Genomic DNA, 55,052 nt, shown 5'->3' with positions numbered 1-55,052 from the left:
TGTTCAGCTGCCCGCTGATCAGGCCGGACAGGTGGGAGCGGTGGGTGAGGAGGAGTTGCAGGACCCGCGCCAGGAGGTTGCTGGTCGTGGTGTGGGCCGTGATCAGTACCAGGCGCAGATGGCTGAGGATCTCGTCCTCGTCCAGGCCCGCCGGGTGCTCGATGAGGCCGGTGGTGAAGTCGGAGCCCGGCTCGTCGCGCTTGCGCTCGGCGAGTTCGGCGAGGACCCGCATGATGACGTCGTTGTGGTGGAGGGCGTCCTCCCCGCCCTTGATGACCTCGGCGCACGAGGTGGCCAGCCGCCGCCCCTCCCCCTCCGCGAGCCCGAAGAGCCGCGTCAGTACGAGCATCGGCAGGTACTCGGCGTACTGGGCCACCAGGTCGGCCCGCCCCGTACCGGCGAACGCGTCGATCTGCTTGTTCGCGAAGTGCGTGACATGACGCCGGATGCCGCGCCCGGCCAGGGCCTGGAGGTTGTCGGTGACCGCCCCGCGCAGCCGTCGGTGCGGCTCGCCGTCCTGGGAGACGCAGTCGGGCCGCCAGCCCACCATCTGGACGAGGGGCGAGGTGGGCTCGATCCGGCCCTCCTCCCAGTCGCGCCAGATCCGCGAATCGCGGGTGAACTGGCGCGGGTTGTCCAGGACGCGCCGGTTCTCCCGGTAACCGAGCACCAGCCAGGCGGGTACGTCGCCTTCGAGCAGTACGGGCGCCACCGCGCCGTACCGCTTGCGCAGTCCGGCGTAGATGCCGTACGGGTCGGCCGACGCCTCGGGGCCGTAGAGCCGCGTGGTCCCGCCCGGCGCGCCGGAGCTGAGGGGGCAGCCTGCCGGCGGGCCCTCCTGGGCGGTCCCGTCGTACGGACCGGGTGAGGACGGGGAGTTCATCGGGGCTCCAGGGCTGCGGCAGAGCGTTCCTTGAGATGACGTATCAGCGCGATGAGGACGTCACGGCTCGATCCCCGGTCGCGCGCGTCGCACGCGACGACCGGTGTGCGGTCGGTGATGTCCAGGGCGTCCCTGATCTCGTCGATGGGGTGGTCCTTGGAGTCCGGGAAGACGTTGAGGGCGATGACGAAGGGGACGTCGAGGCGCTCCATCTCCTCGATGGCCCGGAAGCTCGACTCCAGACGGCGGGTGTCCACCAGGACGACCGCGCCGAGTGCCCCCTTGAACAGGCCGTTCCACAGGAACCAGAAGCGTTCCTGGCCGGGCGTACCGAAGAGGTAGAGCACGAGCTGATCGCTGAGTCCGATCCGGCCGAAGTCCAGGCTGACCGTGGTCTTCTCCTTGTCCGCCACGCCGACCAGGTCGTCGACGCCGACGGTGGCCTGGGTCAGGGTCTCCTCGGTGGTGAGCGGTTTGATGTCGCTCACGGAGCGGACCATGGTGGTCTTACCGGTGCCGAAGCCGCCGGCGATCATCACTTTGACCGAACGGCTTTCGGCGGGCAGTGAGCCGGACGACTTGGGCCAGTCCGGGCGGTCAAAGCCGTTGTAATCCACTGAGTACCTCCTCGAGGAGCGCGAAGTCCGGCCCATGGCCGGCGGAAGCCGGGATAGGGTCACGGGCTTCCACCCGGCCTGCTTCCAGCAGGTCGGCCACCAGCACCGCGAGAATGTTGAAGGGCAGTCCGAGATGGGCGCCGAGCTCGGCGACCGAGAGCGGATCGCGGCACCACCGGACGATCCGCTCGTGCTCGTGCTGCATACCCGCGACGGGCGCGGAGCGGGACACGATGAGGGTCGCCACGTCGAGGCCCAGCGCGGCCCCGCCCGGTCCGCTGCGGCCGCCGGTGAGGACGTAGTAGCGCTCGAGACCGGACGGGTCCGTGGGCCCGTGGGGATCACTCATTCAGAGTGCTCCTCCAGCCGCGGGGTGGTTCCGAGGAGTTCGCCCATCCTGCGGGCGAGGTCCCTCATCTGGTGGCCGAGCAGGCCCTGGTCGAGGCCCTCCTTGGCGAGGACGCCGAGGTACGTCTCCACTCCGGCCCGCACCACGAAGAGGTGCCCGCCGTCCACTTCGATCATCGCCAGGCGCAACTGCCCGCTGTACTTGGGGAACTGCGCGGCGACGGGCTGCGCGAGCGCCTGGAGGCCCGCGACGACGGCGGCGAAGCGGTCGACGTCGTCGGGGTCCTCGGCGCCGTACGAGGTGATGGCCTTGCCGTCGCTGGACGCCACGAGGGCGAAGCGGATCTCCTGGATGCTCTCCGTCAGGTCGCGGAGCGCCCAGCTCACGTCGGTGTGCTGCTGCGTCATGGGGCTAGTCGCTCTCTTCGGTACGGGGCTTCCCGCCGGTGTCACGTCCGGCGGTGGTGGCGAACGCGGCCAGGCCGGAGAAGGACGAGTCCGGCGGCACGGCGGCGGCGTCGGCCGCGGCGGACGCGGTGGCGGACACGGCCGCGGACGCGGTGGTGGACAGCGCCGCCGTCGCCGGTTCGCCGCGCCGGCTCCTGCGCCGGGGCAGGCCGCCCGGCGTCGTGTCGGTGCCCGCGTCACCGGGGGCCGCCCCGGAGTGCGGGCCGCCGGACGGGGCCGCCGGGGCGAGGGACCGCTCACCGAGCGGCGCCGGAAGCGCGACCGACCCGGTCGGGCTGTCGGCCACCAGGGCTGCCGGCAGGGGGCTGAAGTACTTGTGCGGAACGACCACGACCACGGAGGTGCCGAGCCAGGGCGAGTCGGCGAAGGTCACTCTGATCCCGTACTTGCGGGTGAGCTTCCCCACGACGCGCAGGCCCAGGTTCGCGTCCTCGGACAGACCGCCCAGGCCGGGGCCCGCCGCCACTCCCTCCAGCGATTCCAGGGCCTGGCGCTTCTTCTCCTCGGTCAGGCCCTTTCCGGCGTCCTGGATCTCGATCCCGACGCCGTTGGGCACCTCCTTGCCGGAGACGACCACCGGTTCGGTGGGCGGCGAATACCGGGTGGCGTTGTCCAGGAGGTGGGCGAAGACGAGCGTGAGGTGGTCGACGAGACCGCCGTCCACGCCGAGTTCGGGGAGGTGGCGCACCTGTACGCGGTCGAAGTCCTTGATCCGCCCGACGCCGCCTCGGACCACGCTGAGCAGGCGCTGCGGTTCCTGCCACTGGCGCCCGGGACGGTCGGAGCCGCCGAGTACGCCGATGCTCGCGGCCAGACAGTCGGCGGGGCCGATCTCCTGGTCCAGGTCCATGAGGCCCTGGGCGACGGCCGGGAGGCGGCCGTGCTCGCCCTGCATCTCGTGCAGCCGGCCGCGCAGCTTGCTGGTGAGGACGTGGATACGGCTGCCGATGCTGATGACGGCCTGTTCCGCGGAAGTGCTGCGGTTGAACTCCTCCTCGACGGCGATCAGCGCGGTCCGCAGGACCTTGCGCAGTTCACGCCTGAACTCCGGTGACACGCCCGAGTCCTGGGCGAGGGGAGAGAGTACGTCGTCGATCGATTCGCCGTCGCGCAGCCGCTTCAGCGCGTCGGGGAGGAACTCCTCCCCGAGCCGGGCGACGAGCGCCCGCTGGTACTCCAGCCGGCCCTGCCAGGCCCTGGCCTCTTCGGCGAGCCGGGCTTCCTGGGCCGAGCGCTCGGCGTTCCGCTGCCCCTCCAGGGTGATCATGTGCTGCTGCCACTCCTGGGAGTGCTGCGCCTGCCTCGCCATGAAGTCGGCGGCGCTGTCGCGCAGTCGCAGCTGGGACCGGAGCAGGAGCCGGACGCATACGGCGGTCGCCGCGGTCGCGGCCAGTCCCGCCGCGCCGACGGGTATTCGGGTGCCGTCGGGGCCCGCGGCCAGGGCGACGACGGAGGCGACGCCTAATCCGAGTGGCAGCAGCCACCAGATGTGCCGGGCGGCCGGGGCCCGGGCCGCCTGCGGCGTAGTGGCAAGTTCCATCTGCATCCTCAAACCAACGCGATCGAACAGGGAAGTAGGAGGCGCCCTCGTCGCACGGCATGTGCCTGGTGTGGCGGCACTCGCCGGATCACCGGGATGATCCGCCTCGCGACGGGCGCGGCTGCACAGCAGGGCAGGACAGGACAGGGTCAGGGTCACGTCAACTGGCAGCGCTGCAAGGGAGCTTAGCGGGTACGGCATGGAAGTGATCAACCGGCTTCCGCATCAGAGATCCGGCCGTCGATGCCGACAACTGGCGCAGCTTGATCGGGTGCGGCATAGAATGACCGAATGATCTTCATTGTTGTCAAGTTTCCCGTGAAGTTCGAGTACGCCGACGCGTGGCCCCAGCACGTCGCGGCCTTCACCGAGGCCACGCGGGCCGAGCCGGGCAACCTGTGGTTCGAGTGGTCGCGCAGCGTCGAGGACCCGGACACCTATGTCCTGGTCGAGGCGTTCCAGGACGACGCGGCAGCGGCACACGTCAACTCCGCCCACTTCAAGGCCGCCCTGGACACGATGCGCCCGTTGGTGCGCCGTACGCCCGACATCGTCAGCACGAGCATCGAGGGCGCCGACGGGTGGAGCGCGATGGGCGAACTCGACATCGACTGAATTTCACACCGCCGGAACGATCACCGACCAGTCAGGGAGTGCTCCATGTCGAACATCCTCTTCGTAGTGACCGGCGCCGACCACTGGACGCTGGCCGACGGCACCCGCCACCCCACCGGTTTCTGGGCCGAGGAGGTCGTCGCCCCCTACGAGGTGTTCACCGGCGCGGGCCACGAGGTCGTGGTGGCCACCCCGGGCGGCGTCGTGCCGACCGTGGACAAGGCCAGCCTCGCCCCCGAGGTCACCGGCGGCCCCGAGGGCGCGGACCGGATCGTACGGGCCCTCGCGTCCTTCACCCGGCTTCAGCAGCCGCTGAGGCTGGAGGACGTCGACCTGGCCGATTACGACGCCGTCTTCTACCCCGGCGGCCACGGTCCGATGGAGGACCTGGCGGTCGATGCCGTATCCGGCAGGCTGCTGGCCGACGCGCTCGGCTCGGGCAAGCCGCTGGGCGTCGTGTGCCACGCGCCCGCCGCGCTGCTGGCCGCGGAGGACGCCGACGGCGGCTCGCCGTTCGCGGGCTACCGGCTGACCGGCTTCACCAACGCCGAGGAGGCCCAGGCGGGCCTCGCGGACAGGGCCAAGTGGCTGCTCCAGGACCGGCTCACCGAACTCGGCGCCGACTTCAGCGAGGGCGAGCCCTGGGCGCCGTACACGGTCGTCGACCGCAATCTGTACACCGGCCAGAACCCCGCCTCGTCCGGCCCGCTGGCCGAGAAGATGCTCGCGGCGCTGCGCGGGTAGCCGCTCACGCCAGCTGGCGGCGCACCAGTTCGCGCAGCCGGCCGCCCGGGTCGGCGAGCAGCCGCGCGGGCGGTCCCTGTTCGACGACCTTGCCGTCCGCCATGACGATCACCCGGTCGGCGTCCATCACCGTCGACAGCCGGTGGGCGATCACCAGGCGTCCGGCGCTCAGCCTGCGCGTGCTCTCCATGACGATGCGCTGCGTCTCGTTGTCCAGCGCGCTGGTGGCCTCGTCGAAGAAGAGGATCCGAGGTCGGCGTACCAGCGCCTGGGCGATCATCAGCCGCTGCCGCTGGCCGCCGGAGACGGCTCCGCCGCCGGAGATCATCGTGTGCAGGCCCATCGGCATGCGCCGGATGTCCTCGGCGAGACCGGCCATCTCGGCGGCCTCCCACACCTCCTCCTGGGAGAACACCTCCGCGCCGCTGATGCAGTCGAGGATCGATCCGGTGAGGGGCTGCGCGTTCTGGAGTACGACACCGCACTGACGGCGTACGGCCGCCTGGTCGAGCGCCGCCAGGTCCTGGCCGTCGTACAGCACGCTGCCCGACAGCGGCTTGTCGAAGCCGATGAGCAGCCGCAGCAGGGTCGACTTGCCGCAGCCGCTGGGGCCGACGACCGCCACGAACTCCCCCGGCTTCACTTCGAGCGACACGTCGTCGAGGACCAGCGGCCCGTCGTCGGTGTACCGGAACGTGAGCTTGCGCGCCTCGATGCCGCCGGACAGGGTGCCGGGCTGGGCGCTGGCGCCGCGTACCTCCGGAGCCTCGTCGAGGACCGGCTTGATCTGTTCGAACATGGGAAGCACGGCGGCGACCGAGATGAGCGCGCCGGTGAGCTGCGTGACCGATGTCAGCAGCATGGTGACGGCCGTACTGAACGTCAGGAACGCGCCGGCCGACATGCTGCCCCGCGCCGGGCCCGCCAGCAGCATGAACATGATGAGCGAACAGAGCGGCAGGTAGACGGCGTCGAGGACCGTGGTGAGGTTCCTGATGCGGCCCGCGCGCTGCTGGAGTTCGCGCGAGCGGGCGAACTCGCGGGCCCAGGCGGCGTACGCGAAGCTCTCGGCGGCGGCGACGCGCAGTTTGGGCAGCCCCCGCAGGGTCTGGAACGCCTGGTTGTTGAGCTTGTTGCCGAGTTCGACCAGGCGCCTTTGCCAGCGCACCTGCCACAGGCCCATCCCGAGGAACACCACGCCGATGACGACGAGCATGGCGATCGCCGCGAGCGCCAGCGGCACGCTGAACCAGAACAGCAGGACGATGTTCATCGCGCCGACCGTGCTCGCCTGCACGGCCACCGGTCCGAGCCCGGACAGCACCCTGCGGATGGCGCTGATGCCCATGGCGGCGCTGGCGAGTTCTCCGGTGGACCGGGCGGCGAAGAACTTCGTCGGCAGCCGCAGCAGCCGGTCCCAGACGGCCGGCTGGAGGGTGGCCTCGATGCGGCCCTCCATGCGCAGGATGGTGAGGTTCTGGAGCAGCATGAAGGACGCCGTGACGATGCTGGTGATCATGACGGCCAGCGAGACCTGGACGATGAGGCCGGTCTCCGCGTTCGGTACGTACACGCCGAGCACCTGGCCGGTGGCGATCGGCACCAGTCCGCCGAGACCGACCGTCACCAGGCCGCTGAGGAGCAGGTTCCGCAGGTCGGGGCGGGTGTCACGGAGGCTGAAGCGCAGCAGGCGCCACGGCGTCATGGGGCGTTCGGGCAGCGGGCGGTAGAACATGACCGCGCGCGGCTCGAAGTCGTCCGCGTTGTCCCTGCCGATCCGCATCCGCATTCCGGAGGCCGGGTTGACCGACTCGTAGCCGCCGCGGCGCCACAGCAGCGCGACCGGGGCTCCGGACTTGGCCCGGTGGCCGACCAGCGGTCCGGAGTCGGTCCGCCACCAGCGCCCGGTGAGCCGGACGTCCCGGGTACGGACGCGGGACCCCAGCGCGATGCGTTCGACGGGGGTGACGCGGTCGTTAGCCGCGCCGCCCTTCGGGGGCTCGGTGAGGGTGATGCCGGCCGCCTCCGCCACCCGGCGGCAGACGGCGAAGGTGGCGTCGTCGGTGGCGCGATCGGGTCCGGCCGCGGCGCGCCCGGACCGATCGGGGCGACCGATGGAGGCGACCAGGGCCTGGTCGGCCCGCGCGCGGACGGCCGCGCCCGCCTTGATGCCGGCGGCCGTACGGTCCTCGTGGGCGCGCTCCAGCTCCTCGATCCAGTGGTCGACGGCGGACAGCAGCCGGTACTGCTGGTTCACCAGCTGCTGCCACATGGCCGTCTCGACCAGCAGGTCGGAGGCGGCGTCGGCGCTGTAGGAGGCGCCGTACTGCACGCTGCCGGGCGACACCGGCATCCACAGCACGTCGTCGTCGCCCACGGGCCCCTCCAGGTCCGGACGGCCGTCCAGCGGGGCCTGGAAGAGCACCCCCAGGCCGCGCCCGATGCCGAGCGCGAAGGCGTGGTCGAGCGGGCTCTCGTACCCCGCGTCGGTGGCGGCGTACGGATCGGCGTACCCGGCAGGCCGGTACAGCTCCCGCAGCGGGATCCGCCGCAGCAGGCAGTCCTGCGACGGCCTGCCGAGCAGGGTGTGCTGCGGGCCTTCGACCGGGCCGAGCAGCAGCGCGCCCGCTTCCAGCCTGCCGAGGAAGTGCCAGTGCCCCTGCTGTGCGGCGTCCACGGCGAAGAGGTCCAGGGCGCCTCCCACGACGAGCCACAGCACCTGGGGCCCTTCCAGCGGAAGGCTGCGCAGACCGGCGCAGTCGACGGGAGCCCCGAGGCCGCCCAGGGCGTAGGTCACCGTGTCGGGCACGGCGGCGCCACCGCCGTCGACGGCGGCCGGATGTACGGACGACATGTCAGTGCTCCTTGACCAGCTCGGCGTACGCTCCGCCGGCGGCGACCAGGTCTTCGTGCCGGCCGCGTTCGACGACCGAACCGTGGTCGAGTACGACGATCTCGTCGCTGTCGCGCACCGTGCTCAGCCGGTGCGCGATGACGACGCAGGCGCAACCCCGGCGCCTCAGGTTGTCGATGATGATCCGCTCCGTCTCGGCGTCGAGCGCGCTCGTCACCTCGTCGAGTACGAGGATGCTCGGCCGTCTGACCAGGGCGCGGGCGATCTCCAGCCGCTGCCGCTGCCCGCCGGAGAAGTTGCGGCCGTCCTGCTCGACGCGGCTGTGGATACCGTCCGGGCGCCGGGCGACCACGTCGTACAGCGCGGCGTCCTGGAGGGCGGCGACGACGGAGTCGTCCGGGATCGAGGGGTCCCACAGGGCCACGTTGTCGCGGACCGTGCCCTCGAAGAGGAAGACGTCCTGGTCGACGAAGGATACGGAGGCGGCCAGCGCGCTGCGGGAGATGTCCTCCAGGCGCTGTCCGTCGATCCGGATCGTCCCCTCCCAGGGCGTGTAGAGCCCAGAGATGAGCCGCGACACCGTCGATTTGCCGCTGCCGGAACCGCCGACGAGGGCGACCTGCTGCCCGGGGCCGACCGCCAGCGAGAAGCCGGTGAGCAGCGGCTTGTCCAGGGGGCTGTAGCCGAAGGTGATGTCTTCGAGCGTCACGTGGCCCTTGAGCCTGCGGGTGCTCTCGTCCGGCTCGCGGCGCGAGTACAGGACGTCGACCGGGAAGTTCTCGACGTCCTTCAGCCGGGCCACGTCGGCGGCGAAGTCCTGGATGCGGCCCGCCACTCCGTTGAGCCTGCTGATGGGCGCGGTGAAGCGGGCCACCAGCGCCTGGAAGGCGACGAGCAGACCGATGGAGATGTGCCCCTCCACGGCCCGCAGGCCGCCGATCCACAGGATGAGCGCACTGTTGAGGGTCGCGAGGGTGGGCGCGACGACGGCCAGGAACGCGCTGGGCACGCCCAGCCGCTGCTGCACGTCCAGGGTGGTCGCGTGCTGTCCCGCCCAGCGGCGGAAGAACCCGTTCTCGCCGCCGGTGGCCTTCATCGTCTCGATGAGCTGAAGGCCGGTGTACGACGTGTTGGTGAGCCGGGCGCTGTCGGCGCGCAGCTTCTGCGTGTGCGTGGCGCGCAGCCGGATCACGATGCGCATCGCGACCACGTTGAGCAGCGCGACGATCACTCCGACGTACGTCAGCTGGGGATCGTACGTCCACATCAGGAGGGCGTAGAGGATCACCACCACCCCGTCCACGCCCGCGGCGGCGAGGTCGCGCGCCAGCGTCTCGGCGACCGCGTCGTTGGACTGGAGTCGCTGGACGAGATCGGCCGGGCTGCGCTGCGCGAAGAAGGTGACGGGCAGCCGCAGCAGGTGGCGCAGGAACCGGGCGCTGCTCAGCGTGGACGAGATGATGCGCCCGCGCAGGAGGTTCGCCTGTTGCAGTCCGGTCAGTACGGCGGTGAGTGTGACCATGGCGGCCATGGACGCGAAGAGCGGCCCGAGCACCGACGTCCGGTTGCCGATCAGGAACATGTCGATGTACGTACGGCTCAGCGCCGGCACCGCCGCCCCGACGGCGACCAGCAGCAGGCTGGCGAGCAGCGCGGCCAGCAGGGTGCCCGTCGTCCCGCGCATGCGTGCGGGAACGGCGCTCATGACGCCCGGCCTGCGTCCGCCGCGGCGGAAGGACTCCGAGGGTTCGAAGACGAGGACGACGCCCGTGAAGCTGGTGTCGAATTCCTCGGCGGCGACGAAACGGCGGCCCTTGTCCGGGTCGTTGATGTGCACGCCCCGGCGGCCGAAGCGGCGCCCCATGCCGTCGTAGACGACGTAGTGGTTGAACTCCCAGAAGAGGACGGCGGGCGCCTGGACCTCGGCGAGCGCTGTCGCCTCCATCTGCATGCCCTTGGCCTGGAGGCCGTAACCGCGTGCCGCCTTGAGCAGGTTGCTGGCCCGTGAGCCGTCGCGGGAGACGCCGCAGGCGATGCGGAGTTCTTCGAGCGGCACGTGGCGCCCGTAGTGGGCGAGCACCATGGCGAGCGCGGCGGCTCCGCACTCCACGGCCTCCATCTGGAGGACCGTGGGCGTTCGTACGGCCCTGCGCTTCTTGACCTGGACGGGCCGGGCGCGGCGGCGCCCGCCCGTCGCGGGCTCGGGGCGGTGTCTGCGGCGGCCCGGCGGCGGCAGCTGCGGCTGCGGCGGGGCCGCGGATTCGTTCGGGGCGGTCACGGAAGCAGCCAATCGATCGGATGCTGCTCGGCGAGGCGGATGGAACCGGTGGCGAGCGTCATGGACTCGACGGCGTACGGCGGTCCTTGCGAAGTCGACCAGGAGTAGCCCGACTCGGCCTCGGCCGAGCGGTCCAGGCGTACGAGTACGGCCACGGGCTGGCCCTGCTCGGAGAACTCCTCGCCGAGCTGGCCGCTGCCGAGGAAGCCGGTGATGCGCTGGCGGGTCTGGGCGGTCCTGCCGACGGACGCGACCTTGCCGCGCAGCACGCCGTACTGCTGCGTCGCGACCGACTGGACGCTCAGGTCGACGGCCGCGCCGACGGGAACCCCGGCGCCGCGCTCGGCCGGTACGTACAGCACCGCCATCAGGGGGTCGTCCGCGTTCTTCACCCGTTCGACGGCGGCCACATCCGCTCCGGTGGTCACCACGGAACCGATGGCGGCGACGAGTGTCGTCAGCCGTCCCGCGGCGATGGTGCGTACGACGGCGTCCCCCCGCGCGGTGCGGACCTTCAGCAGGGGTGCGTCGGCCGAGACGCGCTCGCCCTCCTCGGCCAGTACGGCGGTGACCTGGCCGGCCACGGGGCTCTGGAGGACGTAACTGCCCTGGGCGTGGGTGAGGACTCCCGGGGCGGCGACCGTGGTGGACACCGTGCCGTTCACGGCCCAGACGGCCGAGGCGATCATGACGATGACCGTGACGGTCAGAACAAGCCGGCCCTGGGGCCGGGCGAATCGCACCGGCAGATCAATTTCTTCGGGCGATTGCAGCTTGGAAAGCGCCTGTTGGCGAAACTGCACGACACTCTTCCCTCGACCGCAATGATCCCACTGCGATGGTCCGACTGCGTCGGTCTGTCAGAAATCCGGGGGCGTCCGTACGCCCCGGGCCGTGGAGAGGTCCGGGGCGTACGGTCCGGCCGGTCGGCAAGGAGGGGGCGCCGACGGGCCGTAGTCACCGCTGGTGACCGGTGCCGCTCGGCGGCACCGGAGAATCAGACGCCGGCGACCGTGGCGGTGGCGATGCCCGTGACCGCGCCCGTGTTGAGGCCGGTGACGCCCTCGACGGTGCCGAGGGCGGAGCCCACGGTGCCCGAGACGGGGACGACGGAGTTGAGGACGCCGGTGGCGTTGCCGACCACGCCGCCGAGGAGGCCGCCGGACACGTTGTCCAGGTCGTTGTCGGAGATTTCCTGGGTCGCAACCTGGGAGGAGTTCATGATGCGAGTTTCCCTTCGCGGTGAATATTCGAAATTACCGGGACCGCGCCTGACGGATTGGCCCCAGTGCGAAGGATCAAAGCACGTAAGCGCGTTGGGCAGCCAGTCGGGCCATTGCCGGTCCGGGCACATCTCTGCTTGGAATTGCCGCGAAGTGCACATGCGTTCATGGCTTGGTGACAGGTTCTTCACGAGATCGTCCGAGCTGAATCCGGTGCGGCCTTCAGGCAACGAGAGACCGATGCGGACATTCCCGCACAGACACGCATAGCCGCAGGTCAGCGCGGCGACAACTATTAGGAGACGGTGTGCCGCCTGCGTATTCGATGTGCAGATTCGCCGATGTTGCACCGCCCTTACGGAAATCCACTTCACAACCGCGGGAGAAACCGCGCGACTTCCTGCCGGAACGGGCCCGCCTAGGTCATCGGCGACATGGGTAGGAATACCGGTCAGAGCGAACGTCCGCCGCGGACGGCAGCAGGAGGGGACACCCATGGAGCTGAGTGAGGTCACCTACGAGGATCCCGACGACGAATCCGGCGAGTCGGCCATGCGCACATATGCCCGACGGGCCTGCGAACTGACCGGCATGGACCCGGAGTACGGCGTACCCGCGCTCGTCACGATCGCGCTGCGCGAGTCCGCGTCCAACCACCCGCAGTGGCGGGTGAACACCAACGACTCCAACACGCACGGCCCGGTCATGGCCGACGGGCACCCGCAGAACTGCTCGCGCGGCGCCACACAGTGCATCCCCCCGACCTTCGCCGCGTACCACCAGGAGGGCACCGCCACCACCCCGTACGACGTCGTCGCCTGCATGTGCGCCACCATCAACTACGTACGTGCGAGGTACGACGTCAACCAGTCCGGTTCCAACTTCGCCGAACGGGTCCAGCAGGCCGACCCCGACCGGCCGCCCAAGGGTTACTGAGCCCGGGCCGGAGCCCGGCGCCGGGCCCCGGCCGGGACGCCGGACCGGGCCGCTCACGCCCTGCGGGCCACCACCAGCCGCCAGTTGGGGCTGCCGTCGCCGCGCCGGCCGAACTCCTCCAGGGGCTGGAGCCGCACCGTGAACCCGGCCCTGACCAGATCGTCGCGCACCCCGCCCAGCGGAAACGTCCGGTAGTACATGACGAACGGCGGCCGCCACAGCGCGTTGCGCACGCGCATGGCGGCGTCGAAGCCGAGCAGCGTCCAGTACAGCGGTGAACCGATGGGCGGGGGCGCTCCGACGGGAAAGACGAAGAGTCCGCCGGGCCGCAGCGCCCGGTGGACCCCGCCGAACAGCACGGGCCGTTCGGCGGGCAGGAAGTGCCCGAACGCCCCGAAACTGACCGCCAGATCGAACTCCTTGCTGAACGGCAGGGCCCGGGCGTCCGCCCGCACCCACTCCGTCGCGGGCCCCCTCCCGTCGTCGCCCGACGCCTCGCGGGCGGCGGCCAGCATGCCCGCGCTGAAGTCGACCCCCGTGACCCGCTCCCGGCACAGCGGGCGCAGGACCCGCGCGCCCGCGCCGGTGCCGCAGCAGACGTCCAGCCCCGCGCCGAACGGGCCGAGGGGCTCCAGGGCTCCGGCGACCGCGTCGAGGAAGCGGTCGGGTGTGCGAAAGGGGGTGTGGTCGAACTTGGGGGCCAGCAGGTCGTAGCCCCGCTCGATGGAGGACAGAGCCTGTACGGCCAGCTCGCGGAGGGTGGGGCCCTGGGAGGTGAACACGGGCCCAGCGTAGCCAGCGCCCCGTTCCGCCTTGGGGCACCCGGGTAAACCCGCCCGAGCGAACCGTTGACCTGAATGGGCGATTGCGCGTTAATTGTCACGTAAAGGGCAGATAAAGGCTCTCTTAGTGGAGGCAGCCTGTCATGACCACTCACCCCAGCATTGAGCAGCACCCCGATGTCGCCGAGATGCGCTCCCGGTTCGAGCGGGCCACCACGACTCCCCGCGCCCAGGCGGTGGAGACCCTGGCGCTGCTCACAGGTGTGTACCTCGCGGCGTCGCCGTGGATCGTCGGTTTCAACGGCTTCACCACCCTGGCCGTGTGCAACCTGATCACCGGTGTTGCCTACGCCCTGTGCATGGGCGGATTCGGTTCGGCGTACGAGCGGACCCACAGCATGGCCTGGGCCGCCACCGCCATCGGCGCATGGACGATCGTCGCGCCGTGGGTCGTGTCGGGCAACGTCGACACCACGCGCAGCATCGTCAGCAACGTGATCGTCGGCTGCCTGGCCCTGCTGCTGGGCCTGGCCATGGCGGCCATGCACGGCGCCGGGTCCGGCCGGGCCCGCTCCCGCGGCCGCCGGAACGCCGACGTCGGCCCCAGGGGCTGAGACCGCGCCCGCCCACGAGCACGAACCCGCACTCCTACCCGGGCCCCGGCCGTCGGCACGGCCGGGGCCCGGCCGCGCCTGCCCGGCCCCGGCGCCGACCGCTCGTCCGACCAGGCGAGAACCGGGACCGAAAGATAGAATTCGAACATGGGAAAGCGGCCTGTCGCGCCGACCGCACCCGAGCTCGTACTCGAGACTGAGGCGGGCTCGACGCTGATCAGTCCCAGCCGGGACTACCACGTCGGGCGCGACCCACTGAGCGACATCGTCATCGACGACGCGCGCGTGTCATGGCATCACGCGGTGCTCCGGCCCGAGGCGGACCACTGGACCCTCGAGGACGAGCACAGCACCAACGGCACGTACGCCGAAGGCAGACGGATCCACGAGTGGGACGTCGGCCCCGGCAGCGTCATCCGCTTCGGAAGCCCCGCCGACGGGCCCCGGGCGGTACTCGTGGGACACGAGCGCCCACCCCCTTCGCCGGAACGCCCGTCCGCGGTCTCCATGCCTTCCGCCACCGGCACGTTCCGCCGCCCGACCACCGTACGGCCGTTGCCGGCCCGTACCGTGCGCATCGGCCGCGCGACCGACAACGACCTGGTCGTCGACGACCTGACCGTCTCGCGCAGGCACGCCGAACTGCGGGCCCGGCCCGACGGTGTGTACGAGATCGCCGACCTCGGCAGTCACAACGGCACCTATCTCAACGGCCAGCCGGTCTCCGTCGCCCAGCTCTCCGCCGGTGACATCGTCGGCATCGGGCACTCCGCCTTCTGCCTGGTCGGGGACACCCTCCAGGAGTTCGTCGACACCGGCGAGGTCTCGCTCGACGTACAGAACCTGGCGGTCGCGGTCGACAAGGGCCGCAAGACACTCCTCGACCACGTCACCTTCCCCGTCGGCGAGAAGTGTCTGCTCGCCGTCGTGGGTCCGAGCGGCGCCGGCAAGTCCACGCTGCTCAACGCGCTGACGGGGCTGCGCCCGGCCGACGGGGGCACGGTCCTGTACGACGGCCGCGACCTGTACCGGGACTACGCCGAACTGCGTCAGCGGATCGGTCTGGTACCGCAGGACGACATCCTGCACTCCCAGCTGACCGTGCGGCGCGCCCTCGGGTACGCCGCCGAACTGCGCTTCCCCGAGGACACCGCGAAGAAGGAACGGCAGGAGCGGGTGGCCGAGGTCATCCGCGAACTGGGGCTGGAACAGCGGGCCTCCCAGCCGATCCACAGCCTGTCCGGCGGCCAGCGCAAGCGCGTCAGCGTGGCCCTGGAGCTGCTGACGAAGCCGTCGCTGCTTTTCCTCGACGAGCCGACCTCCGGGCTCGACCCCGGCATGGACCGCTCGGTCATGCACATGCTTCGCGGGCTCGCCGACGACGGCCGTACGGTCATCGTCGTCACGCACAGCGTGCTCAGCCTCGACGTGTGCGACCGGCTGCTGATGCTCGCACCCGGCGGGAAGGTGGCCTACTACGGGCCGCCGGAGGACGCGCTCGCCTTCTTCGGGTTCGAGCAGTGGCCGGAGGCGTTCGAGGCGTTCGAGAACGACCGCGAGCGCGACTGGGCCGGCCAGTACGCCGAGTCCCCGTTCCACCGGCAGTACATCACGAACGCCTCGGCGCAGCCGCACCTGCCGCAGGCCGGGCCCCCGGCCGCCGTCGCGCCGCCGCCGCGGACTCGCAGCCGGGGGGCGCAACTGCGGACACTGGTGCGGCGCTACACGGCCGCGCTGAGCGCCGACCGGACCTTCCTGGCCATCATGATCGCGCTGCCGTTCGTCATGGGCGCGATGGCGCGGGCCCTCGCCGGCTCGAAACTGACGCCGGACACAGCCATGAACGCCCTGCTGATCCTGTGCGTGGGCGGTGTGCTGACCGGCGCCGCCAACGCGGTGCGCGAGCTGGTGAAGGAACGGGTGATCTACCAGCGCGAGCGCGCCGTCGGGCTCTCCAGATCGGCGTACCTGATGTCCAAGGTCATCGTGCTGGGTACGGTCACCGTGCTCCAGGCCGTCGTGCTGACCCTGGTCGCCCTGATCGGCGTCGATCTCAACGCGCCGGGCGGCGAAGGGGTGCTGCTGCCACCGCTGGTCGAGATCACCATTGCCGTCGCCATGCTGTCGTTCACGGCGATGATGCTGGGGCTGCTGGTGTCCGCGCTGGTGCGCAAGGAGGAGGTCACCATGCCGCTGCTGGTCCTCCTCGCCATCGTCCAAGTCGTCTTCTGCGGCGCGCTGCTGAAACTGCACGGCGTCGCGGGGGTCGAGCAGCTGGCGTGGCTGGTGCCGTCGCGGTGGGCGCTGGGCGCGATGGCCGGGACCATCGAGCTGGGCAGGATCGTCCCCGGCGACCTGACGGCGGATCCGCTCTTCGAGCACTCCGCGGGGGTGTGGCTGCTCAACCTCGGGATGCTGGTCGTGCTCTCCGTCGTCTTCGGATTCCTCGTCGCCAGACTGCTGCGGCGGCACGAACCCGCCATCATGCGGAAGTAGGAACGGGGCGCCATGACGACACCCGACTTCCGCCCCACGCATGTCGTCCCCCAGGACGGGCTGCCCGCCTGGGAGGAGCCGGACGTGTCCCGGCCGACGGAGCCGCTCGACCCGCTGCTGCCCGTGCAGCTGATCGGGCGGCGGGGGGACTGGGGACAGATCCTCTGTGCCAACGGCTGGTCGGCCTGGGTGGACGGCCGTCTGCTCGTGTCCGTACCGCGCGAGCCACCGGTGGCCGGGCAGCCGATGGCCCGGACGGCGGACCCGCGCCCCCTGCTGGCCCGCGTCGAGGAGTCCCTGAGCCAGTACCGGCGAGCCGCGGAGGACCTGACGGCGGGGCGCACGGACGGCGAGGGCTTCCGCCGCCGCACGCGCGGGCTGCGGGTCGGGACGGTGGTCGACGGCGAGTCGGTGTGGCTGTACGACGCGGAGCACGAGCGCTGGGTGTACTGCGACGGCACCCGCCTCACCACGTACGCCGCCTCGGCTTCCCCAACCGACGCCCAGCCACCGCCCCGCGAACCCACCCAGGTGGCGGCGCGGCCCCCGGAGCCGGCTGCGGACCCGGGCGGGGCGGTCTCCCGCGACGGCGGCGCCGGACCGCCCCCGCCGGAACCCACCCAAGTCGTCGCCCCACCGGCCGGCGCCCCCACCGGCCCCCCGGACGACGGCCACCCGGCACCACCGGAACCGACGAGGGTCGTCGGCCCACCGGCCGTCACCGACACCGGGCCCGCCGGGCACGACCGCGCGGCGCCACCGGAGCCCACCCGTGTCGTCGACCCGCAGGCGGGAGCCGCCGACCCGACCCAAGTCGCGGCCCCCACCACCCCGGACGACACCCGCCCGGCGCCACCCGAGCCCACCCGCGTCGTCGAGCCACCGGCCCACCCCCCTACCGGGCCGCCCGGCGGCGACCGCGCGGCCACGCCCGAGCCCACCCGCGTCGTCGATTCCGGGCAGGGGCGTCCCGCCGGGGACGACGGCGACGACGGCAGCGGCAGCGGCAGCGGCAGCGACGACCGTACGGCCACCCGGCTCGTCGGACCCGGCGACGGCGCCTCCCGGCGTCCCACGGCCCGGCCCGGTGACGGGTGATGGCGCGCACGCCTCGCGAGAGCGGCATGGCCGGAAGACCGTCCGAGCTGCTGGGAACCCGGATCGCCGGGTACCTCGTGGAGAGCGAGATCGGCCGCGGCGGCATGGCCGTGGTCTACCGCGCCAGGGACCTGCGCCTGGACCGTACGGTCGCCCTCAAGCTGCTCGCCCCCGAACTCGCGCGCAACGACACCTTCCGACGGCGCTTCACCCACGAGTCCCGGGTGGCCGCCGCCATCGACCACCCGCACATCGTGCCGGTCTTCGAGGCCGGCGAGACCGAGGGCGTGCTCTACATCGCCATGCGCTTCGTCGCCGGTCAGGACCTGCGCCACCTGCTCGACCGCCAGGGCCCGTTGCCGGTGGGGACCGCGTCGCGGATCGCCGCACAGGTCGCGTCCGCGCTCGACGCGGCCCACGGCCACGACCTCGTGCACCGGGACGTCAAACCCGGCAACATCCTGGTCGCCGAGGGAACGGACAGCGAGCACCCGGAGCACGTGTACCTGACGGACTTCGGCCTGACGAAGAAGTCGCTTTCACTGACCGGTTTCACCACCGTCGGCCAGTTCGTCGGCACGCTCGACTACGTGGCGCCGGAACAGATCTCGGGACGCCCGGTGGACGGCAGATGCGATGTCTACAGCCTCGCCTGCGTCGTCCACGAGACAATGGCCGGCGCGCCGCCCTTCCAGCGTGACGACGACATGGCCCTGTTGTGGGCGCACCAGTTCGACCCGCCGCCGCCCCTGACCGAGTCGCGGCCCGATCTGCCGGAGGCCGTCGACGCCGTACTGGCGAAGGCGCTCGCCAAGAGTCCGGACGACCGGTACGGCTCCTGCCTTCAGTTCGTCGCCGCCCTGCGCGCCGCGGCGGCCGGTGTCGGCCCCCGGGACCGTCCGCCGCCGCCGGTCGACCCCGGCTCCGGTACGGGGTCGTCCGACGCCGGGGCGCCGCCCGCCCCGCCGCGCTGGGCGCTGCCCGTCTTCCCCGGTCACGCCGGATAGGCGTGCGCGGGGCGGCGGTCAGCGTTCCTTCGTCCCGACCTCGCCCCGCCGGTGGACCCGGGCGGCCGCCAGACTGCCGAGGAAGCCGGCGACCAGCCCCCACAGCACCGCGAAGCCGAGCGCCGTCCACAGCCGCGGCCGCAGTGACACCTCTCCCCCGAGGCCGCCGCCGGCGTCGAAGAGGTCATCGAGGCCGAGCAGCGAAAGCCCCAGGCGCGCGGAGAGGCGGGCGAGCAGACAGATCATCAGCACCGTGAGGGCGAGGGCGACGGTCATGTGGACCGCGTGCTGCCAGAGCCGCGTCCGCGCGGGCGAGCGGACCGCCATGAGGAACGCCGCCGCCGGCACCAGGACGGCCGCGGCGACCAGCAGCCACCACGCCCGTCCGTCCTGCTCGGTGAGCGTCCCGAGGTTGACGGTGGAGATGTCCCCCGTACGGAGCACCTCGTCCAGCACCTTGGGCATCGGCAGTCCGAAGGGGCCGTCCACCTTGCCCTCCCAGGACGCGCCGAGCCCCAGGGTCAGGGCGAGCCAGGTGAGGTTCGGCAGTCCGAGGAGGATCACGGCGAGTGTCTCGGCGCGGTGTCCGTGCGTCACCAGGACGACGAGCCCGAGGACCAGCCCCAGTGCGACGTACGCGAGCAGCAGCACGACCATGGCGAAGGCGGCGGGCCGGACGGGCTCCTGATAGCGCAGCAGGCGGGCGGGGAGCGGGGCTCTGCGCGACACGAGGAGGGCGAGGATCAGGAGGCCAGCCAGCCACAGCAGTCCGAACAGCAGCGTGACGGGGATGTCGGCCCGGAAACCCACCTCGGGGGAGGCGTCGTCGAGCAGGTCGTCGAGGAGGCCGCCTGTCGGGTCGCCCAGGGGGATGCGGAAGGTGTGCCGCGCGAGGAGCGCGAGCAGGATGAGGGCCACGATCCACAGGACGGCCAACCGGGCTGCGCGACCGGCCAGTTCACGGGTACCGGCGACGGCCCGGTGCCGCAGCGGCCGCAGGAAGAGCGTGGCGATCACCAGGGCCCCGGCGAGGGTCACGGAGAGAGGCAGTACCGAGAGGTCGGCCTTGGTCTCCGCGAGCGCCCCGGCGGCGCCCGCCACATCGACGGAGCCGCCGGCCGCCATCACGACGACGGCCGCGACGACGTGCGGGAACGCTCCTCCCGGCAGGTCGGCCGCGCCCGCGGCCCACAGGCCGAGGGTGGCTGTGACGGCCATGGCCGCCAGGCCAGCGACGACCGCCACGAGGGCGTCACGCCAGAGGTGTGCGGCGCGGGCGGCGCGGCTGCGGTCGCTGAACTGCTGCTGGCTCACGCTGCCACGCTAAGCACGGGAGCGGCGGTCCGCCGCCGGAGAGGGCCGACCGCGTCAGCTTGCGGGCCGTACGGGTGCGAGGCACACAATATGCACGCAAGGTAGGAAGAATTGTACGCAGTGCGACCGATCCCTACGTTGGGGAGAACCGCCCGTGAGTACTCAGCAACCGCCGTCCTCCGGCCGCCCCACAGGACCTCCTTCCGGCCCGCTCTCGGGCCCTTCACAACCGGGGCAGCGCGGTCCGACGCCGCCGCCCGACACCCCGTCCGGTCCTCCGGGCGGTCCTCCGGGCGGCCCTCCGGGCGGCGGGCCGGGCGGTCCCCGTGGCGCGGGCGGCCCCGAAGGCCCCGGCCGTCCCTGGTGGCGGTCCGTCCCCCGGGTCGCGGCCATCGCCACCCTCGTCGTGGCCGCCGTGGTGGTGACGGTCGTCCTCACCCGGCCGGACGGCGGATCGGTCGCGGGCGGCGAGGTGTTTCTGGAGACCGCGGGCTCGTCCGGTCCCGATCCGTACACCGAGTCGACGGCCCGTGAGACCTCCCCGGCCGCGACGGCGTCGCCGACGACGCCGCAGAGCGTGCAGCCGAGCGTGTCACCCACCCGGACCAACGTCACCCGGGCGATGGACGGGGCCGAACCGGGTCTGTACGGCGGGACCCGGAAGGTGGCCAGCTGCAACGTGGAGAAGCAGATCTCCGCGCTCACCGCCCAGCAGGACAAGAACAAGGCGTTCGCCTCCGTCCTGGACATCGCGCCCACCGGCGTACCCGCGTATCTGCGGTCACTAACCCCCGTGCAGCTGCGGCTGGACACCCGCGTCACCAACCACGGCTACCGCAACGGCGCCGCCACCCCCTACCAGTCGGTGCTCCAGGCGGGAACGGCCGTCCTGGTCGACGACCGGGGCGTGCCGCGGGTGCGGTGCGCGTGCGGGAATCCGCTGCGTCCGCCGGTCGCCCTGCGGGGTACGCCGAAGCGCAAGGGCAGCCCGTGGCCCGGGTACCGGGCCGCGAACGTCGTGACGGTGGCGCCGGCGCCCGAGCCGGTGAAGGAATTCGTGATGTACGACCCGGAGAGCGGCGAGTGGTTCGCCCGCGACACCGGTGACACGGGCACCGACGACGAGCAGACCGCGCCACCCGCCAAGGAGACGAAGTCGCCCTCGCCGTCCCCGGACAACTCGTCGCCGGCCACGTTCCCCGAATCGCCGTCGACCGAGTCCCCCGCGTCGGAGCCGCCGCCCGCGGAGCAGGAGCCGCAGTCACCGGCCCCGGACTCACCGGCCCCGGACTCACCGGCCCCGGATTCACCGGCTCCCGAGCCCCCCGCGCCGGCGTCCCCGCAGACGCCGCTTCCGCCGGCCCCCGACACTCCGGTCACCGAGGGGCCGACCGGGTGAACTTGACGCCGTACCAGCCTCCGGGCGCGCATCCGTGTCGCGCGGCTGGTTTGCTGCCGGGCAAGTGGCCGGCGGGCCACCGCACGACACTGCCAACCGGAGGAACGTCGGGATGACGACGATGCACACCGCAGGACCGGCCGGCCCGGAGCCGGAGAGCTACGAGGACGAGCTTCCGGTCCACCCGCACCGGCGGGGCAGCGTCGTCATCAAATGGCTGACCACCACCGACCACAAGACGATCGGCACGCTGTATCTGACCACGTCGTTCGTGTTCTTCGTCATCGGCGGGATCATGGCGCTGCTGATGCGCGCGGAACTCGCCCGGCCCGGCATCCAGATCGTGTCGAACGAGCAGTTCAACCAGGCGTTCACGATGCACGGCACGATCATGCTGCTGATGTTCGCGACGCCGCTGTTCGCCGGTTTCGCGAACTGGATTATGCCCCTTCAGATCGGCGCGCCCGACGTGGCGTTCCCCGGCTGAACATGTTCGCGTACTGGCTCTACCTCTTCGGCTCGACCATCGCGGTGGGCGGGCTCCTGACCCCGGACGGTACGCCGGACTTCGGCTGGTTCGCCTACTCCCCACTGAACGATGCGGTGCATTCGCCGGGCATCGGCGCCGACATGTGGATCATGGGCCTGGCCTTCTCCGGCTTCGGCACGATCCTCGGCTCGGTCAACTTCATCACCACGATCATCTGCATGCGCGCGCCCGGCATGACGATGTTCCGGATGCCGATCTTCACCTGGAACATCCTGCTGACCGGTGTACTGGTGCTCCTCGCCTTCCCGGTACTGGCCGCCGCGCTCCTCGCGCTGGAGGCGGACCGCAAGTTCGGCGCGCACATCTTCGACCCGGCCATCGGCGGATCGATCCTGTGGCAGCACCTCTTCTGGTTCTTCGGACACCCAGAGGTGTACATCATCGCGCTGCCGTTCTTCGGAATCGTCACCGAGATCATCCCGGTCTTCAGCCGCAAGCCGATCTTCGGTTACATCGGCCTGGTGGGCGCGACCATCGCGATCGCGGGCCTCTCGGCGACCGTGTGGGCGCACCACATGTTCCCGACGGGCGCGGTGCTGCTGCCGTTCTTCTCGTTCATGACGTTCCTGATCGCCGTGCCGACCGGCGTGAAGTTCTTCAACTGGATCGGCACCATGTGGAAGGGCTCGCTCAGCTTCGAGACGCCCATGCTCTGGGCCACCGGCTTCCTCGTCACGTTCCTCTTCGGCGGTCTGACCGGCATCATCCTGGCGTCGCCGCCACTGGACTTCCACGTGACCGACTCGTACTTCGTCGTCGCGCACTTCCACTACGTCGTGTTCGGCACCGTGGTCTTCGCGATGTTCGCCGGATTCCACTTCTGGTGGCCGAAGTTCACCGGCAAGATGCTGGACGAGCGCCTCGGCAAGATCACCTTCTGGACGCTGTTCGTGGGCTTCCACGGCACGTTCCTGGTGCAGCACTGGCTGGGCGCCGAGGGCATGCCGCGCCGGTACGCCGACTACCTGGCGGCCGACGGCTTCACCGTGCTGAACACGGTGTCGTCGATCAGCTCGTTCCTGCTGGGCATGTCGCTCCTGCCGTTCTTCTACAACGTCTGGAAGACCTCCAAGTACGGCGTGCCGGTGCTGGTCGACGACCCGTGGGGATTCGGCCGGTCGCTGGAGTGGGCGACGTCCTGCCCGCCGCCCCGCCACAACTTCGTGACGCTCCCCCGCATCCGTTCCGAATCTCCGGCGTTCGACCTGCACCACCCCCTGATCGCCGCCATCGACCAGGCGCACAACCGGCCCGACGCCTCCGTGACCGTGGCGCCGGGAGACAAGCAGAGCTGAGTACGCCGCGTGAGTGCGGAAGGAGGCGTGAGCGTGGAGCCCGAGAACGTGAGCGTGGAGCCCGAGGCGGAGAGCGACCGCGGTCTGGCGCAGCTGGAGGGTTACCTCCTGTGGAGCGCCGAGGTGGCGGAGGCGCGCCTCCACGCCGGGCGGTTCAGCGAGCAGTTGCCCTGGCTCACCACGGCGCAGCGCGAGGACGTGGAACGCGTCTACACGGCCGAACGGCTGGCCGCATCGCGCGCCATGCTGGTGCGCGTCTCCGCTCGCGCCACCTCTCTGCGCGCCGAGTACTCCGCGCGGTACGAGCAGCTCAGGAGGCGTTGCGTGGCGGTGACCGTCCTGTGGGCCGGCGCGGTGAGCGGGGCGGGCGCGGCGCTCACCTTCCTCGTCCGGTAGCGCCCGTTTCGCCCGTCCTGTTCTGGGGACCCGCACAACGTCCGCCTGGTTCGGAAGCACGGTAACGGCGAGCAGGCTCAAGGTCACGGAGTGCCTCATGAACGAGACAACAGGGCTGCGGGTGGTCGTCACGGGCGCCACCGGAAATGTCGGCACCAGTGTGGTGCGCACACTGGCCGAGGATCCCCGGGTCGGTTCCGTCCTGGGCCTCGCGCGCCGGGTTCCCGACCTGGCCTTCCCACGGACGGAATGGGCGGCCGTGGACCTGGGCGAGGAGGCGGACGGTGACGGGCTCGCCGGCTGGTTCGCCGGCGCGGACGCCGTGGTCCACCTCGCCTGGCGCTTCCAGCCGACCCACGACCCGGCGCTCACCTGGCAGACCAACGTCCTCGGGTCCCTCAGGGTCTTCCGGGCGGTGGTGGCCGCCGGCGTGCCCGCACTGGTGCACGCCTCGTCGGTCGGCGCATACTCCCCGGGGCCGAAGGAGGCGCCGGGTGTCGACGAGTCCTGGCCCACCCACGGCTGGCCCGACGCGGCGTACTGCCGTGAGAAGTCGTACCTCGAACGGGTGCTGGACACCTTCGAGTACGAGCACCCGCATGTCCGCGTCGTACGCATGCGTCCGGCGTTCCTGTTCAAGGAGACGTCGGCGAGCGAGCAGCGGCGCATCTTCGCGGGACGCTTCCTCCCCGGCCCGCTGGTCCGGCCGGATCTGCTGCCGTGGGTGCCCGACATGAAGGGTCTGGTCCTTCAGGCCCTGCACACCGACGACGCCGCGGACGCCTACCGGCAGGCCGTCCTGCGCGACGTGAGCGGCGCGTTCAACCTGGCCGCCGATCCCGTCGTCGACGCGCGTGTGCTGGGCGAACTGCTGGAGGCGAAGGTCGTACGGGTGCCCACGGGTGTGGTCCGCGCCGCGCTGGCCGCGGCCTGGAGCGCGCGTCTCGCCCCCGCTTCTCCGCACCTGTTCGACGCGGTGCTGCGGCTGCCGGTGCTGGACGCGTCGCGCGCCCGCCGGGAGCTCGGCTGGCAGCCGCTGCGTACGTCCACCGACGCGATCCAGGAGTTCCTGGAGGGCGTACGCAAGGGAAGCGGCGAGCAGACGGCGCCGCTCGCGGGCCGCAGGGCGAGCTAGCCGGGCGCGGGCGGAACAGGGCGGGCCGTGACCGGCCCAGGCGCACAATAAGGCGGCAAAACGCCCATTTGGGTAAGATATCGGCAGGACGCTCGTACGACGGTTCCCCCAGCGCGTCGAAGGAGCCTCATGTCCAGCCGCCTGCGTACCCGTGAACCCGCAGCCGAACCGACCGCACCCGGCTCGCCCGTGGAGCCGGCCGATTTTCCCGAGATCCCGGATCCCTCCACTCTCTGCACGCTGGACGCCCGCACCCTCTCCGACTCCCTCTTCGAGCGCCTGGCGTCGCTCAGGGAGGGCACACCCGACTACGCGTACGTCCGCAACACCCTGGTCGAGATCAACCTCAGCCTGGTGAAGTACGCCGCCGGCCGGTATCGCAACCGCAACCAGCCCATGGAGGACATCGTCCAGGTGGGCACCATCGGTCTGATCAAGGCCATCGACCGCTTCGACCTGGGGCGCGAGGTCGAGTTCCCCTCCTTCGCGCTCCCCACGATCGAGGGCGAGATCAAGCGCTTCTTCCGCGACAACAGCTGGGACGTGCGCGTACCGCGCCGCCTCCAGGAGCTGCGGATCGACATCGCCCGCGCGTCCGACACGCTGGAGCAGGGGCTGGGCCGCGAGCCCACCGCCGCCGAGCTGGCCACCCACCTGGGCGTGGACGAGGGCGAGGTCCGTGAGGGGCGGCGGGCGGCGAACGGCTACAACGCCCGCTCCCTCGACGTGGTGTTCGACGACGCGCCCGCCGGCTTCGCCCAGTGCTGCCTCGGGGAGGAGGTCCGCGCGTACGACACCGTCGAATGCGTGGTCGCGCTGAAACCGCTGGTGACCGCCCTGGCCGAGCGGGACCGGATGATCCTCACCATGCGGTTCGTGGAGGAGCTGACGCAACGGGAGATCGGTGAGCGGATGGGCATCTCGCAGATGCAGGTGTCCCGCCTGCTGACGCGCATCCTGACCACGCTGCGCGACGCGCTCCTCGCGGACGACGGCCTGCCCGCTACACCGGCCACCGCCGGGAGCCGCCCGGCGCCGACACCTCCACCCACACCGTCTTACCGCCTCCGCGGGGCAGAGAGCCCCAGCTCCGGGCGAGACGCCGCAGCACGGTCAGCCCGTGCCCGCCGGGCGCCGCCACGTCCGACGGCCGGGGCCGCGGATGCACGGGGCTGCCGTCCGTGACCTCGATGCGCAGCCGGTCGGCCGTGCAGTGCAGTACGAACTCCCGGGGGCCACCGGCGTGCAGACAGGCATTGGTGACCACCTCGGACACCAGGAGCAGCACATCGTCGACGACCGCCTGCTCGTCCTCGTCGCCGGCGGGAATCCACTGCCAGTCGGCCAGCGCCTCCCGGCTGAAGTCGCGGCAGCGGCTCACGACACCCTCCGTGCCGCACAGCGTCAGCCGGCGGGTCTGCCCTCGTGACTGGAGGACGTCACCCAGGACCACGACGCACCCCCTCGTTGAAGCGTTCGGCTTTGATGCCTTGGCCACCGGGTGCCCCAAAAAGGCCGTTTTACCCACCGCTGCGGCCGTCAGGTGCGCCGGACGCCGTCGTCCACCGGCGCGAGGGCGTGGAGGAGTTGCTGGGACTCCGCGACGAGGCCCCCCAGCGACGTGGCCGTCTCGCTGTCCTGCTCCAGCATTTTCGTCTTCAGCCGGCCGTGCGCCGCCCACGCCGACTCCAGGGCGAGCGCGCGCTCCCGCTTCGCCCGGCGCCCCTGCCCTTCGAGGATTGCCCGGTCCGCCGCGCACACGTCGCCGGCGGCCCGGAGGAGGTCCGACAGCTGCCCCAGTGCGGCACCGGGAACCGGCCGCAGTCCGGGCTCGTCGCCGACCGTACTGGCCAGGGTGCGCGTGAGGGTCACCAGCGGATCGACGATCCGTTCCCAGGCGCGGTCCCATTCGGACGACGGGAGCGCCGGGCCGGTACGGCGCAGCCGGTGGCCCGGATTGAGCCGGTAGCTCTCCCGGGTCCACAGCCGCGCGTCGCGCAGGTCGGACAGGACGGCCGCGAGCCGCCGGGCCCGGTCGTGCCACGCCTCGGCCTGTTCCCGCCCATGGTCCTCCCGCAGCCCGTCGGCGACGACGTGCAGCACTTCCGCGCTCTCGGCAGGCAGCCTGCGCAGGAAGTCACGGACGCTGCGCAGATGGACCGGCGGCAGGATCAGCGCGTTGACCGCGATGCCGATGACCGCGCCGACGGCCGACTCGAAGAGCCGGTGCAGGACGTCGAGGCCCGAGTACGACCCGTAGGCCAGCACGAACAGAGCGGTGGTCGGCGCGTACAGACCGTGCTCGCCGAAGCGCGCGTAGTTGCCGAGCAGGACGGCGACCGGCAGCACCAGGACCATCGCGGTCATGGTGTTGCCTGTCAGATTGGCCGCTCCCGCCGCCAGTACGGTGCCGATGGCGATCACGACGAGCTGCTGCACCCCGGAGCGCAGTGAACGGTAGACGGTGCTCTGTACGAGGACGACCGCCGTCCAGGGGGCCATCAGGGCCATCGGCGCGTTCCACCACCAGCCCGTCAGCGCCCAGGCGGCGGCCGCGGCGCCGGCGGCCTTGAGGGACTGGGTGACCACGTCACGCTCGGGGCCGGGGCCCGCCGCCGCACGGCGCGCGGAGCGCCCGATCGCCGACGCCTCCCAGGACAGCCACCGCCACGTACGACGGGGTGCGGCACCCTCTGTGCACGTCGGGTGCTCGCCCTCACTGCCTGCCACTGCCGCCTCCGGAGCCTGGCCTCAATACGACGGGCCACGCGTGCCCATGGGGGCGCCTTCCAATCGTTGTTCCAGCCCTGCGACCGGACTGCCGTCGAGGCGCGCGAGCAGGTCGGCGGGGTCCTGGTAGACGGCGGCGGCCCCGGCTTCCTCCAGGTCGTCCTGCGGGATGCCGCCGCACCGCAGCGCCACGGCGAGCACCCCGGCCCGGGTGGCGGCCTTCATGTCCCACACCGTGTCCCCCACGAACACCGCCCGGTCCGCGGGCACCCCGGCCAGCTCCAGGGCACGCTCGACCGGCTCGGGGGCGGGTTTGCCCTCGCTGACGTCGTCGGCGCCGGCGGTGGCGGTGATGGCGTCGTCGGCGTCGATGGCGCGGCGCAGGGCGGCGAGCTCCCCGCCGCTCGCCGACGTGGCGAGGACGACGGTCCAGCCCCGCTCCGCGAGGGTGCGCAGCAGCCGGCCGGCGTCGGGGAGGGCGGGCAGCCGGTCCGCGTACGTCGCGTACAGGGTCTTGTGGGCGGCGCTGATGCCGTCGTCCTGGCCGGTGTCCCGGCCGTCCGGGAGCAGCCGGGCGATGAGGTCGTGGCCCGGGAGGCCGACAGCCCGGTGGATGTCGTGCATCATCACGTCGTGCCCCGCCTGGCGGAACGCCTCCCACCAGGCCGTCACGTGCAGATGGTTGGTGTCGACGAGAGTCCCGTCGACATCGAAGACGACTGCGCGGTCCATGGTGCCGTTTCCCTTCCTCACCGACCGGGACCGGTCCTCACGACCGGGACCGGACGGACCGGCGGGCCGCGCAGCCGTGGCGGCGCGGCCCGTCTCCGTACCTGTTCCGGGTACCCGGGTTACTTGGCGGGCGACTTCTTCACCCGCTCGCCCGTCCTCGCGACGGTCTCCTGGGCGTTGCCCCGCAGCTGCTCGCCACGGCCTTCCGCCCGCATCCCGTTGTCGTTGGCGGCCTTGCCCGCGGCTTCCTTCATCTTGCCCTTGACCTGCTTCGCCTTCGCCTTTGCCTTGCTCACGAGGTGTTCCTTTCACAGAGTTCGGAGGTGATCGGATCTGGCTCGACCACCTTGCGCCGCTCACTCCGTGCCTGCAATCCGGGACGTTCCGTCATCGGCCGTCCCGATCAGCCGGACGGCTCGTCCGGGGTCGTTTCGCCGCCGGCTCCGGGCACCCGCTCGTCCTTCCGGGGGCCTTCGCGGACCTCGTCCGCCGGGTCCTCTCCGGCCGGTGCCTGCTGGTCGGGCAGGTCCCTCGGCACGGGCGTGCCGTTGTCCTCGGGCTCTTGCGTCCTCGGGTCGCTCATGAGTACGGGGTCCTTCCTAGGCGCGGCAGAGGCAGAACGGGTGACCCGCCGGATCGGCGTACACACGAAAGCCCCGCTGCCCGTCGTTGTCGTCCACATCGAGAGGGGTGGCGCCGAGTGCGAGCACCTGCGCGTGCGCCGTCTCGATGTCCGGTACGTCGAAGTCCAGATGCATCTGCTGCGAGTTCTGGTCGGCCCGCGGCCACTGGGGCGGCCGGTGGCCCGGGGCACGCTGGAAGGCGATCCGGGGGCCGCCGGGCACGTACAGGTCGTACCAGTCCTCGTCGTCGTTCTTCACGTCGCCGCCCAGTACCGCGGCGTAGAACCCGGCGAGTGCCCGGGGGTCCGGACAGTCCACTGCCACGAGGCAGTACTTCGCGACGGCCATGCCGACCTCCTTGCTCTGGCGTGCGTCCCACCCCAGTACCCGTCCTGGGCGGGCTGAACCGAACCGCGCGAAGCCGGAGACTTTGGTAGGAAGGGGGCAGGACCACGGAGTGACACCTTCGGACCCGAGAGGCACGACGGAGTGGAGCCGACCAGCCAGCAGGAGACCGCGCACAGCTCGGTCCTCACCCTTCACATCAACGGCACCGCGCACACCCTGACGCTCGACCACCGCACCACCGTCCTGGACGTGCTGCGCGAGCACGTGGGCCTGACCGGTGCGAAGAAGGGGTGCGACCACGGCCAGTGCGGCGCGTGCACCGTGATCGTCGACGGCCGGCGGGCGAACAGCTGTCTACTGCTGGCCGCCGCGCACAACGACGCGCGGATCACCACCGTGGAGGGTCTCGCGGACGGTGAGCGGCTCCACCCGGTGCAGGAGGCGTTCGTCGCGCGGGACGCCCTCCAGTGCGGCTACTGCACACCGGGCCAGATCTGTTCGGCCGTCGGTGTACTGGCCGAGGCCGCCGAAGGCCATCCGTCGTACGTCACTTCCCCGCAGCACTCTCCGGGCGGCCCCGCCGACCTGACCCCGGACGAGATCCGGGAGCGCATGAGCGGCAACATCTGCCGCTGCGGCGCCTATCCGAACATCGTGGACGCGATCGAGGAGGTGGCGCCGTGAAGCCGTTCGCGTACTTCCGCGCCGAGAGCGCCGAAGAAGCGGTCGGGGCCTTCGCCGGCCATCCGGGCGCCCAGTACCTCGGCGGGGGCACCAACCTCGTCGACCTGATGAAACTCGGGGTCACCGCTCCGGACCTGCTCATCGACGTCAGCCGCCTGCCGCTGAACGGGATCGACGAGATGCCCGACGGCGGGCTGCACATCGGCGCGACCGTGCGCAACAGCGACCTGGCCGCCCATCCGGCCGTTCGTACGCGCTACGCCGCCCTGTCGCAGGCGCTGCTCTCCGGCGCCTCGGGGCAGCTGCGCAACACGGCGACGACCGGCGGGAACCTGCTCCAGCGCACCCGCTGCACGTACTTCCAGGACATTTCGAAGCCGTGCAACAAGCGCGCCCCCGGCACCGGGTGCCCCGCCCGCGAAGGTGTCCACCGCGATCTGGCGGTGCTCGGCCACTCCGCGGACTGCGTCGCCACCCACCCCTCCGACATGGCCGTGGCGCTGGCCGCCCTGGACGCGGCGGTCCACCTGCACGGCCCGCAGGGCGCGCGCACCGTCGCGGTCACGGACTTCCACCGGCTGCCGGGCGACCGTCCCGACCAGGACACCGTCATCCGTTCGGGCGAGCTGATCACCGGCGTGAGTCTGCCGCCCGTGCTCCCCGGCACCCACTGCGGCTATCGCAAGGCCCGCGACCGCGCCTCGTACGCCTTCGCCCTCGCCTCGGTGGCCGCCGTCGTGCGGGTCGAGGGCGGCGTCGTCCGGGACGCCGCCCTCTCCTTCGGCGGGCTCGCGCACCGGCCCTGGCGTGCCCGCGCGGCCGAACAGGTGCTGCGCGGGGCGCCCGCCACCGAGGAGACGTACGCGCGGGCGGCCGACGCGGAACTCGCCGCGGCCGAGCCGCTGCGCGACAACGCCTTCAAGGTGCCGCTCGCCCGCAACCTCGCCGTCAGCGTGCTGGCCGATCTCGCTTCCCGTACCTGAGGACGTGACAACCCGTCATGACGCACGCATCCACCCCCCTGGGAACGCCGGCCGTCCGCAGCGAGGCCCGCGACAAGGTCACCGGCGCCGCGCGCTACGCGGCCGAGCACTCCCCGCCCGGCTGCGCCTACGCCTCGCCGGTGCCCGCCACCGTGGCGCGCGGCCGGGTCACCGCCGTGCACGCCGACGAGGTGCTGGCCCGGCCGGGCGTACTCGCCGTACTCAGCCACGAGAACGCGCCGCGTCTCAAGGAGCCGGACGACCCGATCCTCGCGGTCCTCCAGAACGCCCGGGTGCCGCACCGCGGCTGGTACGTCGCGCTGGTGGTCGCCGACACCCCGGAGGCGGCCGCCGAGGCGGCCGAGGCGCTGCGGATCGAGTACGCGGCCGAGGAGCACGACGTACGGCTGACGCCAACCCATCCGGGCCTCTACACGCCCGATGAGGCGAACAGCGGGGTGCCCGCCGTCCGGGAGCGCGGCGACTTCGACGCGGCCTATCCGGCGGCCGCCGTGCGGGTCGACGCGACGTACACGATGAGCGCGCTGCACAACCACCCCATGGAACCGCACGCTTCGACGGCCCGGTGGGACGACGGGCACCTCACGGTGCACGACTCCAGTCAGGGCTCCACCAAGGTGCGCGACGCCCTCGCCCAGGTCTTCGGGCTGGAGCAGCGGCAGATCACCGTAGTCTCCGAGCACGTCGGCGGCGGGTTCGGCTCGAAGGGCACGCCCCGTCCCCAGGTGGTGCTGGCCGCCATGGCCGCGCGGCACACCGGGCGCCCCGTCAAGCTGGCACTCCCCCGCCGCCACCTCGCGGCGGTCGTCGGCCACCGCGCGCCGACCGTGCAGCGGGTCCGGATCGGGGCCGGCGCCGACGGTGTCATCACGGCGCTCGCCCACGAGGTCGTCACACAGACGTCGACGGTCAAGGAGTTCGTGGAGCAGGCAGCCGTTCCGGCCCGCGTCATGTACACCTCGCCGAACAGCCGCACCAGCCACCAGGTCGCCGCGCTGGACGTCCCGTCGCCGTCCTGGATGCGGGCTCCGGGCGAGGCGTCCGGGATGTACGCCCTGGAGTCGGCCATGGACGAACTCGCCGTAGCCGCCGGACTCGACCCGGTGGAGCTGCGGCTGCGCAACGAGCCGGAGACCGAACCCGACAGCGGCAACCCGTTCAGCAGCCGGCGCCTGGCCGAATGCCTGCGGGAAGGGGCGCGGCGCTTCGGCTGGGAGGGGCGCGACCCGCGTCCGGGCGTGCGCCGCGAGGGTGACCTGCTGATCGGCACCGGGGTGGCCTCCGCGACCTATCCCGTACTCGTCAGTCCGTCCGCCGCCACCGCGCACGCCGCCGGCGACGGCACGTACCTGATCCGGGTCAACGCCACCGACATCGGCACCGGCGCCCGCACGGTGCTCGCGCAGATCGCCGCCGGCGTGCTGGGCGCGCCACTGGAATCGGTGCGCGTCGAGATCGGCAGCAGCGACCTGCCGGCCGCGCCGCTCGCGGGCGGCTCGTCGGGCACCGCGTCGTGGGGCTGGTCGGTGCACAAGGCGTGTGCCCTGCTGGCCGGGCGGCTGAAGGACCGCGCGGGCGGGCCGCCGGCCGAGGGGATCACCGTCGCGGCGGACACCGAGCGGGAGGTGGCCGAGGAGTCCCCGTACGCGCGGCACGCGTTCGGCGCCCACTTCGCGGAGGTACGGGTCGACACGGTGACGGGTGAGATCCGGGTGGGCCGCCTCCTGGGCGTCTACGCCGCCGGGCACATCCTCAACCCCCGTACCGCCCGCTCGCAGTTCATCGGCGCGATGACCATGGGCCTCGGCATGGCGCTGACGGAGCACAGCACCATGGACGCGGCCTTCGGGGACTTCGCGGAGCACGACCTGGCGTCGTATCACGTGCCCGCGTGCGCGGACGTGCCGGCGATCGAGGCGTACTGGGTCGACGAGGACGATCCGCACCTCAACCCGATGGGCAGCAAGGGCATCGGTGAGATCGGCACCGTCGGCACGGCGGCGGCCGTCGCCAACGCGGTCCACCACGCGACGGGAGTGCGGCTGCGGGACCTGCCACTGACGCCGGACAAGCTGCTGCCGCACCTGCGTCCGGCGGGGTGACGCAGAGGTTGCCGCCGCGCGCGGAGCGGCCTCCTTCCGCCCGCCGGAAGGGCATGGGCATGACCGGTAGGCGGCGGGGCACAAGGCTGTCAGCGGCACGGCCACCCGGACCACGCGTGGTGCGCCGTCAACTGGCAGGAGAGACACATGCTGGCAATCGCGGCGGCGGTGGTGTTCGTCATCGCCTTCATCATCCACGCGACCGAGACGTCGACGGAAGCGATCTTCGGTCCGACGAGCCTCACGCTCGTCGGCCTCGCCCTACTCGCCCTGCACGTGGCGGGTGTGGGTTCCGGGTGGGCGGCCCGGGGCCGTCGACGCTGAGCCGGCCGGGCCGCCCGGGGTGAGGGCCACGGCTCCGCTCCGGGCGGCCCACTGTGCGAGTGGGCGGCGTGCGGGTGGGTGGGCGCGTGCGGGTGAACGCGTGCGGGTGGCGGTCGGCGGTTCGTTTGTCACCCGCCGTCCGGGGCACTCGCCGGAAGGATTGGCTCCGTCAGCCCGCCGGACGTAATGGGGTTTCTCATGGGTACACCGCCGAACGATCCCGTCCCGCCCACGCCGACCCCCGCGCCGGGGCCCGGCCCGCAGCCGGGGCCGACGCCCGGTCCGGTGCCCGCGCCGGGGCCCGATCCGGTACCTCCGGCCCCGCCCCAGCCCGAGCCGGTCCCGCCCGCGCCGGTCCCGCCGCCGGAACCGAAGCCGAAGCCCGGACCGCTGCCGGGGCCGGTCCCGCCGCCGGCGCCCGTCACCTGAGCGGCCGGCCGGATCACTGACGTACTGGCTACGTGTTGGGCGGCGCTGCGCTCACGTCGCCCAGCGCGGAACCGGGGTCGCGCTCGATCGCCAGGTCGCCCAGGGACACGATGCCCACCGCGGTGGCGCCCTCGACCACGGGCAGCCGGCGCAACGAGTGTTCGCGCATCAGCCGGATCGCCCGGTCGACCTCGTCGTCGGGTGTCACGGTGACCAGGTCGGGACTGCAGACGTCCCGCACCGTCGTGTCGCCGGGGTCCTTGCCCTCCGCGAGTACGCGTACGACCAGGTCCCGGTCGGTGACCAGCCCGCGCAGTTCGTCGCCGTCCGCGACCAGGACCGCGCCGATGTTCTCCTCGCGCATCCGGTGCGCGACCTCGCTCACCGCCGTGAGCACGCCCACGGTGGCGGGGGTGCTCGTCATGATCTCGCGAACCTTCTGACCCATCGGGTCCTCCATCGGACGGGCGGCTGTCGCCGCAGCCCCCACTGACCGTCCGGGTACCCCTGCGCGCCCCGCCCAAGCGCCCGTGATTCTCCCGCCCGGCGCCGGGCACCCGTATGTCTCTCGATGGTTCGACACGTGAGACGGGGTGAACGCCGTGCCCGGACAAGAGGAACTTCCGTCGACCCTGGAGCGGTCCGCCGAGGAAGCGCAGCGGACCTGGATCAAGGCGCACGACTCCGCCGTGGAGGAGTACGGAGAAGGAGAGCGCGCCCATCGCGTGGCCTTCAGCGCGCTGAAGCACAAGTACGAGAAGGTCGGGTACCACTGGGAACGCAAGGAGAAGGGCCGCAAGGGCCCGTCCGACCCCAGAGCGGCCCGGCCCCGGCAGGGGGGCGGGCGCAGCGGCGAGGGCGTCGACGAGCAGGCGTCGAAGCAGCACCTGTACGACGTGGCCGGGCGGCTGGGCATCCAGGGGCGCTCTCGGATGAGCAAGCCGGAGCTGCTGGAGGCCATTCGCAAGGCGAACCGCTCGGAGACCCGCAGGGCCCGGATGTGACGTAACGGATTACTCGGTTCAATTCGGGCACTCGCCCGGTATGAACACATCACACAACCCGGATCCCGAGCCGGACCGGACCACGGGTCTCGAACCTGGCGGTTCGGTGCCTCCCGGTGAGACGCCGCCCGGCGAGGCCAGCACCAGTTCGGGCACCGGCCCCCGCGTCGAACCGCCGCGCGGCTGGGCCAAGGGTCCGCTGATCGCCATCGGCGTGCTCGTGGTGCTGATCGCGGCCTTCTTCCTGGTGTACACGGTGCTCATCTGACCGCTGCGGCATGCGGGACTTCCGTACGGGACCCACCTGCGGGACGTCCTCGCGGAGCCTCAGGGACGGCGCCAGGAGTCGCCGTCCAGGTGGGAGCCCGCCATGGGCCCCATGCGCAGCATGCCGCCGTCCACCTGCCACGAGGCCCCCGTGACGTACGAGGCGTCCGGGCCTGCGAGGAAGGCGATGACGGCGGCGACTTCCCGGGCGTCGCCGGGACGCCCCAGGGGAATGCCGGGGCGTACCTCGGTACGTACGTCCGTGTCCTCCTGGCCGGTCATCGGCGTGGCGATCTCGCCGGGGGCGACAGCGTTGACCGTGATGCCGTACTCGGCCAGCTCCAGCGCCATCACCTGCGTGAGCAGACCGAGGCCGCCTTTCGCCGCGCAGTAGGGCGCGGCGCCGACGCGCGGCGCGCTCTCGTGGACCGAGGTGACGTTGACGATCCGCCCGCCGTCCCCCTGCCGGATCATCCGGTGCGCCGCGCGCTGACCGCACAGGAACGGCCCGATCATGTCCACGTCCACGACCTCCCGGATCTCGGCGAGACCCAGTTCCAGGAAGGGGGTGGCGGTTCCCGTACCCGCGTTGTTGATCAGGACATCGATCCTGCCCAGCTCCTCTGCCAGCCGGTCGACCACATCGGCCGCTTCGGGCAGCCGCGTGAGGTCCATGGCCGCCACCGACGCCCGGCGTCCGTAACCGCGCACCTCCTGCGCCGTCTCCTCGGCGCCCCTGCGGTCGGTGTGAAACGTGATGCCGACATCCATGCCCTGGACGGCGAGCCGGACGGCCGTGGCGCGCCCGATACCCGAGTCCGCGCCGGTGATGACGGCGACGGGCGTTGCCGCGTGTCCTGCGACGTGTGCGCTGGGCGCACCGCCTGCGCTGCTCGCAGGTCCTGCGTTCCCGGGGATGCCGGACATGGGACGGCCCTTTCGTGAGAGTGCGGCGACGGCGGGATCAGGGCCAGGACGGTTCCTTGCGCGGTACGACGACGAGTTCCGACACGGCGCTGCCGGACGGGACGGACAGCGCGTACAGCACCGTGTCGGCCACGATGTCCGGACTCTGGAGCATGGAGACATCGGCGTCGGGGAAGCGCTCCATGATGAACGGCGTCTCCATGCCGCCCGCGATGATCCCGGTGACTCCGATCCCCGGGCAGTCCCGCTGGGCCTCCTTGAAGAGGGTGTGCGTGAACGCGCGCAGCCCCGACTTGCCCGCCGCGTAGGGGCCGGCCTCGGTCCAGGTGCGGTTCGCCGCCGTGGAGAGGATGTTGACGATGTGACCGCCGCCCCGGGCGACCATGCGGCGGTACGTCTCGAGGCACAGGTACATCGGCCCCAGCAGGTTGGTCGCGACGACCCGCGTCACCTCGTCGGACGTCAGGTGCTCGATGGGCTTGGAGACGTCCACGGCCGCGTTGTTGACCAGGATGTCCACCGCCTGGCCTTCGGCTTCCAGGTCCTTGAACACCTCCGCGACGGCCCCGGCGTCGCGGACGTCCAGCTCCACGAAGCGCGCGTCGCCGCGCCCCGCCGCCGCCAGTTCGTTGCAGAGGTCCCGGGCCAGGTCCTTGCGCAGGTCCGCCACCAGTACGGACGCCCCCGCCCCGGCCAGCGCCCGCACGATCGAGGCCCCCAGTCCCCGCGCCCCGCCGGTCACCAGTGCCTGCCTGCCGTGAAGGTCGACCCGCACTCCGCTGTCCATACCGCTGCCTTCCGTTGCCTGCCGCCGTTCTGGACGGGAGAGGTGCGCGCCGGGCAACCGCTCCGTTTCTCACTGTGAGCCCCGCTCAGTGGTCCGGCACGCCGGACTACGCCGCCGCGCGGGTGCCCGACGCTGTGGTCGCCCTCACGCCCGGGGGCCCGCTGGTGGGGGTGGCGGGGCCGTGGTCCGGTGCTTGTGAGCAAGCCCACCAGAAGTACCGGATCCCTTACGGGCCAAGGGGTCCCGCCCTCCGGTGACCGTCGTGGAATGCGTTCCCGCCCGCACCGGCCGGGCCCTTCTGCCACGATGGTCCAGGCCGTGCCCCGGACGGACTCCGCGCCTCAACAGGCGTCATGAGTACGCCGACGAGCGGCACAGCCCAGCCAGACCCGGTGGAGCGGCCGCGCAGAGACGCCGGTTCCCTGAACTTCACCGTTCCGCGTTCCTCCACCTGAGCCACGGCTCGTCTCCGAGTGACTCACTGTGTCTTCCATGCCCGCGTGTCCCGCGCCCGCCCCTGCCCCCGCCCCCGATGCCGCCGCGCCCGTCCGCAGGACGCGCTTCGGCCTCCCCGTGAAGAACCGTGCGGACGACCATTCGCCGTGGCGTTCCCTGAAGTACCGCAGCATGCGCTGGTGGTCGGTGGCGAACTTCGTCTCCAACGCCGGTACCTGGATGCAGCTGACGGTCCAGAACCTGCTGGTGCTCCAGATCACCGGGTCGGCGGCGGCGACCGGACTGTCCATGTCCGTGCAGGCGGCGCCGGGTCTGCTCATGAGCGTCGCCGGCGGGGCCGCCGTCGACCGGTGGCCCCGCAAACTGACCGCCGCCGTAAGCCAGGGGCTGCTCGGCGCGGTCGCGTTCCTGACGGCCGTCCTGGTCGCGACGGACCAGCTCAACCTCGCGGTGCTGATGACGCTTGCCGCGGTCACGGGTCTCATCGCCACGGTCGACGGACCGGCGTGTTCGCTGCTGGGCAACGATCTCGTCCGTACGGAGGACGTCCCCTCCGCCATCGGTGTGGGCTCGCTCGTCCACAACGCGGGCCGGCTCGCGGGCGCCGCTCTGGCCGGTATCACGGTGGGCTTCCTCGGTACGGCGGCCGCGTACGCCGCCAACGGCCTGTCCTTCCTCTTCGTGGCCGCCGTCATCCCCTTCCTCCGCCCGGTGCACCAGGCCGTCCGCAGGGCCGGGGCCACCCCGAAGACGCCTGCCGCCGTGCCGGCCGGCGCGAAGGGCGCGCAGGACGCGGACGGCGCGGACAGCGCGGACGACGACATGACCGTGCGGCAGGGCGTCGTCTACTTCATGCGCCGCCCCCGCCTGGTGGCCCTGGCGGGCATCACCGGGCTCAGCGCGGTCTTCGGGCGCAACTACGGGCTCACCCTGGCCGTACTCGTCACGGGGCCCCTCGCGGGCGGCGCCGGGGCGTTCGGCACCGTCTCCACCGTGCTCGCCGTCGGCGGCATCATCGGCGCGGTCCTCGGTGCCCGGCTGCGCAAGCCCTCCGTACGGCTGGTGGGCACTCTGGCGGCGGTCGGCGCCCTGCTCCAGGCCGTGGCGGGATTCTCGCCGTCGCTCGCCGTGCTGCTGGTGCTCGTGCTGCCCATGGCCGTGGTCGAGTCGGTCTCCGACACCGCCGGCACGACCGTTCTCCAGACCGACCCGCCCGCCCACATGCGGGGCCGTGTCCTCGGTGTGTGGGGCACCGTCAAGACGTCGTGGGGTCTGGCCGGACCGCCGGCGCTCGGGCTGCTGATGGAGCTGGCGGGGGCGCGTGGCGCGCTCGTCTCCGGTGGACTGATCATCGCCGGTGCGGTCGGTGCGGGCTTCGTGTTCCGCCGCCGCCGGACGACGGCGACCGTGGTCCTGCGCACGGAGCGGCATCCGGTCCCGGCCGGGCAGCCTGCCCTGGGCACGGCGGCCTGACGCGCGCCCCGGGGAACACCCCGGCGCGCATCTTCCGGGGCGCACCGGTTCGAACGCACACCTACGGCCGGCCGACCCGCCGCTGCCCGCATCCGCCGGGTGGCGGCGGGTCGGCCGGCAGCGGTTCACGACGACCTCTCCAGGAGCCGGATACGACGCTCCACCCGTGACGGCACCCGGCGCCGCCGGGCCAGCGCGGCAGGCAGCCGCCGGGCCGTGTAGGCCAGCGCGAGCCTCGCCTGCGGGTCGCCGCGGCTGTCCAGGGCCAGCCGCACCGACCGGGCCAGGGCCTGCCGCAGCGGCCGGCGCAGCCACGCGGTGAGCAGCTCGTTGCACCGCGTCCGGGCCGCCCGGCCGGGGCGCTCCTCCTCGTCGGGATCGTGGCGGGCCACCACGGCGGGGCAGTGCGCCACTCCCCAGCCGTGCGCGTCGAGGTCGATGGCGAGCAGTTGCTCCTCCCCGCCGACCCCCAGCAGCGGATGGAACCCGCCCACCTCCAGGAACGCCGACCGCCGCACCACGGCCGCGCAGGCGAGGAAGCCGAGGACGGAGCGGCCGGGCAGGTCCGGTTCCTGGCCCAGTGGTGAGTTGCGCAGCGCCTCGTTGAGCGGATCGGGGCTCGCTTGCCGACCCACGAGCGTGGCGGCGGCCACCAACCCGAGCCGGGGGTGGCTGTCCAGCAGGTCGGCGGCCCGGTCGAGGGCTCCGGGCTCCCACCACGAGTCGTCGTCGCTGAAGGCGATGTACGGCGTGCCCAGTGCGGCGGCTCCGTACGTACGGCCGGCCGCCGCCAGGTTCCGGCCGGGCGTGACCAGGAGTACGGCGGGGTGCCGTGCGCGCACCGCCTGCGCCGTGCCGTCCGTGGAACCGTTGTCGACGACCGCGACCGGTGGCCTTTCCGGCAGCGCGGCCAGGCGGTCCAGGGTGCGCAAGAGGCTCGTACGCCGGTTCATGGTGATCACCACGATGCCGGTCCTGGGCCGGTCCGGGGGCTGCTCGCTCACCACGGCACCGGTCCGTGACCGGTCCACGGCCCCGCCGCTCACCACGACCCCTCCGGGACCAGCGGACGGCCGGCCCGCGTACCGAGGCCCGGCTCCGGCAGGGTGCGTACCGCTTCGACGACCTCCTCGACGGTGATCCGGAGCAGCCGTTCGTCCGGCAGCGGACCGTGGGCGTCCCCGGGGCGCGGCGAGGCGTCGCCGCCGGGATGCCACAGCACGCGGTGGCGCGGGCGCGCGGGCGGCCCCCACAGACGCGGGGCGACGGGGCCGAACAGGACGACCGACGGGGTGCCGAGCGCGGTGGCGAGGTGGGCGAGCCCGGTGTCGCCGACGACCACGCAGCGGGCCCCGGCCACGAGTGCGGCGAGCCGGCCGAACGGCACATCACCGGCGCCGCCCTGTACGGCCTCCGGCGCCAGCCCCGCCTCCGCCGCCACGTGCCGGGCCAGGGGCCCTTCGCCCGCGCCGGCGGTCACCACGACCTCGTGGCCCGAGCGGTGCAGCGCCCCGGCCACGGCCGCGAAGCGCTCCGGGGGCCAGCGGCGGGCCGCCGCGTCGGCGCCCGGATGCACCACGACCGCGCCCGGTGCCGGGGAGACCTCCGTGGGCGGCGGGATGAACAGGTCCTGGGGGTCCGCCGGGATGCCGTACCAGTCGAGCAGCCGGCACCAGCGCTCCCGTTCGTGTTCGTCGGGCCGCCACGGGGGCCCGGCGACGGCGGGTGTCGCGGGGTGCGCGTACGCGAAGAGCCGTCCCGGACGCAGCCGCTGGAGCAGCAGGTGGCTCGGCGGGCCGTTGCCGTGCAGGTCCACGGCGACGGCGGGCGCGGGACCGTCCCAGGCCAGCTCGGCGGGTACCCCGCGCCCGGGGGCCGAGGCGGGCAGCAGCCGGTCGGCCAGACCGGTCGCCGCCGCCGCGTCGGCCAGCCGTCCGGGCGCCGCCAGCACCACCTCGTGTCCGGGCAGGGCGCGCCGCAGCGCGCGCAGGGCGGGCACGGCGGTCAGCAGATCGCCCAGCCCGAGCGCCCGCAGCACCAGCACGCACGGCCGTGTCGTCTCGTCCACTGGGTGCCTCTCCTCAGTCGCGTCGGTACGAAGGCCGGTCCCGGGTCAGGGCGTGGACGGCCGCACCCGTACGGCGGCCTGCGCCGCCCGGTGCGCCAGCAGCGTCGTGGAGCGGCCGACGAGGTACGGGAGTACGACCGCCTGCCCGCCCCAGGCGCGCAGCACCTCCGCCTCGGGCAGGTCCTCGACGGAGTAGTCGCCGCCCTTCACCCAGACGTCGGGCCGCAGCCTGCTGAGCAGCGCGGCCGGTGTGTCCTCCTCGAACACCGCGACGGCGTCGACGCTGCCGAGCGCCGCGAGGACCCGCAGCCGGTCCGCCACCGGGTTGAGCGGGCGGCCGGGGCCCTTGCGGCGGGCGAGGGAGGCGTCGGAGTTGACGCACACGATGAGGCAGTCGCCGATCCGCCGCGCGCTTTCCAGCAGCCCGACATGACCGGCGTGCAGCAGGTCGAAGCAGCCACCGGTCGCGACCACCGTGCCGCCGCGCGCCCTGACCCGCTCCGCGAGCGCGAACGGGTCCGTCTCGGGGCCCTCTTCCTCCGGGCCGGGCGCGGGCTCGGTCCGCCACAGCGCGGGGTTGCCCGCGCCGCCCGCCGCCACGAACGCGGCGGCTTCGGCGACGGCCCGCTGCACGGCCTCCTCCGGGAGCAGCCCGTCGGCCAGCGCCGCCGCCGTAGCGGCGGCGAAGCAGTCACCGGCGCCGCACGGGTCGCCCTGGGCGCGGTACGGCGCCGGGACGAGCATCGGAGTACCGGCGCCGGGGCGGGTCAGCAGGACGCCGCGCTCGCCCAGGGTCACCGCGACGGCCGCCGCCCGCCAGCGCTCCGCCAGGTCGCCGCCGCGCAGGGCGTAGGCCCGCAGGGACTGGCCGTCGGCGGTGCTCAGCGCGCAGGCCTCGGCGCCGTTCGGGGTGACGATCCGCGCGCCCGGCACCGGGTCGTCACCCCTGAGGTGCGGGTCCCAGACCAGCGGTGTGCGGCGGGCCACGGCCTCCAGGTGCGGGCGTACGGCGCTCGCCGTGCCGCGCCCGTAGTCGGCGACGAGTACGGCGTGGGCCTGCGCCAGCGCCACACGGACCGCGTCGTCCGGTTCGCCGGGCGTTCCGCCGCCGCGGTCGATCCGCACCAGCGGGCGGCCGCCCGCCAGTACCCGGGTCTTCACCGGCAGCGTCCCGTCGAGCGGAATCTCCACCAGCCGCACCCGGCCGCGCAGGGCGCGGCGCACCGCTCCGCTGGCCGGGTCGTCGCCGAGCGCGGTCACCAGGATCACCTCGCGGCCGCCCCGGGCGGCCAGCGCGGCGGCGAGTCCCGCGCCGCCGGGGTGGCTCTGGTCGCCGGTGACGTCGACGACGGGGGCCGGGGCGTCCGGGGAGAGCCGGGTGGCGACGCCTTCGATGTCCTCGTCGAGGAGGACGTCCCCGACGACCACCAGCGGCTTGCGCGCGGTCATGAGAGCCTCCGGTCGGCGGCGAGAGGCCGGGCCGCCGCCCGGTCCGGCGCGGGCGCCCCGCCCGCCGCGTCGAAGCATGCGCAGAGCAGGTGTACGGCGACGAGGTGGGCCTCCTGCACGGTGGCCGTGGTGCCGGCGTCGACGCACAGAAACTCGTCGGACGCCTCGGCGAGCGGGTTGGGGCCGGGCCCGGTCATCGCCCACACACGCAGTCCGGCGGCCCGGCCGGTGACCGCCGCGGTGATCAGGTTGGCGCTGCGGCCGGAGGTCGACAGGAGGACCAGGATGTCGCCGGGGCGGCCGTGGGCGGACACCTGGCGGGCGTACACCTGGTCGAACCCGTAGTCGTTGCCGATGGCCGTCACGCTGGAGGTCTCGGCGTGCAGGGCGATGGCCGAGTAGGCGGGGCGCTCCTGCCGGTAGCGTCCCACGAGTTCCGCTGTCAGGTGCTGGGCCTGGGCGGCGCTGCCGCCGTTGCCGGCTGCCAGCAGCCGGCCTCCGACGGGCAGTACGGCGGCGAGTTCGGCGCCCCACGCGGCCAGCCGTCGCAGGCTCTGGTGGCGGAAGCCGGTGAGCGCGTCCTGCAAGGACTGGCAGTGCCGGTGCGCGGCGTCGAGTACAAGGGATTCGTTCATGCTGGCCGGGCGTACCGCGTCCCGGGGGACGACGGCCGGACCCGCACCTCCTTCGGACATCGGTGCTGCGCGGTCGGTGGTCGGGAACGCCGGGCGCGGGCCCTCAGACGGCCCCCGTGACGACGGGCTGCGGGGCGAGCACCTCGCAGTAGACGGACTCGGTGGACGCCGCGACGCGCGGCCAGCCGTAGCGGCTCAGCACGCGGCGCCGGCCCGCCTCCCCGCACGCCTCCCGCAAGGCGCGGTCGTCGAGCAGTTCGCCGGCGGCGCGGGCGAGGGCCTCGGGGTCGCCGGGCGGCACCAGCCGTCCGGTGGCCGGGTCGGCGACGGTGTCGAGCTGTCCGCCCACCCCGCTGGCGACGACCGGCCTGCCGCAGGCCATGGCCTCCAGCGGCACGATGCCGAACGGCTCGTAGTCACCCGGGCACAGCACCACATCGGCGCTCCGCAGCAGCGGCGCCACCTCCGCGGTGGATACGCCGCCCAGGAAGCGCACCCGGTCGGCGACACCCGCCTCGCGGGCGATGTCGCGCAGCCGGCGTACCTCGGGGTCGTCGTCGAGCCGGTCCGCCGACGGGCCGCCGACGATCAGGAGTTCGGCGCCGGGCAGCCGGGAGAGCGCGCCGATGGAGACGGCGGCGCCCTTGCGCGGGACCAGGCGGCCGAGCTGGATCAGCCGGTGGGGATACGCACCGTCCCGGTGGGCGACCGGACCGTCCGGCGTGAACTCGGCGGTGTCGACCCCGCACGGCACGACCCTGACCTTGTCGGCGGGGATGCCCATCCGGCCCAGCTCGGCGACCTCGTCGCGGCAGGTGGCGACGATGCGGTCGCAGCCCATGCCGACCTCCCGCTCGCAGGCGATCCGGGCGGGCGGACTGGTGTCGGCCCGCCGCTGGTGGCGGCGCTTGACCGTGCCAAGCGCGTGGAACGTGTGCAGCAGCGGCAGCCGCAGTTCATGGGTCGCGTGGAGCGCGGCGAGCCCCGACATCCAGAAGTGCGAGTGGACGACGTCGGGCGGCCGTATCTGCCACTCCCTCGCCAGGTAGCGGCCGAACGCCAGCATGTGGGGCAGGAGTTCGTCCTTGGGGATCTGCTCAGGCGGCCCCGCGGGCACGTGGTGCACCTCGACGCCGGCTCGCAGTGGCACCCGGTCCGGCAGGTCGCGCGCGTCCCGCCGGGTGTAGACGGTGACGCGGTGACCCCGATCGGCGAGTGCGCCCGCAAGGCGCGCGACATGGACGTTCTGGCCGCCCGCGTCCACTCCGCCGAGGGCGGCGAGCGGGCTCGCGTGCTCCGAGACGAGCGCGATCGACAGGGCGGAGGCGTTCTTGGCGCAGCCGTCGCCGATCCCGATGCTGATGGGCCCGATGGATGTCATGAGCGCACCTCCGTCATCACGCGCTCCCAGTCGTTCAGGAAGCGTTTGAGCCCGTACCGTTCGAGTACGGACTGGCGGCCGCGCGCGCCGTCCTCGGCCGCGGCTTCCGGTTCCTCCAGGTAGTGCCGGGCGGCCCGGGCCAGCACCTCGGGCCGGGTGGACAGCGTTCCGGCGCCGGGCGGGACGGCCTCGACCGCCTCGGTGGTGGCGAGGGCCACGACCGGCATGCCCAGGTGCATGGCCTCCAGCAGGGACAGACCCAGCGAGGTCCAGCGCACCGGGTGCAGGTACAGGCGGCGCTCGGCGAGGGCCGCGTGCAGTTCGCGCTGGGGGAGATCGGTGGAGTGCAGGCGGTCGTCGGATATGCCCAGATGCCCGGCCAGGCCCTCGGTGCGCATACCGAAGACGTCCAGCGGCGTCGCCTCGGACAGGGCGGGCAGCAGGTCCGTACCGGTGTAACGGCCGCGCCTGACCGGGTCGTTGACAACGACGGCGGCGCGCGGCAGCCAGCCGGTGTACTGGTGTCCCGGATCGACGATGCCGTGCTCGATCACCTCGGTGCGGGTGGAGCCGTTGTCCCAGAACAGCCGGTTGAAGTGCGTGACGTGGACGAGCGTCAGGTCGTCGCGGTCCGCGTACGGGTGCCGGGTGTCCGGAACGTTGCCGTCCGGCGCGTTGTGCTCCAGATAGACGGCGGGCACGTCACGGCCCGGGCGGCGCCCGCCCAGCCAGCGTTCGGCGAGTTCGAGCTCGTGCGGCCGCTGGAGGACGACGAGGTCGACCTGGGTCTCGCGCAGCTGTTCGGGTGTCACTTCGTGTACGGAGTCGGGCCAGGTGAAGGTACGGGCCCGGCCGAGGCCGTCGGGATCCCGGGAGGGGGTGACGGGAACGAGATAGGTGTGCGGCCCCTGGACGAACGCCGTGGTCCAGGAACCGTGTACGTGCCACAGCAGGATGTTCATGCGGTCGCTCCTCCTCGTTGCTTCTCGGATACGCCGCCCGGCACCGCCGGACAGCCCGCTTCGGTCCGCGCACGGCCGCCGAGCGCGGCCACGGCGCCGAGCACCTCCGCGTCACCGACCCCGTCGAGGCAGGGGTGCCCCGGGGCCGGGCAGCGCCGCGCCCGGGTCCCGGCACAGGGCGCGGTCTGGTCACCGAGCAGCACGTGGGGTACGCCGTACGGGCCCCAGCGCTCGGCCGGTACGACCGGCGTGAACAGCGAGGCCACGGGGGTTCCCACGGCGGCGGCGAGGTGGGCGGGGCCGGTGTTGCCGACCACCGCGACGCTCGCTCCGGCGAGGACACCGGCCAGCTGGTGCAAGTCGGTGGCGCCGCCGAGGTCGAGGGCGTGGTCCGCGGCGACTTCGGCGGTCAGGTCCTTCTCCGCCGGGCCGCCGGTCACCACGACCCGGTGGCCGCCGGCGGACAGCGCGGCGGCGGCCCGCGCGGCGCGTGCGGCGCTCCAGGCGCGGGCCGGGACGGCGGCGCCGGGGTGCAGGACGACGTACGGGCCGGGTCCGGTCAGGTGCGCGGTGTCGGGCGGGGGGCTGATGCGCAGCGTCCCGTCGTCACCGGGCGGCAGCGCGAATCCGGCGTCCCGTGCCAGGTCGAGGGCCGCCTGGACCTCGTGCCGGTGGGGCAGCCGGTGGTGGCGCAGGTCGAGGAGCGCGCCGGGGTAGTCCTCGCTGTCGGCGGCGATCCACCGTACGCCCGCGAGTTTGAGCAGCAGGGCGCCCGGCAGCGGGCTCTGGTGGTACGAGACGAGCACCAGGGCGCGGTCGAAGCGGCGCGCCGCGACCGCCTCCAGCAGCTTGTGGGTGGCCTCGCCCGTCACCGGCGCGGGCTCGATCCCGACCCAGGGGGCGTCGTACACCAGGACCTCGTCGACCCCCGGCAGCAGCCCCGCGGCCTGTACGCCGAGCGGCCCGCACAGCAGCGCCGTGTGCGAGGAACCGGCGGCGACGGCCCGTACGGCGGGGCCGGCGAGCAGGACGTCGCCGGTGCTGTCGAGGCGGACGACGAGTGTCCGGGGGCGGGTCACGGCGCACCTCCGGCCGCCCGGCCGGCGGCGTCGGCCCGGCGGCCGTGAACGGCGCCGGGAGGCAGCACCAGCCGTACCGCGCCGAGCAGGTCGGCGGCCGTCTCGCGGGCCGCCGCGGTCTCCTCGGGGCGCGTGACCGGCGTCGGTACGAGCACACCGCGCGCGCCCGCGGCGCGGGCGGCCGCCACGTCGGCGCCGATGTCCCCGATGACGACGGTGCGCGCGGCCGGTACGCCGAGCCGGGCGCAGGCGGCCAGGACGAGGCCCGGCGCGGGCTTGCGGCAGCCGCAGCCGTCGGACGGCGCGTGCGGGCAGACCGCCCAGACCGCGAACGGGCCCAGGAGTTCCTCGGCGCGCTGCCGCACGGCTTCGACCTGGCGGCGGGTCAGCAGCCCGCGGCCGACGCCCGACTGGTTGCTCACCACGCCCACCGGGATGCCGAGGGCGCGTACGGCCTCCATGGCTTCCCGGGCCGACGGCATGAGCTCCACGCGCGCCGGATCCCCGTTGTACGGCACGTCGACGACGAGCGTGCCGTCGCGGTCGAAGAGCACCGCTCCGGGAAGACCGCCGCCCACTCCCCCGGGCTCCGGCGGCGCGTCCTGGCGGACGGGTCCGCGCGCGGGGCCGGGGCGGGCCTCCGGGGGGCCGTCGAACAGCCAGGGGCCGCTCGTGAGCCGCGCGGGCGCCGTGGGGCGGGGCGTGGGCGGGCGGTTCATGGGCGCACCCGTACCTGGACCGGCTCACGCGGGGCGCGTGGTGGTGCGGCAACCTCGTGCGTGCCGAGCGGCAGCGCCCGGTGGTACTTGATCCGGCCGCGCAGCCAGTGCCAGGTGGCGGCGGGCGGGATCAGGGCGCTGGTCAGCGCCATGGTCGCGACCTCGTCGCGGGTACGCGGTCCGGGGGCGATCCGGGCCCGGGCGAATTCGGCCGTACCGGCCAGCCACACGGCGGCGCACACACCGGCAGCGGTCCGCCGGCCGGCGGCGGCGCAGGCCAGGGCGGTCAGGGCGGCGCCCGTCACCACGAGGTGGCGGGGCAGCCGGCCGCGCGGCGCGTCGGCCCGGGTCCACCAGTCCCGGCCATGCCGCCGGTTCATCAGGACGTCGTCGGCGTTGCCCCGCTGGAGGCGTACGGAGATCATGCGGTCGGCGCGGCGGACCGGATGGACCGTGGAGCGCGTTCCCTCGTTCACCGTCCAGCCCGCCGCCAGCACCCGAAGCGCGAGGTCCGCGTCCTCCCGGAAGGCCCGCCGGAAGCGTTCGTCGAAGCCGCCGACGGCTTCGAGCGCTTCGCGCCGGTACGCCATGTCGGCGGTGATCCAGCGGGCGGTGGCCAGTCCGGCGGTGTTGCGTTCCCAGTCCGTGGGCCGCCGGTCGGCGGGGAGCGGCACGGTGATGCGGGCGGTGACCGCCGCCGTCCGGTACGTCGCCGCCGCCAGGTCCCTGGCGAGGTCCTCCGCCCAGGTGGGGCCCGGCACGACGTCGTCGTCCAGGAAGACGGTCCACGGCACGGGACCCGCCTCCCGCCAGCCCCGGTTGCGCGCCGCCGCCGGGCCCCGGGCCCGGCCGGTCACCACGGTGGTGACGGGCCGCAGGGCCTGCGGGATGTCGGCCGGCAGGGGCAGCCCGCCGGTCTCGCGGCGGTCGTCGACGATGACGACCTGCGCCGGTTTCGGCCCGGTGGCGGCGGCCAGCGCCCGCAGGCATGTGGTCAGGCTGCGGCGGCCGATCGTGGGAATGACCACGGCGTAGGCCGGAGCGCCGGCCGCCGCGTCCTCTGTGTGGGGATTCATCGCACCGCCCCGTCGTCGTACGTGTCCGAGGAGTGGAAGAACTCCCCGCGCCGGATCGCGTACGGGCCGATCGCGAGCAGGTCGACGGGCGAGGAACCGAAGCACTCCAGCGCGTCGCGCGGGTCGTCCACCATCGGCCGGCCCGCGGTGTTGAGGCTCGTGTTGACGACCACCGGCAGTCCGGTCAGCCGCTCGAACTCGGTGAGCATCCGGGCGACCAGGGGTTCCCGCGCGGGGTCGACGGTCTGGATGCGGGCGGTGCCGTCGACGTGCACGACGGCGGGGATCCGGCCGCGCCACTCGGGTGCCACGTCGTGGACGAACAGCATGTACGGGCTGGGCATCGGCCCGTCGAAGATTTCGGGGGCCCGGTCGGCCAGCACCATGGGCGCCACCGGCCGGAACTGCTCGCGCCCCTTGACGTCGTTCAGCCGCTCCAGATTGCCCGCGTGTCCGGGGTGCGCCAGCAGCGAACGGTGGCCGAGCGCCCTGGGCCCGTACTCCGAGCGCCCTTGGAACCAGGCCACGACGGCGTTGTCCGCCAGCGCCCGGGCCACGGTCGCGGCGATGTCGGCGGGCCGGTCGAACGGTACGGCCGCGGTCTTCAGCCAGGCTCCGAGCTCCGCCTCCGACCAGTCGCGCCCGAGGTCGGCGCCGGCCATGGGCTCCGGCTCGTCCCCTCGGTCGGCGGCGAGCAGCAGGGCGCTGCCCAGGGCGGTCCCCGCGTCACCGGCGGCGGGCTGCACCCACACCCGGGAGAAGGGGCCCTCGCGGGCGATCCGGGAGTTGGCGACGCAGTTGAGCGCCACGCCGCCGGCGAGGGTGAGGAGGCTGTCGTGCGTCTTGCCGTGCAGCCAGCGCACGAGGTCCAGCAGGGTCTCCTCCAGGACGGCCTGGGCGCTGGCCGCGACATCGGCGTGGTCCTGCGTCCACGGCTCGTCCGCGCCGCGCGGCGCGCACAGCTCGTGCCAGGGCACCCCCGTCGCGCGGAAGCCCCCGTCCCCGGTGGGGTAGACGTAGCGGCGCAGCTCGGGGAGCATGCGCGGGGTGCCGTGCGAGGCCAGGGCCATGACCTTGAACTCGTCCGAGGAGCGCAGGAATCCGAGGTGCTCGGTGAGCTCCTCGTAGACCAGCCCCAGCGAGTGCGGCAGGTCCTGCGCGTGGAACGCCTCCAGCCGCCCGCGGATCCGGCGTGCCGCGAGGTGCGAGGCGCGTTCACCCCGGCCGTCGAGGACCAGTACCGACGAGGTGTCGGCGTCGGAGGCGGCGAACGCTCCGGACGCGGCGTGTGCCATGTGGTGCGGTACGAACCGGACGATGCCGGGGTCGAGACCCGGCAGGGCGGCCTTGAGGAACGCGGGGGCCTGCCGGGCGTACGTCAGCCGCAGGTGGTCCCAGGGGTCGTCCAGGCCCATGGCCTCGGCGGCCCTGGCGAGTTCCGGGTCGAAGGAGTACGCCACCGCGTCCAGGTCCTGCGGGCGCAGGTTCGCGCGCTTCAGGCACCAGGCGGCGGCCTTCTCCGGCAGCTCCCAGGCGGAGAACGGCACCGGCCGCTTGCCGTGCTTGCGCCGGGAGAACCGCTCCTCCTCCGCCGCGGCGACGGTCCGGCCGTCGATGACGAGGGCGGCTGCGGGGTCGTGGAAGAGAGCGTTGATTCCGAGGATGCGCATGGGGTCCCTGGCCTTTCGGCGAAATCGGGGCGAAGCCGGGTCGCGCGGACGGGCGCGGCCGGGAGGGCGTTCGGCCGGATCAGCTGTCCACGTGGGCGCGATACCAGGCGATGGTGCGGCGCAGACCTTCTTCGGCGGGCACCCGCGGCTCCCATTCGAGCTTGTCGCGCGCGAGTGTGATGTCCGGGCAGCGCACGGCGGGGTCGTCCGTCGGCCGTTCGATGTAGGAGATCTCGGAGCTGGACCCGGTCAGCTCGATGACGAGCCGCGCCAGTTCGAGCATGGTGATCTCGGTGGGGTTGCCGATGTTGACGGGACCGCGCATGCCGTGGGCGGCCGCGGCGAGGATGCCGCGTACGGTGTCGTCGACGTAGCACAGCGACCGGGTCTGGAGCCCGTCACCGGTGACGGTGAGCGGCTCGCCGGCGAGCGCCTGGCGGATGAAGGTGGGCACGGCGCGGCCGTCGTAGCCGCGCATGCGGGGGCCGTAGGTGTTGAACAGCCGCACGATGCCGGTGTTGGTGCCCTGGGCGTCGGCCTCGGCGGTGGTGAGTGCCTCGCCGAAGCGCTTGGCCTCGTCGTACACGCTGCGCGGGCCGACCGGGTTGACGTTGCCCCAGTACCGCTCGTTCTGCGGGTGCTGCTGGGGGTCTCCGTAGACCTCGGAGGTGGAGGCGAGGAGGAAGCGGGCCCCGGCGTCGTGGGCGAGGGCCAGTGCGTTGCGCGTACCGAGGCTGCCGGCCTCCATGGTGTGCAGCGGCAGTCGCAGGTAGTCGGCCGGGGAGGCCGGGGACGCGAAGTGCAGGACGAGGCCGGGTGGCCGGCCGACGTCGAACGGCTCCGAGACGTTGGCTTCCACCAGCGTGAACCCCGGGCGGTCGAGCAGCGCGGATATGTTCTCGCGCCGGCCGGTGCTGAAGTCGTCCACGCAGGTGACGGCGGCGCCCGCGTCCAGCAGGGCCGCGCACAGGTGCGAACCGACGAAGCCGGCACCGCCGGTGACCACGGCGTGTTCCCAGTCGCGTGAGAAAGCGGTGTTCATTCGATTTCCTCCGACCCGAGGGCTTGACCTCCGATCAGAGTCGGCCACCGCGCACCGTGCGGCGCGGTGATGTGGAGCATACGAGTGATGTACGGAGAGTGAGGAGCGCGGCGCCGGCGATGCTCACGGCCGGGGATCGGTGCGACGCCGGCCCGGGCGCGCATCGGGTCCCCCCGCCGGCCGTGGACCTCACCGGCGGGCAGTCGGCGGCCGTCCTCGTCGTCCAACCGCCGTCCGGAAACCGACGGCATATCGCTTGTTCTGTGCCATGGGTCACCGGTTTCCGCTTTGTGCCCATGAATGCCTACGGTTTTCATTGGTGACAAGCGTGTGTGGCGAGGAGGGAGTGCTGGCATGGGTACACCGGACGACCTGCCTGTCCTGCGCACGCTGGACGACGTGACCCGGCTGATCGAAGGCCAGGATCATCTGTACGTGCGCTGGTCACGCGGCCCCGCGAAGGACCTGAAAGCGGTGTCGAGCAAGGACGACCTGACGGGTGTCCCCATGCCGGGGCTGAGCGCGAACTCCCTCGATGTCGAGGCGTGGTGGGAGAACCGGCCCGTCAAGGTGTGGGTGGCCCGCCGGCTGCACGACTACTCGCACCTGCCGCGCGAGAAGGGCCCGGACGTGCACCCCTGGGCCCTGCGCGGACGGGAGCGCGGCCGGGGCCCGGACAACGAGCCGCTAGTGGGGGACGTCGAGCCTGTCGGCTGGATCGACGGCCGGGTGATCGAGGAGGCCGCCGCCGAAGTGGCCCGGCAGGAAGGCGTCTGGGGCCCGCTCCGGCGCAGGTCCTGACGAGCGGTCGCGGGCTTTGCGCCATCGCGGTGACAGCTTCGGCGGGAGGCATCCGCGTACCGGGGCCGTGGCATACATCGGCGCATGAACGTGAACCCGATCGAAATGCAGAAGTCCCTCGGCGGCGTCAACTACCCCGCCTCCAAGAGGGAGATCATCGAGAAGGCGGAGAAGAACGGCGCCAAGCAGGAGATCAAGGAAGCGCTCAAGGCACTGCCGGAAAAGGAGTACGAGTCCCCGGCGGCCGTCAACCGGGAAGTCGGCAAGTAGTCCCGCACCCTGCGGCACCCGGCGGCCCGGCCGGTCCGCGCCGGCCCGGGTGTCAGGCGGTCAGCGCCGGCCCGGGCTTCAGGCGGTCGAGCAGCCGTTCGTGGTGGAGCTCGGCGACGGGGGCCAGGAGGTCCGGGTGCCGCAGGAGCGCGGCGGCCCGGCGGTCCCGTGCGTCGGGCGTGACCAGACGCCGGAACTCGACCGCCGGAGCGTCCGCCTCCGGGGACCCGGCGAGCGCGGCCACCGCGGCTGCGGCCAGCGCGGGGGCGCTGAGCAGGCAGGCCGCCCAGCTCGCCACGACCTCGTCGACCCACGTACGCCAGGCGTACGTGTCCGGGTCGTCGCCGGCGGCCGTGCCGTCGGCTCCGGAGACCCAGTCGAGCCGGGCGGAGCCTCCGGGGCCCGCCACCGAGACCAGTGCGGCGTCCATGGGGCTCGGGTAGCGCAGCCAGGCCGCCACGGTCACGGCCTGCCGCGCCTGCGCCTCACAGAGGGCGGAGTCCATCGCCCCGCCGTCCGACGGATAGGCGCGGGTCAGCCACTGAGCGGTCGCCGCTATCAGCGGGGAGAGATCTGCGGGCATGTCCGGGCCGTCCGAATTCATCGGGAGAGAAGCCCGGAACGCTACCCCCCGGCTTTCCGTACGGAAATGGCGCGCGTCACGACCGGACCGTGGTCCGCGCCACACCACCCACACAGAGGAGCAACACCATGGCACACGGCGGAGACGTCATCGCGGAATTGACCACCGACCACGACGAGGTGAAGGAGCTGTTCACCAACATCGAGGAGCTCCCGGCCGGTGACAGGCAGCGGAAGGTGTACGCCGACCAGGTCACCATGGAGCTGGTCCGCCACTCGGTGGCCGAGGAGGCGTACCTCTACCCGGCGGTCCGCAAGCACGTCCCCGGCGGTGACGCGCTCGCGGACAAGGAGCTGGAGGACCACGCCGAGGCGGAGCAGACCATGAAGGACATGGAGAGCTGCGAGGCGGACGACCCGCAGTTCGACATGCTGGTGGGCAAGCTCATGACGGAGATCAGGACGCACATCCTCGACGAGGAGGACAACCTCTTCCCCCGGCTGCGCGAGGCATGTACCCCCGAGATGCTGAACGAGCTGGGTGACAAGGTCCGGCAGGCCAAGAAGATGGCGCCGACCCGTCCGCACCCCTCCGCCCCCGACAAGCCGCCGGCGAACAAGCTGCTGGCTCCCGGGGCCGGTCTGGTCGACCGGATGCGCGACGCCCTGTCGGGCCGGGGCAAGTAGTCCTGAGGACGGCGTCCGGTGCTCCCCGGAGCACCGGACACCGAGGGCCGGTCGCGGCGCCGCGTCCGGCCTTCTGCGTGTGCGGGTCTACCTGTGCGAGGTCTACGTGCGCGGGGTCTACGTGTGCAGGGTGCCGTCCAGCACCGTGACGGCGTTCCCGGTGAGGTGCACGCGGTCGCCGCGCACCGCGGTACGGACCAGGCCCCCGCGCACGGACGCCTGGAGGCCGGTGAGCCCGTCGCGGCCGAGGCGTTCGGACCAGTACGGGGCGAGCGCGGTGTGGGCGCTGCCGGTGACGGGGTCCTCGGGGATGCCCTCGGCCGGTGAGAAGAAGCGCGAGACGAAGTCGTACGTCCGGTCCGCCCAGGCCGGGGCGGTGACGATGACGCCGCGCCGTTTCTCGCGGCGTGTCAGGGCGGCCACGGCGTCCAGGTCGGGGACCACGGCGCGGACGGCGTCCTCGTCGGGCAGGACGGTCAGCAGGTCGCCCAGGGCTCCCGTACGGAACGTGGCCGCGGGCGTGGTCCCGAGGGCCTCGGCCAGTCCTTCGGGGACGGGCGTCCGGGAGCCCGGCGCCGCCGGGAAGTCCAGTGTGATGGTGCCTTCCGCGTCGGTGTGCGCGAGGAGGGCACCGCTGTGCCTGCTGCTGAAGCGCACCGTACCGATGTGGCCGCGCTCGGTGCGGAGCACGTGCGCGGTGGCCAATGTGGCATGGCCGCAAAGGTTCGTCTCGGCGAGCGGGGTGAACCAGCGGATCGCCCAGCCGGCCTCGCCCGCACCGGGCCGCGGGAGGGCGAAGGCGGTCTCCGAGTGGTTCAGTTCCGCCGCGACCTGCTGCATCCAGCCGTCCTGTGGCCATTCCCCGGCGGGCAGGAGGCACACACCCGCCGGGTTCCCGGCGAACGGACGGTCGGTGAAGGCGTCGACTACGTAGATGCGCATGCCCGAACCGTAGCGAGTCCAATCCAGGGCCATCCAAGTCCAATTCAAGAAGAGTGGACTGTTTTTCTCGACGACCGCTGCGCCGTGGCGGGCTTCCGGCGTCAGTCCGTGGAGAGGGCCTGGAGAAGGTCGCCCACCTGCGGGTCGGGCAGGGCCCGGGCGACATCGGCCTGGGCCACGATGCCGACGAGGTCGTGGCCGTCGATGACGGGCAGCCGCCGGACCTTGTGCGACGTCATCGTGCGCAGGATCTCGCCGGCGTCGTCGTCGGCGCCGATGGTCACCGCCTCGCCCTGCGCCAGTTCGCCCGCCGTGGTCCGAGCGGGGTCCTTGCCGGCCCCCAGGACCTTCACGACGATGTCGCGGTCGGTCAGCATGCCCTTGAGCCTGTTGTCGGTCCCGCAGATCGGCAGGGCGCCGACGCCCAGCTCCGTCATCTTCCTGGCCGCGACCAGCACCGTCTCGTCGGCCCCGATGCACTCGGTACCGGGGGTCATGATCTCTCTGGCAGTTGTCACGTCTCGTCATCCCATCCTCGTGGCGGAGGGAGCCGCCCGGCGCTTCGCCACCCCGGGCCGGCTCCCTCACACTACCTACGCCCGTCCCCGGACGGCGGCCAACGCGCCACGTCGTCACCGGACCGCCGTCATCCGATTGCCGTGCCTCAGGGCCGGCCGGGTGAAAGCCGCGACGCGCCGCCGGCGGAAGGGGTACCTCTGCGCGGACGAACGGTTCGGTGCGCCGGGGGAAATCCAGGAAACGAGGAGTACATGCAGATCGGCTACAAGCTCGCCGCCGAGGCGTTCGGACCGGCGGAGCTGGTGCGGCAGGCCGTGCTGGCGGAGCGGGCGGGCTTCGATTTCGTCGAGATCAGCGACCACTACCACCCCTGGCTCGACAACCAGGGCCATTCGCCGTTCGCCTGGACCGTGCTGGGCAGTATCGCGGCGAAGACGTCCCGGATCGGGCTGGCGACGGGCGTGACGTGTCCGACCGTGCGCTACCACCCGGCGATCGTGGCCCAGGCCGCGGCGACCCTCGCCCTGCTGTCGGACGGCCGCTTCGTGCTCGGCGTCGGCTCCGGCGAGCGGCTGAACGAGCACGTCACCGGCGTGGGCTTCCCCGACGCCGTCAGTACGCGGCACGAGATGCTCAGGGAGGCCCTGGAGATCATCCGGCTGCTGTGGCGCGGCGGATACCAGTCGTA

The 55,052-nt window shown here is 72.8% G+C and carries 56 protein-coding genes and 2 pseudogenes (2 of these 58 cut by a window edge); 24 read left to right on the top strand and 34 right to left on the bottom strand.

Going from position 1 to position 55,052, the window contains the following annotated elements:
* The 5 genes in view from AS594_RS31165 to AS594_RS31145 are tightly spaced (at most 4 nt apart) and all read right to left on the bottom strand, a layout consistent with a single transcriptional unit that may run on beyond the window.
* Positions 1-883, bottom strand: partial view of a cytochrome P450 gene (locus AS594_RS31165; RefSeq protein WP_069775441.1) — the 5' portion only. 407 nt of this gene lie to the left of the window's left edge; 883 of the gene's 1,290 nt are visible here — the first part of the coding sequence; its start codon is at positions 881-883; its stop codon lies off the left edge, out of view.
* A complete protein-coding gene (locus tag AS594_RS31160) occupies positions 880-1,500 on the bottom strand; it encodes a GTP-binding protein (protein ID WP_069775443.1) in 621 nt (206 codons plus the stop codon). The genes AS594_RS31165 and AS594_RS31160 overlap by 4 nt, the downstream gene beginning before the upstream one ends.
* Positions 1,481-1,849, bottom strand: coding sequence for a DUF742 domain-containing protein (locus AS594_RS31155; RefSeq protein WP_069775418.1), 369 nt, complete (start codon positions 1,847-1,849; stop codon positions 1,481-1,483). The genes AS594_RS31160 and AS594_RS31155 overlap by 20 nt, the downstream gene beginning before the upstream one ends.
* Complete coding sequence (locus AS594_RS31150; protein ID WP_028812112.1) at positions 1,846-2,256, bottom strand: roadblock/LC7 domain-containing protein; 411 nt, start codon at positions 2,254-2,256, stop codon at positions 1,846-1,848. Before AS594_RS31150 ends, AS594_RS31155 begins: the two co-directional genes overlap by 4 nt.
* A gap of 4 nt (positions 2,257-2,260) precedes the next feature.
* Positions 2,261-3,856 (bottom strand): sensor histidine kinase, encoded by a 1,596-nt coding sequence (locus tag AS594_RS31145; RefSeq protein ID WP_107357862.1) that lies wholly within the window; start codon positions 3,854-3,856, stop codon positions 2,261-2,263.
* Between the two features lie 291 nt (positions 3,857-4,147).
* Between AS594_RS31145 and AS594_RS31140 the strand changes: the two genes are divergently transcribed.
* Together AS594_RS31140 and AS594_RS31135 are read left to right on the top strand one after the other, a co-directional pair.
* On the top strand, positions 4,148-4,471 hold the full coding sequence (locus AS594_RS31140) for a putative quinol monooxygenase (protein WP_069775447.1): 324 nt from the start codon (positions 4,148-4,150) through the stop codon (positions 4,469-4,471).
* A gap of 45 nt (positions 4,472-4,516) precedes the next feature.
* The gene (locus AS594_RS31135; protein ID WP_069775449.1) at positions 4,517-5,215 is read left to right on the top strand and encodes a type 1 glutamine amidotransferase domain-containing protein; all 699 of its coding nucleotides are present in this window, start codon (positions 4,517-4,519) and stop codon (positions 5,213-5,215) included.
* 4 nt (positions 5,216-5,219) lie between these two features.
* Here AS594_RS31135 and AS594_RS31130 read toward each other — a convergent pair whose 3' ends face one another.
* From AS594_RS31130 to AS594_RS31115, 4 genes are all read right to left on the bottom strand, one after another.
* A complete protein-coding gene (locus tag AS594_RS31130; protein WP_069775452.1) occupies positions 5,220-8,069 on the bottom strand; it encodes an NHLP bacteriocin export ABC transporter permease/ATPase subunit in 2,850 nt (949 codons plus the stop codon).
* Position 8,070: 1 nt separating this feature from the next.
* Complete coding sequence (locus AS594_RS31125; protein ID WP_079144315.1) at positions 8,071-10,347, bottom strand: NHLP family bacteriocin export ABC transporter peptidase/permease/ATPase subunit; 2,277 nt, start codon at positions 10,345-10,347, stop codon at positions 8,071-8,073.
* Positions 10,344-11,150, bottom strand: a complete 807-nt coding sequence (locus tag AS594_RS31120; RefSeq protein ID WP_069775424.1) for an HlyD family efflux transporter periplasmic adaptor subunit — start codon at positions 11,148-11,150, stop codon at positions 10,344-10,346. The genes AS594_RS31125 and AS594_RS31120 overlap by 4 nt, the downstream gene beginning before the upstream one ends.
* 194 nt (positions 11,151-11,344) lie before the next feature.
* On the bottom strand, positions 11,345-11,569 hold the full coding sequence (locus tag AS594_RS31115) for a hypothetical protein (protein WP_069775426.1): 225 nt from the start codon (positions 11,567-11,569) through the stop codon (positions 11,345-11,347).
* 496 nt (positions 11,570-12,065) lie between these two features.
* Here AS594_RS31115 and AS594_RS31110 point away from each other — a divergent pair, with 496 nt between their 5' ends.
* Positions 12,066-12,506 carry a lysozyme family protein gene (locus tag AS594_RS31110; RefSeq protein WP_069775427.1) on the top strand — a complete coding sequence of 147 codons (441 nt, stop codon included), beginning with the start codon at positions 12,066-12,068 and terminating at the stop codon, positions 12,504-12,506.
* 53 nt (positions 12,507-12,559) lie between these two features.
* On the opposite strand, the gene AS594_RS31105 is transcribed toward AS594_RS31110, so the two are convergent.
* Complete coding sequence (locus AS594_RS31105; protein ID WP_069775430.1) at positions 12,560-13,288, bottom strand: class I SAM-dependent methyltransferase; 729 nt, start codon at positions 13,286-13,288, stop codon at positions 12,560-12,562.
* Positions 13,289-13,431: 143 nt separating this feature from the next.
* Between AS594_RS31105 and AS594_RS31100 the strand changes: the two genes are divergently transcribed.
* The 4 genes from AS594_RS31100 (at position 13,432) to AS594_RS31085 (ending at position 18,503) form a co-directional block, all read left to right on the top strand.
* The gene (locus AS594_RS31100; protein ID WP_069775431.1) at positions 13,432-13,902 is read left to right on the top strand and encodes an SPW repeat protein; all 471 of its coding nucleotides are present in this window, start codon (positions 13,432-13,434) and stop codon (positions 13,900-13,902) included.
* A gap of 147 nt (positions 13,903-14,049) precedes the next feature.
* Complete coding sequence (locus AS594_RS31095) at positions 14,050-16,398, top strand: FHA domain-containing protein (RefSeq protein WP_069775435.1); 2,349 nt, start codon at positions 14,050-14,052, stop codon at positions 16,396-16,398.
* Positions 16,399-16,410: 12 nt separating this feature from the next.
* On the top strand, positions 16,411-17,496 hold the full coding sequence (locus AS594_RS48000) for an SH3 domain-containing protein (protein WP_420877863.1): 1,086 nt from the start codon (positions 16,411-16,413) through the stop codon (positions 17,494-17,496).
* Positions 17,496-18,503, top strand: a complete 1,008-nt coding sequence (locus AS594_RS31085; RefSeq protein ID WP_069775440.1) for a serine/threonine-protein kinase — start codon at positions 17,496-17,498, stop codon at positions 18,501-18,503. The genes AS594_RS48000 and AS594_RS31085 overlap by 1 nt, the downstream gene beginning before the upstream one ends.
* Positions 18,504-18,521: 18 nt before the next feature.
* Here AS594_RS31085 and AS594_RS31080 read toward each other — a convergent pair whose 3' ends face one another.
* Positions 18,522-19,817, bottom strand: a complete 1,296-nt coding sequence (locus AS594_RS31080) for a streptophobe family protein (protein ID WP_069775442.1) — start codon at positions 19,815-19,817, stop codon at positions 18,522-18,524.
* A gap of 154 nt (positions 19,818-19,971) precedes the next feature.
* On the opposite strand from AS594_RS31080, the gene AS594_RS31075 reads away from it, so the two are divergent.
* The 5 genes and pseudogenes from AS594_RS31075 to AS594_RS31055 all read left to right on the top strand — a co-directional run.
* Positions 19,972-21,216 carry a DUF6777 domain-containing protein gene (locus AS594_RS31075; RefSeq protein WP_167367944.1) on the top strand — a complete coding sequence of 415 codons (1,245 nt, stop codon included), beginning with the start codon at positions 19,972-19,974 and terminating at the stop codon, positions 21,214-21,216.
* 121 nt (positions 21,217-21,337) lie between these two features.
* Positions 21,338-23,061, top strand: a pseudogene (ctaD, locus tag AS594_RS31070) (aa3-type cytochrome oxidase subunit I).
* A 54-nt stretch (positions 23,062-23,115) separates the two neighbouring features.
* A complete protein-coding gene (locus AS594_RS31065; RefSeq protein ID WP_069936007.1) occupies positions 23,116-23,457 on the top strand; it encodes a hypothetical protein in 342 nt (113 codons plus the stop codon).
* 97 nt (positions 23,458-23,554) lie between these two features.
* Positions 23,555-24,592, top strand: coding sequence for an NAD-dependent epimerase/dehydratase family protein (locus AS594_RS31060; protein WP_069935589.1), 1,038 nt, complete (start codon positions 23,555-23,557; stop codon positions 24,590-24,592).
* A gap of 129 nt (positions 24,593-24,721) precedes the next feature.
* Positions 24,722-25,585 (top strand): annotated as a pseudogene (locus AS594_RS31055) (SigB/SigF/SigG family RNA polymerase sigma factor); the annotation flags it as partial.
* Positions 25,586-25,595: 10 nt separating this feature from the next.
* On the opposite strand, the gene AS594_RS46400 reads toward AS594_RS31055, so the two are convergent.
* On the bottom strand, positions 25,596-25,859 hold the full coding sequence (locus AS594_RS46400; RefSeq protein WP_240509299.1) for an ATP-binding protein: 264 nt from the start codon (positions 25,857-25,859) through the stop codon (positions 25,596-25,598).
* On the opposite strand from AS594_RS46400, the gene AS594_RS46395 reads away from it, so the two are divergent.
* Positions 25,836-26,021 carry a hypothetical protein gene (locus tag AS594_RS46395; RefSeq protein WP_240509325.1) on the top strand — a complete coding sequence of 62 codons (186 nt, stop codon included), beginning with the start codon at positions 25,836-25,838 and terminating at the stop codon, positions 26,019-26,021. The genes AS594_RS46400 and AS594_RS46395 overlap by 24 nt on opposite strands.
* A 110-nt stretch (positions 26,022-26,131) precedes the next feature.
* On the opposite strand, the gene AS594_RS31045 is transcribed toward AS594_RS46395, so the two are convergent.
* The 5 genes from AS594_RS31045 to AS594_RS31025 form a co-directional block, all read right to left on the bottom strand.
* Positions 26,132-27,322 (bottom strand): FUSC family protein, encoded by a 1,191-nt coding sequence (locus tag AS594_RS31045; protein WP_240509118.1) that lies wholly within the window; start codon positions 27,320-27,322, stop codon positions 26,132-26,134.
* A gap of 21 nt (positions 27,323-27,343) precedes the next feature.
* Complete coding sequence (locus tag AS594_RS31040; RefSeq protein WP_069935586.1) at positions 27,344-28,054, bottom strand: HAD family hydrolase; 711 nt, start codon at positions 28,052-28,054, stop codon at positions 27,344-27,346.
* Between the two features lie 119 nt (positions 28,055-28,173).
* A complete protein-coding gene (locus AS594_RS31035; RefSeq protein WP_069935585.1) occupies positions 28,174-28,350 on the bottom strand; it encodes a CsbD family protein in 177 nt (58 codons plus the stop codon).
* Positions 28,351-28,457: 107 nt separating this feature from the next.
* The gene (locus AS594_RS31030) at positions 28,458-28,637 is read right to left on the bottom strand and encodes a hypothetical protein (RefSeq protein WP_069935584.1); all 180 of its coding nucleotides are present in this window, start codon (positions 28,635-28,637) and stop codon (positions 28,458-28,460) included.
* A gap of 16 nt (positions 28,638-28,653) precedes the next feature.
* Positions 28,654-29,025, bottom strand: coding sequence for a VOC family protein (locus AS594_RS31025; RefSeq protein ID WP_069775468.1), 372 nt, complete (start codon positions 29,023-29,025; stop codon positions 28,654-28,656).
* Between the two features lie 141 nt (positions 29,026-29,166).
* Between AS594_RS31025 and AS594_RS31020 the strand changes: the two genes are divergently transcribed.
* From AS594_RS31020 to AS594_RS44800, 4 genes are all read left to right on the top strand, one after another.
* On the top strand, positions 29,167-29,709 hold the full coding sequence (locus AS594_RS31020) for a 2Fe-2S iron-sulfur cluster-binding protein (protein WP_069935583.1): 543 nt from the start codon (positions 29,167-29,169) through the stop codon (positions 29,707-29,709).
* On the top strand, positions 29,706-30,692 hold the full coding sequence (locus AS594_RS31015) for an FAD binding domain-containing protein (RefSeq protein ID WP_069935582.1): 987 nt from the start codon (positions 29,706-29,708) through the stop codon (positions 30,690-30,692). The genes AS594_RS31020 and AS594_RS31015 overlap by 4 nt, the downstream gene beginning before the upstream one ends.
* A gap of 17 nt (positions 30,693-30,709) precedes the next feature.
* Complete coding sequence (locus tag AS594_RS31010) at positions 30,710-32,815, top strand: xanthine dehydrogenase family protein molybdopterin-binding subunit (protein WP_069935581.1); 2,106 nt, start codon at positions 30,710-30,712, stop codon at positions 32,813-32,815.
* 147 nt (positions 32,816-32,962) lie between these two features.
* On the top strand, positions 32,963-33,139 hold the full coding sequence (locus AS594_RS44800) for a hypothetical protein (RefSeq protein ID WP_167368054.1): 177 nt from the start codon (positions 32,963-32,965) through the stop codon (positions 33,137-33,139).
* Positions 33,140-33,596: 457 nt separating this feature from the next.
* Here the strand turns inward: AS594_RS44800 and AS594_RS31000 are convergent, their stop codons facing one another.
* Positions 33,597-34,016, bottom strand: a complete 420-nt coding sequence (locus AS594_RS31000) for a CBS domain-containing protein (protein ID WP_069935579.1) — start codon at positions 34,014-34,016, stop codon at positions 33,597-33,599.
* Positions 34,017-34,170: 154 nt separating this feature from the next.
* Between AS594_RS31000 and AS594_RS30995 the strand changes: the two genes are divergently transcribed.
* The gene (locus tag AS594_RS30995) at positions 34,171-34,572 is read left to right on the top strand and encodes a ChaB family protein (RefSeq protein WP_069936005.1); all 402 of its coding nucleotides are present in this window, start codon (positions 34,171-34,173) and stop codon (positions 34,570-34,572) included.
* Positions 34,573-34,612: 40 nt separating this feature from the next.
* The gene (locus tag AS594_RS30990; RefSeq protein WP_069935578.1) at positions 34,613-34,840 is read left to right on the top strand and encodes a DUF6480 family protein; all 228 of its coding nucleotides are present in this window, start codon (positions 34,613-34,615) and stop codon (positions 34,838-34,840) included.
* A 59-nt stretch (positions 34,841-34,899) separates the two neighbouring features.
* Here AS594_RS30990 and AS594_RS30985 read toward each other — a convergent pair whose 3' ends face one another.
* Positions 34,900-35,766, bottom strand: a complete 867-nt coding sequence (locus AS594_RS30985; protein WP_079144317.1) for an SDR family oxidoreductase — start codon at positions 35,764-35,766, stop codon at positions 34,900-34,902.
* 37 nt (positions 35,767-35,803) lie between these two features.
* Positions 35,804-36,553 (bottom strand): SDR family oxidoreductase, encoded by a 750-nt coding sequence (locus AS594_RS30980; protein WP_069935577.1) that lies wholly within the window; start codon positions 36,551-36,553, stop codon positions 35,804-35,806.
* 627 nt (positions 36,554-37,180) lie between these two features.
* Between AS594_RS30980 and AS594_RS30975 the strand changes: the two genes are divergently transcribed.
* A complete protein-coding gene (locus tag AS594_RS30975; protein ID WP_069936004.1) occupies positions 37,181-38,482 on the top strand; it encodes an MFS transporter in 1,302 nt (433 codons plus the stop codon).
* A 125-nt stretch (positions 38,483-38,607) separates the two neighbouring features.
* Here AS594_RS30975 and AS594_RS30970 read toward each other — a convergent pair whose 3' ends face one another.
* The 11 genes from AS594_RS30970 to AS594_RS30920 all read right to left on the bottom strand — a co-directional run bounded on the left by AS594_RS30970 (position 38,608) and on the right by AS594_RS30920 (position 50,563).
* Positions 38,608-39,435: a glycosyltransferase family 2 protein gene (locus tag AS594_RS30970; protein ID WP_069936003.1), complete on the bottom strand. Its 828-nt coding sequence runs from the start codon at positions 39,433-39,435 to the stop codon at positions 38,608-38,610.
* A gap of 89 nt (positions 39,436-39,524) precedes the next feature.
* Positions 39,525-40,550 (bottom strand): glycosyltransferase family 9 protein, encoded by a 1,026-nt coding sequence (locus AS594_RS30965; protein ID WP_069930101.1) that lies wholly within the window; start codon positions 40,548-40,550, stop codon positions 39,525-39,527.
* Positions 40,551-40,595: 45 nt separating this feature from the next.
* The gene (gene rfaE2, locus AS594_RS30960; RefSeq protein ID WP_069930100.1) at positions 40,596-41,999 is read right to left on the bottom strand and encodes a D-glycero-beta-D-manno-heptose 1-phosphate adenylyltransferase; all 1,404 of its coding nucleotides are present in this window, start codon (positions 41,997-41,999) and stop codon (positions 40,596-40,598) included.
* The gene (locus AS594_RS30955; protein ID WP_069930899.1) at positions 41,996-42,634 is read right to left on the bottom strand and encodes a D-sedoheptulose-7-phosphate isomerase; all 639 of its coding nucleotides are present in this window, start codon (positions 42,632-42,634) and stop codon (positions 41,996-41,998) included. Before AS594_RS30955 ends, rfaE2 begins: the two co-directional genes overlap by 4 nt.
* 103 nt (positions 42,635-42,737) lie before the next feature.
* A complete protein-coding gene (locus tag AS594_RS30950; RefSeq protein ID WP_079144319.1) occupies positions 42,738-44,015 on the bottom strand; it encodes a glycosyltransferase in 1,278 nt (425 codons plus the stop codon).
* On the bottom strand, positions 44,012-44,977 hold the full coding sequence (locus AS594_RS30945) for a glycosyltransferase (RefSeq protein WP_069930099.1): 966 nt from the start codon (positions 44,975-44,977) through the stop codon (positions 44,012-44,014). Before AS594_RS30945 ends, AS594_RS30950 begins: the two co-directional genes overlap by 4 nt.
* Positions 44,974-46,056: a glycosyltransferase family 9 protein gene (locus AS594_RS30940; protein WP_079148770.1), complete on the bottom strand. Its 1,083-nt coding sequence runs from the start codon at positions 46,054-46,056 to the stop codon at positions 44,974-44,976. Before AS594_RS30940 ends, AS594_RS30945 begins: the two co-directional genes overlap by 4 nt.
* On the bottom strand, positions 46,053-46,775 hold the full coding sequence (locus tag AS594_RS30935) for a D-glycero-alpha-D-manno-heptose-1,7-bisphosphate 7-phosphatase (protein ID WP_079144321.1): 723 nt from the start codon (positions 46,773-46,775) through the stop codon (positions 46,053-46,055). The genes AS594_RS30940 and AS594_RS30935 overlap by 4 nt, the downstream gene beginning before the upstream one ends.
* The gene (locus tag AS594_RS30930) at positions 46,772-47,851 is read right to left on the bottom strand and encodes a glycosyltransferase family 2 protein (RefSeq protein WP_069930098.1); all 1,080 of its coding nucleotides are present in this window, start codon (positions 47,849-47,851) and stop codon (positions 46,772-46,774) included. The genes AS594_RS30935 and AS594_RS30930 overlap by 4 nt, the downstream gene beginning before the upstream one ends.
* Entirely contained in the window at positions 47,848-49,521 is a 1,674-nt protein-coding gene (locus AS594_RS30925) for a carbamoyltransferase family protein (RefSeq protein WP_069930097.1), read from the bottom strand. The genes AS594_RS30930 and AS594_RS30925 overlap by 4 nt, the downstream gene beginning before the upstream one ends.
* A 79-nt stretch (positions 49,522-49,600) precedes the next feature.
* Positions 49,601-50,563, bottom strand: a complete 963-nt coding sequence (locus AS594_RS30920) for an NAD-dependent epimerase/dehydratase family protein (protein WP_069930096.1) — start codon at positions 50,561-50,563, stop codon at positions 49,601-49,603.
* 354 nt (positions 50,564-50,917) lie between these two features.
* Here AS594_RS30920 and AS594_RS30915 point away from each other — a divergent pair, with 354 nt between their 5' ends.
* Positions 50,918-51,364 carry a DUF6098 family protein gene (locus tag AS594_RS30915; RefSeq protein WP_069935576.1) on the top strand — a complete coding sequence of 149 codons (447 nt, stop codon included), beginning with the start codon at positions 50,918-50,920 and terminating at the stop codon, positions 51,362-51,364.
* A gap of 84 nt (positions 51,365-51,448) precedes the next feature.
* Complete coding sequence (locus tag AS594_RS30910; protein WP_069930094.1) at positions 51,449-51,634, top strand: DUF2795 domain-containing protein; 186 nt, start codon at positions 51,449-51,451, stop codon at positions 51,632-51,634.
* A 52-nt stretch (positions 51,635-51,686) separates the two neighbouring features.
* Here AS594_RS30910 and AS594_RS30905 read toward each other — a convergent pair whose 3' ends face one another.
* Positions 51,687-52,217, bottom strand: coding sequence for a hypothetical protein (locus AS594_RS30905; RefSeq protein WP_069933774.1), 531 nt, complete (start codon positions 52,215-52,217; stop codon positions 51,687-51,689).
* A gap of 128 nt (positions 52,218-52,345) precedes the next feature.
* Between AS594_RS30905 and AS594_RS30900 the strand changes: the two genes are divergently transcribed.
* Entirely contained in the window at positions 52,346-52,903 is a 558-nt protein-coding gene (locus AS594_RS30900; protein ID WP_069930093.1) for a hemerythrin domain-containing protein, read from the top strand.
* A 117-nt stretch (positions 52,904-53,020) separates the two neighbouring features.
* Here AS594_RS30900 and AS594_RS30895 read toward each other — a convergent pair whose 3' ends face one another.
* Positions 53,021-53,845, bottom strand: a complete 825-nt coding sequence (locus AS594_RS30895; RefSeq protein WP_069935575.1) for a PhzF family phenazine biosynthesis protein — start codon at positions 53,843-53,845, stop codon at positions 53,021-53,023.
* Between the two features lie 101 nt (positions 53,846-53,946).
* Positions 53,947-54,363, bottom strand: coding sequence for a CBS domain-containing protein (locus AS594_RS30890; RefSeq protein WP_176733081.1), 417 nt, complete (start codon positions 54,361-54,363; stop codon positions 53,947-53,949).
* Positions 54,364-54,615: 252 nt separating this feature from the next.
* On the opposite strand from AS594_RS30890, the gene AS594_RS30885 reads away from it, so the two are divergent.
* Positions 54,616-55,052, top strand: the 5' end (the start) of a protein-coding gene (locus tag AS594_RS30885) for a TIGR03557 family F420-dependent LLM class oxidoreductase (RefSeq protein WP_069930090.1). Its footprint extends 544 nt past the window's final position; the window shows 437 of its 981 coding nt (coding positions 1-437); it begins with the start codon at positions 54,616-54,618; the stop codon falls past the right edge of the window.

It is taken from the genome of Streptomyces agglomeratus, assembly GCF_001746415.1.
In the GTDB taxonomy this organism is placed as follows: Bacteria; Actinomycetota; Actinomycetes; order Streptomycetales; family Streptomycetaceae; genus Streptomyces; species Streptomyces agglomeratus.
This window is presented reverse-complemented; position numbering and strand designations above follow the sequence as displayed.

What these genes read in the sequence shown, in the direction of transcription:
- AS594_RS31155 (WP_069775418.1), bottom strand. Translation starts at nt 1,849, where the DNA reads ATGAGTGATCCCCACGGGCCCACGGACCCGTCCGGTCTCGAGCGCTAC.
- AS594_RS31150 (WP_028812112.1), bottom strand. Translation starts at nt 2,256, where the DNA reads ATGACGCAGCAGCACACCGACGTGAGCTGGGCGCTCCGCGACCTGACG.
- AS594_RS31145 (WP_107357862.1), bottom strand. Translation starts at nt 3,856, where the DNA reads ATGGAACTTGCCACTACGCCGCAGGCGGCCCGGGCCCCGGCCGCCCGG.
- AS594_RS31140 (WP_069775447.1), top strand. Translation starts at nt 4,148, where the DNA reads ATGATCTTCATTGTTGTCAAGTTTCCCGTGAAGTTCGAGTACGCCGAC.
- AS594_RS31135 (WP_069775449.1), top strand. Translation starts at nt 4,517, where the DNA reads ATGTCGAACATCCTCTTCGTAGTGACCGGCGCCGACCACTGGACGCTG.
- AS594_RS31130 (WP_069775452.1), bottom strand. Translation starts at nt 8,069, where the DNA reads ATGTCGTCCGTACATCCGGCCGCCGTCGACGGCGGTGGCGCCGCCGTG.
- AS594_RS31115 (WP_069775426.1), bottom strand. Translation starts at nt 11,569, where the DNA reads ATGAACTCCTCCCAGGTTGCGACCCAGGAAATCTCCGACAACGACCTG.
- AS594_RS31110 (WP_069775427.1), top strand. Translation starts at nt 12,066, where the DNA reads ATGGAGCTGAGTGAGGTCACCTACGAGGATCCCGACGACGAATCCGGC.
- AS594_RS31100 (WP_069775431.1), top strand. Translation starts at nt 13,432, where the DNA reads ATGACCACTCACCCCAGCATTGAGCAGCACCCCGATGTCGCCGAGATG.
- AS594_RS31095 (WP_069775435.1), top strand. Translation starts at nt 14,050, where the DNA reads ATGGGAAAGCGGCCTGTCGCGCCGACCGCACCCGAGCTCGTACTCGAG.
- AS594_RS48000 (WP_420877863.1), top strand. Translation starts at nt 16,411, where the DNA reads ATGACGACACCCGACTTCCGCCCCACGCATGTCGTCCCCCAGGACGGG.
- AS594_RS31085 (WP_069775440.1), top strand. Translation starts at nt 17,496, where the DNA reads ATGGCGCGCACGCCTCGCGAGAGCGGCATGGCCGGAAGACCGTCCGAG.
- AS594_RS31060 (WP_069935589.1), top strand. Translation starts at nt 23,555, where the DNA reads ATGAACGAGACAACAGGGCTGCGGGTGGTCGTCACGGGCGCCACCGGA.
- AS594_RS31040 (WP_069935586.1), bottom strand. Translation starts at nt 28,054, where the DNA reads ATGGACCGCGCAGTCGTCTTCGATGTCGACGGGACTCTCGTCGACACC.
- AS594_RS31030 (WP_069935584.1), bottom strand. Translation starts at nt 28,637, where the DNA reads ATGAGCGACCCGAGGACGCAAGAGCCCGAGGACAACGGCACGCCCGTG.
- AS594_RS31025 (WP_069775468.1), bottom strand. Translation starts at nt 29,025, where the DNA reads ATGGCCGTCGCGAAGTACTGCCTCGTGGCAGTGGACTGTCCGGACCCC.
- AS594_RS31010 (WP_069935581.1), top strand. Translation starts at nt 30,710, where the DNA reads ATGACGCACGCATCCACCCCCCTGGGAACGCCGGCCGTCCGCAGCGAG.
- AS594_RS44800 (WP_167368054.1), top strand. Translation starts at nt 32,963, where the DNA reads ATGCTGGCAATCGCGGCGGCGGTGGTGTTCGTCATCGCCTTCATCATC.
- AS594_RS31000 (WP_069935579.1), bottom strand. Translation starts at nt 34,016, where the DNA reads ATGGGTCAGAAGGTTCGCGAGATCATGACGAGCACCCCCGCCACCGTG.
- AS594_RS30990 (WP_069935578.1), top strand. Translation starts at nt 34,613, where the DNA reads ATGAACACATCACACAACCCGGATCCCGAGCCGGACCGGACCACGGGT.
- AS594_RS30985 (WP_079144317.1), bottom strand. Translation starts at nt 35,766, where the DNA reads ATGTCCGGCATCCCCGGGAACGCAGGACCTGCGAGCAGCGCAGGCGGT.
- AS594_RS30980 (WP_069935577.1), bottom strand. Translation starts at nt 36,553, where the DNA reads ATGGACAGCGGAGTGCGGGTCGACCTTCACGGCAGGCAGGCACTGGTG.
- AS594_RS30975 (WP_069936004.1), top strand. Translation starts at nt 37,181, where the DNA reads ATGCGCTGGTGGTCGGTGGCGAACTTCGTCTCCAACGCCGGTACCTGG.
- AS594_RS30970 (WP_069936003.1), bottom strand. Translation starts at nt 39,435, where the DNA reads ATGAACCGGCGTACGAGCCTCTTGCGCACCCTGGACCGCCTGGCCGCG.
- rfaE2 (WP_069930100.1), bottom strand. Translation starts at nt 41,999, where the DNA reads ATGACCGCGCGCAAGCCGCTGGTGGTCGTCGGGGACGTCCTCCTCGAC.
- AS594_RS30955 (WP_069930899.1), bottom strand. Translation starts at nt 42,634, where the DNA reads ATGAACGAATCCCTTGTACTCGACGCCGCGCACCGGCACTGCCAGTCC.
- AS594_RS30950 (WP_079144319.1), bottom strand. Translation starts at nt 44,015, where the DNA reads ATGACATCCATCGGGCCCATCAGCATCGGGATCGGCGACGGCTGCGCC.
- AS594_RS30945 (WP_069930099.1), bottom strand. Translation starts at nt 44,977, where the DNA reads ATGAACATCCTGCTGTGGCACGTACACGGTTCCTGGACCACGGCGTTC.
- AS594_RS30935 (WP_079144321.1), bottom strand. Translation starts at nt 46,775, where the DNA reads ATGAACCGCCCGCCCACGCCCCGCCCCACGGCGCCCGCGCGGCTCACG.
- AS594_RS30930 (WP_069930098.1), bottom strand. Translation starts at nt 47,851, where the DNA reads ATGAATCCCCACACAGAGGACGCGGCGGCCGGCGCTCCGGCCTACGCC.
- AS594_RS30925 (WP_069930097.1), bottom strand. Translation starts at nt 49,521, where the DNA reads ATGCGCATCCTCGGAATCAACGCTCTCTTCCACGACCCCGCAGCCGCC.
- AS594_RS30920 (WP_069930096.1), bottom strand. Translation starts at nt 50,563, where the DNA reads ATGAACACCGCTTTCTCACGCGACTGGGAACACGCCGTGGTCACCGGC.
- AS594_RS30915 (WP_069935576.1), top strand. Translation starts at nt 50,918, where the DNA reads ATGGGTACACCGGACGACCTGCCTGTCCTGCGCACGCTGGACGACGTG.
- AS594_RS30910 (WP_069930094.1), top strand. Translation starts at nt 51,449, where the DNA reads ATGAACGTGAACCCGATCGAAATGCAGAAGTCCCTCGGCGGCGTCAAC.
- AS594_RS30905 (WP_069933774.1), bottom strand. Translation starts at nt 52,217, where the DNA reads ATGCCCGCAGATCTCTCCCCGCTGATAGCGGCGACCGCTCAGTGGCTG.
- AS594_RS30900 (WP_069930093.1), top strand. Translation starts at nt 52,346, where the DNA reads ATGGCACACGGCGGAGACGTCATCGCGGAATTGACCACCGACCACGAC.
- AS594_RS30895 (WP_069935575.1), bottom strand. Translation starts at nt 53,845, where the DNA reads ATGCGCATCTACGTAGTCGACGCCTTCACCGACCGTCCGTTCGCCGGG.